General features: G+C 71.6%; 52 protein-coding genes and 2 pseudogenes (2 of these 54 only partly in view). 27 read left to right on the top strand and 27 right to left on the bottom strand.

The genetic code is table 11. From position 1 onward, the window contains the following. Positions 1-786, top strand: partial view of an NAD-dependent epimerase/dehydratase family protein gene (locus tag AAC944_RS17890; RefSeq protein WP_030620371.1) — the 3' portion only. 264 nt of this gene lie to the left of the window's left edge; the window shows 786 of its 1050 coding nt (coding positions 265-1050); its start codon lies off the left edge, out of view; it ends in the stop codon at positions 784-786. A gap of 14 nt (positions 787-800) precedes the next feature. Further along, on the top strand, positions 801-1805 hold the full coding sequence (locus AAC944_RS17885; protein WP_030620368.1) for a lysophospholipid acyltransferase family protein: 1005 nt from the start codon (positions 801-803) through the stop codon (positions 1803-1805). Positions 1806-1925: 120 nt separating this feature from the next. On the opposite strand, the gene AAC944_RS17880 is transcribed toward AAC944_RS17885, so the two are convergent. From AAC944_RS17880 to AAC944_RS17865, 4 genes are all read right to left on the bottom strand, one after another. Continuing rightward, positions 1926-3131, bottom strand: coding sequence for a DUF5667 domain-containing protein (locus AAC944_RS17880; protein ID WP_030620364.1), 1206 nt, complete (start codon positions 3129-3131; stop codon positions 1926-1928). A gap of 342 nt (positions 3132-3473) precedes the next feature. Next, positions 3474-4268, bottom strand: coding sequence for an ECF subfamily RNA polymerase sigma factor, BldN family (locus AAC944_RS17875; RefSeq protein WP_030620361.1), 795 nt, complete (start codon positions 4266-4268; stop codon positions 3474-3476). Between the two features lie 517 nt (positions 4269-4785). Then, the gene (locus AAC944_RS17870; RefSeq protein ID WP_030620358.1) at positions 4786-5694 is read right to left on the bottom strand and encodes an HAD family hydrolase; all 909 of its coding nucleotides are present in this window, start codon (positions 5692-5694) and stop codon (positions 4786-4788) included. Between the two features lie 395 nt (positions 5695-6089). Then, positions 6090-6368: a glutaredoxin family protein gene (locus AAC944_RS17865; RefSeq protein ID WP_030620356.1), complete on the bottom strand. Its 279-nt coding sequence runs from the start codon at positions 6366-6368 to the stop codon at positions 6090-6092. Between the two features lie 377 nt (positions 6369-6745). On the opposite strand from AAC944_RS17865, the gene AAC944_RS17860 reads away from it, so the two are divergent. The 5 genes from AAC944_RS17860 to hemB all read left to right on the top strand — a co-directional run bounded on the left by AAC944_RS17860 (position 6746) and on the right by hemB (position 12656). Beyond that, the gene (locus AAC944_RS17860) at positions 6746-7543 is read left to right on the top strand and encodes a redox-sensing transcriptional repressor Rex (RefSeq protein WP_030620352.1); all 798 of its coding nucleotides are present in this window, start codon (positions 6746-6748) and stop codon (positions 7541-7543) included. A gap of 64 nt (positions 7544-7607) precedes the next feature. After that, on the top strand, positions 7608-9056 hold the full coding sequence (locus AAC944_RS17855; protein ID WP_030620350.1) for a glutamyl-tRNA reductase: 1449 nt from the start codon (positions 7608-7610) through the stop codon (positions 9054-9056). Continuing rightward, complete coding sequence (gene hemC / locus AAC944_RS17850) at positions 9053-10021, top strand: hydroxymethylbilane synthase (RefSeq protein ID WP_030620348.1); 969 nt, start codon at positions 9053-9055, stop codon at positions 10019-10021. Before AAC944_RS17855 ends, hemC begins: the two co-directional genes overlap by 4 nt. After that, positions 10018-11667 carry a bifunctional uroporphyrinogen-III C-methyltransferase/uroporphyrinogen-III synthase gene (locus tag AAC944_RS17845; protein WP_030620344.1) on the top strand — a complete coding sequence of 550 codons (1650 nt, stop codon included), beginning with the start codon at positions 10018-10020 and terminating at the stop codon, positions 11665-11667. The genes hemC and AAC944_RS17845 overlap by 4 nt, the downstream gene beginning before the upstream one ends. Beyond that, positions 11664-12656, top strand: a complete 993-nt coding sequence (hemB, locus tag AAC944_RS17840) for a porphobilinogen synthase (RefSeq protein ID WP_030620337.1) — start codon at positions 11664-11666, stop codon at positions 12654-12656. Before AAC944_RS17845 ends, hemB begins: the two co-directional genes overlap by 4 nt. Positions 12657-12747: 91 nt before the next feature. Here hemB and AAC944_RS17835 read toward each other — a convergent pair whose 3' ends face one another. From AAC944_RS17835 to AAC944_RS17825, 3 genes are read right to left on the bottom strand one after another with little or no spacing between them, the layout of a single operon-like run. Continuing rightward, positions 12748-13452 (bottom strand): DUF6882 domain-containing protein, encoded by a 705-nt coding sequence (locus tag AAC944_RS17835; protein ID WP_037772844.1) that lies wholly within the window; start codon positions 13450-13452, stop codon positions 12748-12750. Continuing rightward, complete coding sequence (locus AAC944_RS17830; protein WP_030620331.1) at positions 13430-13636, bottom strand: DUF397 domain-containing protein; 207 nt, start codon at positions 13634-13636, stop codon at positions 13430-13432. Before AAC944_RS17830 ends, AAC944_RS17835 begins: the two co-directional genes overlap by 23 nt. Beyond that, entirely contained in the window at positions 13633-14445 is an 813-nt protein-coding gene (locus AAC944_RS17825) for a helix-turn-helix domain-containing protein (protein WP_030620330.1), read from the bottom strand. The genes AAC944_RS17830 and AAC944_RS17825 overlap by 4 nt, the downstream gene beginning before the upstream one ends. Before the next feature lie 103 nt (positions 14446-14548). Here AAC944_RS17825 and AAC944_RS17820 point away from each other — a divergent pair, with 103 nt between their 5' ends. From AAC944_RS17820 to AAC944_RS17795, 6 genes are all read left to right on the top strand, one after another. Beyond that, complete coding sequence (locus AAC944_RS17820; RefSeq protein WP_030620326.1) at positions 14549-14971, top strand: ATP-binding protein; 423 nt, start codon at positions 14549-14551, stop codon at positions 14969-14971. A 70-nt stretch (positions 14972-15041) separates the two neighbouring features. Continuing rightward, a complete protein-coding gene (locus AAC944_RS17815) occupies positions 15042-16142 on the top strand; it encodes a hypothetical protein (RefSeq protein WP_030620323.1) in 1101 nt (366 codons plus the stop codon). 130 nt (positions 16143-16272) lie between these two features. Further along, positions 16273-17376 carry a hypothetical protein gene (locus tag AAC944_RS17810; protein WP_196943165.1) on the top strand — a complete coding sequence of 368 codons (1104 nt, stop codon included), beginning with the start codon at positions 16273-16275 and terminating at the stop codon, positions 17374-17376. Between the two features lie 269 nt (positions 17377-17645). After that, positions 17646-20180, top strand: coding sequence for an ATP-binding protein (locus AAC944_RS17805; protein ID WP_030620318.1), 2535 nt, complete (start codon positions 17646-17648; stop codon positions 20178-20180). Next, positions 20177-22168: a C2 family cysteine protease gene (locus tag AAC944_RS17800; protein WP_030620316.1), complete on the top strand. Its 1992-nt coding sequence runs from the start codon at positions 20177-20179 to the stop codon at positions 22166-22168. Before AAC944_RS17805 ends, AAC944_RS17800 begins: the two co-directional genes overlap by 4 nt. Continuing rightward, positions 22168-22434: a DUF6406 domain-containing protein gene (locus tag AAC944_RS17795; protein WP_030620314.1), complete on the top strand. Its 267-nt coding sequence runs from the start codon at positions 22168-22170 to the stop codon at positions 22432-22434. Before AAC944_RS17800 ends, AAC944_RS17795 begins: the two co-directional genes overlap by 1 nt. 84 nt (positions 22435-22518) lie before the next feature. Here the strand turns inward: AAC944_RS17795 and argS are convergent. Continuing rightward, a pseudogene (gene argS, locus AAC944_RS17790) lies at positions 22519-24306 on the bottom strand (arginine--tRNA ligase). A gap of 254 nt (positions 24307-24560) precedes the next feature. On the opposite strand from argS, the gene lysS reads away from it, so the two are divergent. Both lysS and AAC944_RS17780 read left to right on the top strand, forming a co-directional pair. Next, positions 24561-26354, top strand: coding sequence for a lysine--tRNA ligase (gene lysS, locus AAC944_RS17785; protein WP_438272813.1), 1794 nt, complete (start codon positions 24561-24563; stop codon positions 26352-26354). 132 nt (positions 26355-26486) lie between these two features. Then, the gene (locus AAC944_RS17780) at positions 26487-26738 is read left to right on the top strand and encodes a hypothetical protein (RefSeq protein ID WP_030620308.1); all 252 of its coding nucleotides are present in this window, start codon (positions 26487-26489) and stop codon (positions 26736-26738) included. A gap of 70 nt (positions 26739-26808) precedes the next feature. On the opposite strand, the gene AAC944_RS17775 is transcribed toward AAC944_RS17780, so the two are convergent. From AAC944_RS17775 to AAC944_RS17765, 3 genes are all read right to left on the bottom strand, one after another. Then, positions 26809-28071: a DUF2637 domain-containing protein gene (locus tag AAC944_RS17775; protein WP_063759999.1), complete on the bottom strand. Its 1263-nt coding sequence runs from the start codon at positions 28069-28071 to the stop codon at positions 26809-26811. Positions 28072-28285: 214 nt separating this feature from the next. After that, positions 28286-28996, bottom strand: a complete 711-nt coding sequence (locus AAC944_RS17770) for a DUF3558 family protein (protein ID WP_030620302.1) — start codon at positions 28994-28996, stop codon at positions 28286-28288. 149 nt (positions 28997-29145) lie between these two features. Then, positions 29146-30219, bottom strand: coding sequence for a hypothetical protein (locus AAC944_RS17765; RefSeq protein WP_030620300.1), 1074 nt, complete (start codon positions 30217-30219; stop codon positions 29146-29148). Positions 30220-30398: 179 nt separating this feature from the next. Between AAC944_RS17765 and AAC944_RS17760 the strand changes: the two genes are divergently transcribed. After that, positions 30399-31655: an RtcB family protein gene (locus AAC944_RS17760; protein WP_030620297.1), complete on the top strand. Its 1257-nt coding sequence runs from the start codon at positions 30399-30401 to the stop codon at positions 31653-31655. 83 nt (positions 31656-31738) lie between these two features. Here AAC944_RS17760 and AAC944_RS17755 read toward each other — a convergent pair whose 3' ends face one another. Further along, positions 31739-32206 carry an Lrp/AsnC family transcriptional regulator gene (locus AAC944_RS17755; protein WP_030620294.1) on the bottom strand — a complete coding sequence of 156 codons (468 nt, stop codon included), beginning with the start codon at positions 32204-32206 and terminating at the stop codon, positions 31739-31741. A 107-nt stretch (positions 32207-32313) separates the two neighbouring features. Between AAC944_RS17755 and AAC944_RS17750 the strand changes: the two genes are divergently transcribed. The 6 genes and pseudogenes from AAC944_RS17750 (at position 32314) to AAC944_RS17725 (ending at position 38874) form a co-directional block, all read left to right on the top strand. Next, on the top strand, positions 32314-33621 hold the full coding sequence (locus AAC944_RS17750; RefSeq protein WP_063759997.1) for an APC family permease: 1308 nt from the start codon (positions 32314-32316) through the stop codon (positions 33619-33621). Between the two features lie 6 nt (positions 33622-33627). Next, positions 33628-34380, top strand: a complete 753-nt coding sequence (locus AAC944_RS17745; protein ID WP_030620288.1) for a class I SAM-dependent methyltransferase — start codon at positions 33628-33630, stop codon at positions 34378-34380. A gap of 25 nt (positions 34381-34405) precedes the next feature. Continuing rightward, positions 34406-34798: pseudogene (locus tag AAC944_RS17740) on the top strand (RtcB family protein); the annotation flags it as partial. A 309-nt stretch (positions 34799-35107) separates the two neighbouring features. Continuing rightward, positions 35108-36220 (top strand): SagB/ThcOx family dehydrogenase, encoded by a 1113-nt coding sequence (locus AAC944_RS17735; protein ID WP_030620282.1) that lies wholly within the window; start codon positions 35108-35110, stop codon positions 36218-36220. 58 nt (positions 36221-36278) lie between these two features. Then, positions 36279-37667 carry a cytochrome P450 family protein gene (locus AAC944_RS17730; protein WP_368397222.1) on the top strand — a complete coding sequence of 463 codons (1389 nt, stop codon included), beginning with the start codon at positions 36279-36281 and terminating at the stop codon, positions 37665-37667. Between the two features lie 259 nt (positions 37668-37926). After that, positions 37927-38874 (top strand): ANTAR domain-containing protein, encoded by a 948-nt coding sequence (locus AAC944_RS17725; protein ID WP_051872128.1) that lies wholly within the window; start codon positions 37927-37929, stop codon positions 38872-38874. Here AAC944_RS17725 and AAC944_RS17720 read toward each other — a convergent pair. Beyond that, a complete protein-coding gene (locus AAC944_RS17720) occupies positions 38864-40960 on the bottom strand; it encodes an ATP-binding protein (RefSeq protein WP_037772842.1) in 2097 nt (698 codons plus the stop codon). The genes AAC944_RS17725 and AAC944_RS17720 overlap by 11 nt on opposite strands. Positions 40961-41383: 423 nt before the next feature. Here AAC944_RS17720 and AAC944_RS17715 point away from each other — a divergent pair, with 423 nt between their 5' ends. Together AAC944_RS17715 and AAC944_RS17710 are read left to right on the top strand one after the other, a co-directional pair. Next, complete coding sequence (locus tag AAC944_RS17715) at positions 41384-42163, top strand: ANTAR domain-containing protein (protein WP_051872123.1); 780 nt, start codon at positions 41384-41386, stop codon at positions 42161-42163. 59 nt (positions 42164-42222) lie between these two features. Further along, the gene (locus AAC944_RS17710) at positions 42223-42969 is read left to right on the top strand and encodes an ANTAR domain-containing protein (RefSeq protein ID WP_078888788.1); all 747 of its coding nucleotides are present in this window, start codon (positions 42223-42225) and stop codon (positions 42967-42969) included. Between the two features lie 68 nt (positions 42970-43037). Here AAC944_RS17710 and AAC944_RS17705 read toward each other — a convergent pair whose 3' ends face one another. The 5 genes from AAC944_RS17705 to AAC944_RS17685 form a co-directional block, all read right to left on the bottom strand. Beyond that, a complete protein-coding gene (locus tag AAC944_RS17705) occupies positions 43038-43478 on the bottom strand; it encodes a peptidoglycan-binding domain-containing protein (RefSeq protein ID WP_368397221.1) in 441 nt (146 codons plus the stop codon). Between the two features lie 82 nt (positions 43479-43560). Next, complete coding sequence (locus tag AAC944_RS17700; protein WP_030620266.1) at positions 43561-43968, bottom strand: VOC family protein; 408 nt, start codon at positions 43966-43968, stop codon at positions 43561-43563. A 209-nt stretch (positions 43969-44177) separates the two neighbouring features. After that, positions 44178-44924 carry an SDR family NAD(P)-dependent oxidoreductase gene (locus AAC944_RS17695; RefSeq protein ID WP_030620263.1) on the bottom strand — a complete coding sequence of 249 codons (747 nt, stop codon included), beginning with the start codon at positions 44922-44924 and terminating at the stop codon, positions 44178-44180. Positions 44925-45021: 97 nt separating this feature from the next. After that, positions 45022-45357, bottom strand: coding sequence for a YnfA family protein (locus AAC944_RS17690; protein WP_030620259.1), 336 nt, complete (start codon positions 45355-45357; stop codon positions 45022-45024). A gap of 76 nt (positions 45358-45433) precedes the next feature. Next, positions 45434-46969: an FAD-dependent oxidoreductase gene (locus AAC944_RS17685; protein ID WP_030620256.1), complete on the bottom strand. Its 1536-nt coding sequence runs from the start codon at positions 46967-46969 to the stop codon at positions 45434-45436. 97 nt (positions 46970-47066) lie between these two features. Between AAC944_RS17685 and AAC944_RS17680 the strand changes: the two genes are divergently transcribed. After that, the gene (locus tag AAC944_RS17680) at positions 47067-47654 is read left to right on the top strand and encodes a TetR/AcrR family transcriptional regulator (RefSeq protein ID WP_030620253.1); all 588 of its coding nucleotides are present in this window, start codon (positions 47067-47069) and stop codon (positions 47652-47654) included. 10 nt (positions 47655-47664) lie between these two features. On the opposite strand, the gene AAC944_RS17675 is transcribed toward AAC944_RS17680, so the two are convergent. After that, on the bottom strand, positions 47665-48603 hold the full coding sequence (locus AAC944_RS17675; protein WP_030620250.1) for a M56 family metallopeptidase: 939 nt from the start codon (positions 48601-48603) through the stop codon (positions 47665-47667). Between the two features lie 3 nt (positions 48604-48606). Then, a complete protein-coding gene (locus tag AAC944_RS17670) occupies positions 48607-49071 on the bottom strand; it encodes a BlaI/MecI/CopY family transcriptional regulator (RefSeq protein WP_037772840.1) in 465 nt (154 codons plus the stop codon). Between the two features lie 166 nt (positions 49072-49237). On the opposite strand from AAC944_RS17670, the gene AAC944_RS17665 reads away from it, so the two are divergent. Together AAC944_RS17665 and AAC944_RS17660 are read left to right on the top strand one after the other, a co-directional pair. Then, positions 49238-50005 (top strand): hypothetical protein, encoded by a 768-nt coding sequence (locus AAC944_RS17665; protein WP_030620244.1) that lies wholly within the window; start codon positions 49238-49240, stop codon positions 50003-50005. A 49-nt stretch (positions 50006-50054) separates the two neighbouring features. Further along, complete coding sequence (locus AAC944_RS17660) at positions 50055-50318, top strand: twin-arginine translocase TatA/TatE family subunit (protein WP_030620242.1); 264 nt, start codon at positions 50055-50057, stop codon at positions 50316-50318. Between the two features lie 27 nt (positions 50319-50345). On the opposite strand, the gene AAC944_RS17655 is transcribed toward AAC944_RS17660, so the two are convergent. The 7 genes from AAC944_RS17655 to AAC944_RS17625 all read right to left on the bottom strand — a co-directional run. Continuing rightward, complete coding sequence (locus AAC944_RS17655) at positions 50346-50801, bottom strand: tellurite resistance TerB family protein (RefSeq protein WP_030620240.1); 456 nt, start codon at positions 50799-50801, stop codon at positions 50346-50348. Between the two features lie 115 nt (positions 50802-50916). Next, the gene (locus tag AAC944_RS17650; RefSeq protein WP_030620237.1) at positions 50917-51951 is read right to left on the bottom strand and encodes a sporulation protein; all 1035 of its coding nucleotides are present in this window, start codon (positions 51949-51951) and stop codon (positions 50917-50919) included. 125 nt (positions 51952-52076) lie between these two features. Next, positions 52077-52808 carry an ANTAR domain-containing protein gene (locus AAC944_RS17645; protein WP_030620234.1) on the bottom strand — a complete coding sequence of 244 codons (732 nt, stop codon included), beginning with the start codon at positions 52806-52808 and terminating at the stop codon, positions 52077-52079. Positions 52809-52864: 56 nt separating this feature from the next. Beyond that, positions 52865-53710, bottom strand: a complete 846-nt coding sequence (locus AAC944_RS17640; protein WP_030620231.1) for an ANTAR domain-containing protein — start codon at positions 53708-53710, stop codon at positions 52865-52867. Positions 53711-53735: 25 nt separating this feature from the next. After that, entirely contained in the window at positions 53736-55601 is a 1866-nt protein-coding gene (locus AAC944_RS17635; RefSeq protein ID WP_078888787.1) for a CheR family methyltransferase, read from the bottom strand. Beyond that, entirely contained in the window at positions 55601-56221 is a 621-nt protein-coding gene (locus tag AAC944_RS17630; RefSeq protein ID WP_030620225.1) for a chemotaxis protein CheB, read from the bottom strand. The genes AAC944_RS17635 and AAC944_RS17630 overlap by 1 nt, the downstream gene beginning before the upstream one ends. A 141-nt stretch (positions 56222-56362) precedes the next feature. Then, on the bottom strand, positions 56363-56709 hold the 3' portion of the coding sequence (locus tag AAC944_RS17625) for a hypothetical protein (RefSeq protein WP_078888784.1). It continues 265 nt past the right edge of the window; the window shows 347 of its 612 coding nt (coding positions 266-612); its start codon lies off the right edge, out of view — the gene reads right to left on this strand; it ends in the stop codon at positions 56363-56365.

Genomic DNA, 56709 nt, shown 5'->3' with positions numbered 1-56709 from the left:
GTCAAGGAGACCAACGTCATCGGCACGATGCAGCTGCTCGGCGCCTGCCAGAAGGCACCGCACGTCAAGCGGCTGGTCGTGAAGTCCTCCACGAGTGTGTACGGCTCGGCGCCCCGCGACCCGGCGGTCTTCACCGAGACCACCGGCGCCAAGTCGCTGCCCAGCGGCGGCTTCGCGAAGGACGTCATGGAGGTGGAGGGGTACGTACGCGGCTTCGCCCGCAGGCGGCCCGACGTCGCGGTCTGCGTGCTGCGGTTCGCCAACATCCTCGGGCCGTGCGCGGACTCCCCGCTCGCCGAGTACTTCTCGCTGCCCGTGCTGCCCACCGTCCTCGGGTACGACCCGCGTCTGCAGTTCGTGCACGAGGAGGACGCGATCGAGGCGCTGCGCCTGGCGACGGCCGAGCCCCGCCGGGGCACGCTCAACAGCGGCACGTTCAACATCGCGGGCGACGGCGTGCTGCTGCTCTCGCAGTGCGCGCGGCGGCTGGGCCGGCCCACCCTGCCGCTGCTGCTGCCGACGGTCACCTGGGCGGGCTCGATGCTGCGCCAGCTCGGGGTCACGGACTTCTCGCCGGAGCAGGTCCGGATGCTCACGCACGGCCGGGTCGTCCGGACGACCCAGATGCGCGAGACACTGGGGTTCGAACCGGCGTACACCACGGCCGAGACCTTCGCGGAGTTCGTCCGCAGCCGCGGGCCCGGCCTGCTGCCGCCGGAGACCGTCTCCCGTACCGTCGACCGGCTCGCCGCGCTGCTGCCCGCAGCCAGTGCCCAGACCCAGTGAGGAGTTCACCCACGATGGCGGACGCCAAGGTCATCCCGTTCGGCGAGGAGCCGCGCTCGCGGAGAAGGACCAAGCGGTCGGGCGACACGGCGCGGGGCGCGGGCCTGACGCCCGTACCACCGCCGCGCCAGGAGGAGCCGGAGGCCGCGGCCCCCGGTGACGTGCCCGGGGAACAGGGCACGTCCTGGGAACAGCGGCTCGCCGGCGGGCTCAGCTTCCTGCGCAGACGGCTCACCGGTGAGTACGAGGTCGACGACTTCGGGTACGACGAGGAGCTCACCGACCAGGTCATGATGTCCGTGCTGCGACCCCTGTACGAGAAGTACTTCCGGGTCGAGGTGAAGGGCATCGAGAACATCCCCGACAAGGGCGGGGCGCTCATCGTCGCCAACCACTCCGGGACGCTGCCGCTGGACGGCCTGATGCTCCAGGTCGCGGTGCACGACCAGCACCCGGCGGGGCGTCACCTGCGGCTGCTGGCGGCCGACCTGGTGTTCATGCTGCCGGTGGTCAACGAGCTGGCGCGGAAGGCCGGACACACGCTGGCCTGCACGGAGGACGCCGAGCGGCTGCTGGAGCGCGGCGAGGTGGTCGGCGTGATGCCGGAGGGCTTCAAGGGGGTCGGCAAGCCCTTCTCGGACCGGTACCGCCTGCAGCGCTTCGGGCGCGGCGGTTTCGTGTCGACGGCGCTGAAGGCCGGGGTGCCGATCGTGCCGTGCTCGATCGTGGGCGCGGAGGAGATCTACCCGATGATCGGGAACGCCAAGACGCTGGCGCGGCTGCTGGGTTTCCCGTACTTCCCGATCACGCCGACGTTCCCGTGGCTGGGGCCGCTGGGCGCCGTGCCGCTGCCGACGAAGTGGACCATCCAGTTCGGTGAGCCGATTCCGACGGACGGGTATCCGGCGGAGGCGGCGGACGATCCGATGCTGATGTTCAACCTCACCGACCAGGTGCGCGAAACGATTCAGCACACGCTCTACAAGCTGCTGGTGCAACGGCGTTCGGTGTTCTTCTGACGCCCGCCGGGGCGGGCCCGTACGCATGCGACGGCGCCGGGTGTTCTTCTGGAGGGAAGGACCGGAAGACCACCCGGCGCCGCCGGGCCGCGGGCGGCGCGCCGCACTCGCCGCGCGCCGCTACTCGCCCCGGCCCTCGACGCCGAGGTCCGGCAGCAGATCCGGAAGCAGCGGCGGGATGGTGACGTCCGGCTCGGCGGGCTCGTCGCTCTCGCGCTCGCCCTCCGAGGGGGACGGGCTGTCGTCCTTCGGCGGGTCGAGCAGGCCGCCGGTGCTGCCGCCGAGCAGGCCGTCCTCCTTCGAAGAGGCGGACGAGGACGGGCTGGGCGTCGGCGAGTCGTCGTGCTTGCCGCTCGCCGAGGGGCTGCCGGAACGGGACGGCTCCGCCGAGGGGTCCTGCTCCGGCACGCCGGAGGAGGGGGTGCCGTGCCCGGCGCTCTTGTCGGCGTCCTTCTTCGGCAGCAGCGGGCGCAGCGGCCCGACCTCCTCGTCTATGGCGTCGAAGACCGAGCTGACGTCCCGGGAGACGTCGGCGAGCTGGACCGGGAGCCGGTCCCGCAGCCGGGCCCAGCCGTCGCGGTGCGACGAGGTGAAGGAGTCCAGCGCCTGGATGGCGCCGAGCGAACCGTCCCGCTCGTACGCGCCGTGCAGCAGCCGGTGGGCCGTGCCGGCGTCCTGGGTGACACCCGACAGCGACCTGCGCACCTCGGACAGGGTCTCGTGCTCCAGCGGCCCGGACTTCAGGCGCTCCATCAGCCGACGGGCCTCGTGCATCCGGCTGGAGGCCTGGTCGAGGTAGAGCCGGCCGCGGTCGGAGTCGTCCTCGGCCATGCCGAGCTTGAGGTCCTCCATGCCGCGCTTGAGGCCGTAGAGCGAATCGCCGGGCAGCGCGTCGGAGCTCGCGGCGGCCACTCCGCTCAGCGCGCCCGCCGCCACGCCGACCGTCAGCCCGCCGGCGGCGAGCCTCCTGGACAGCCGGGACCGTGGACGCAGCCGCCCGAGTGACTTGGCGGCGCGGTGCGCGCCTCGCACGCCGCGCTGCTGGGGCACCTTCGCGCCGTCGGAGGGTGCGCCGCCTTCGGCGAAGGCGGCCTCCATCGCGGCGATGAGCTGGGCGCGCTGGATCGTGCGCGCCTCGGGGTCCAGCGTGGGCTTGGGGAGCTCCCCCAGGCCGCCGGCGACTGCCAGCAGCCGTGCCGTTTCGGGCTCCGCCGGCTCCTGCCCCGGTGTGTCGATCTGCTCATCGGCCGCGCCCTGGAAGTCCTGGTCCTCCAGAGCCTGGGCGAAGGCGTGAGCCCGCCGGTGCGTCGATACGTTCGCGATCACGGGCGGCACCTCCTCTCATCATCCCGCTCGACTCCCCGGACTGGCTTGACGATCCAGCAGGGCCGGAAGGCTGCACGCCGCGCGCGCAACCACTCGATCGAGTGAGCGGCCGCGGGCATGGCGTGTCCGCAGGGAGCCTGCATTCCGCACAACGAGCGGCGCAGTACTCGGGTTACGCCCTCACGATGATGTGACGGACCGGTACCGAGCGATGGCTGAAAGTGATGGCCTGGTCATGGCTTGGCGGCACAATGAGAGTGTCACGCGGGACGGATGTTCGGGGTGGGGGGCGGTCGTTCGAGGGGGACGGGGACGGGTGGGGACGTGGCAGGGCGGGCGGCGTCAGCGGGCGTCGTCCGGCAGCAGGCGCGCGAGGGTCCGGACCGCGCGGTACTGGAGGGTCTTGATCGCTCCCTCGTTCTTGCCCATGACGCGGGCGGTCTCGGCGACCGACAACCCCTGGAGGAACCGGAGCGTGACGCATTCCTGTTGCTGGGGGTTGAGTTTGCGGACGGCTTCGAGGAGGGCGGCGTTGGACAGGGATTCCAGGACCGAGTCCTCGGGGCTGCGCTCGACCTCGTTGGCGTCGAGCATCTCGCCCGTGGTCACCTCCAGGCGGAAGCGTGAGGACTTGAAGTGGTCGGCGACGAGGTTGCGCGCGATGGTCACCAGCCAGGCTCCGAAGTCCCGGCCCTGCCAGGTGAAGGTGCCGATCCGGCGCAGTGCGCGCAGGAACGTCTCGCTGGTCAGGTCCTCGGCGGTCGCCCGGCCGCCGACGCGGTAGTAGATGTAGCGGTAGACCGTGTCGGCGTACTGGTCGTAGAGCCGGCCGAACGCGTCGGCCTCGCCCGCCTGGGCCCGTTCGACGAGGTCCATCATGCGGCGGCTGTCGCTGTCGGCGGGCCGGCGGGCGGTGGTCGTGCCGCCGCGGCGCGTTCGGCTGCCGGCGGACCTGGCGCCGACGGCGGTCCTGGCGTCCGCCAGGGCGTAGCAGGCGCTGGCGGGTCCTGCTGCAGGGGCTGGTGTGGCGAGGGCGGGGACGGCGTACGCGGTGGGGACGAAACTGCGCAGGTGGTCGACGAGTGTCGTACGCAGCGTAGCCAGGCCCGAGGCGTCAACCCCGACGTGTGGGTACACGGGACTCCCAGAGGCAGAGCTTCCATCACGTGCAGTGCGGGACCGTTCACCCGCGGTAGGGGCTTATGGGTTCCGGTTTGCGTCTGAGGAGAATAACGCTTCGTACAGGCAGCGCTACACCCAGTTGCTCAAATCGTCGATTCGGTCTGGTCTGTTACGTATTTCTGCACGATCAAGTATCAAATGCTGAACAGGTATTGATCGGGGAGTGACGAGATCTGCCTGGTTGGAGGGCGTGTTGTGGCGCACCGGGCGTCGCGCCGCCCTGCCCGTACGGGTGCGGCACGAAGAAGGTTTGCCCTGCACACAGCGGTACGCGTGTTCGTACGGGGCGCGCGGACGCACCCTCAGGAGTGGCACGGCGAAGGCCAGCGCGAAAAAACTGACACGCGCCGTCCATCTGATCATCGGCGGGCGAGGCGTACCCGGCCGTTTCGGTGACGGCGAGTAACGTAGAGCCCCAGGCTGGAAGTTGGGCGGGCTTCCGGTTGTACGGCTCGCCCCGGGAGTGGCGCCGTCAGCGTCGCCGGCGCTGCAGGGCCACGGCGGCCGCCGCGCCGCCCGCCACCGCGCCCACCCCGGCCGCCGCCGGGATGCCGATCTTGGCGGCCTTGCGGCCGGTGCGGTAGTCGCGCAGCCGCCAGCCGTGCTCGCGCGCGTGCTTGCGCAGCCGGGTGTCGGGGTTGATCGCGTACGGGTGGCCGACGAGCGAGAGCATCGGGATGTCGTTGGCGGAGTCGCTGTACGCGGCGCAGCGCGAGAGGTCCAGGCCCTCGGCCATGGCCAGCGCGCGTACCGCCTCGGCCTTGGCGGGCCCGTGCAGCGGTTCGCCGACCAGCTTGCCCGTGTAGACCCCGCCGACGGACTCGGCGACCGTGCCGAGCGCACCGGTCAGGCCGAGCCGGCGGGCGATGATCGTGGCGGTCTCGACGGGCGCCGCGGTCACCAGCCACACCTTCTGGCCCGCGTCCAGGTGCGCCTGGGCGAGCGCGCGGGTGCCGGGCCAGACCCGCTCGGCCATGTACTCGTCGTAGATCTCCTCGCCTATGGTCATCAGCTCGGAGACGCGGTGGCCCTGGACGATGGAGAGCGCGCTGTTGCGTACGTCCTCCATGTGCTCGGGGTTCTCCGAGCCGGCCAGCCGGAAGTACGCCTGCTGCCACACGAAGCGGGCGAGGTCGCGCTTGTGGAAGAAGTGCCGTTTGTAGAGGCCGCGCCCGAAGTGGTAGATCGCGGCGCCCTGCATGACGGTGTTGTCGAGGTCGAAGAAGGCGGCTGCCTTGTCGTCGCCGACGACCGGGAAGTCCGGCTCGGCGTCCTCCGCTTCGCTGTCGGCGGCCGCCGCGGCGGCTTCAGCTGCGGCCTGTGCCTCGGCCTCCTGGGAGCTCTTGCGGGCGGCCTCGGCCGCCGCCTCGCCGGCCAGCACGCTGCGCGCGGTGGCGGGGCGCCTGCGACGGGTGAGCCATCCCGTGACGAGGGACGCGCTGAAGGGGCTCCTGCCGGGGCGGTGCTCGGGCGACGGGTGGGCCATACCGCGAGCATAGCCAGTTTGTTCGGTGCCCCCGGTTACGCACGCATGTCAGGCAGGTACGGGGCGGCCGACGGTCGCGTTACGGCCACGCCGTGTGTGCATCGAGGGGGCGCGCATGGCTACGCCTCCGCGCCGCTCACGCCTCCGCACGCCGCGCACGTACGCCAGTGCACCACCGTTCGCGCTTCCGTACGCCGCGCACGCGCGCCCCTTCAGGCGCCCGGCGTGCGCCCTCGGCGGCTGCCCGGTGCCATCCGGTGCGACCCGGTGCGCAGCGCCTCTCCGTGCTCTCAGGCGCCCAGCGCCTTGCGCAGCCGCTGCGGGTCCACGCGCCAGAAGTCGTGCTGGGCTCCGTCGACGAGGATGACCGGAATCTGCTCCCAGTATTTGCGGTACAGCTCCTCGTCCTCCGTGATGTCCTTCTTCTCCCAGCCGGCGCCGGTCTCCGCGCAGACCGCCTCGATCACTTGCTGGGCGTCGTCGCAGAGGTGGCAGCCGGGCTTGCCGATGAGCGTGACCGTCCGGTCGGCGGGATTCTTGCGCTGGGTGCGGCGGAGAAGCGGGGCCATGCGCTCATTGTGCCTGGGCAGTGCCTCTTCGCGCCCTTCTCCGGGCGGGCTATGACGGCCGTCACGACCCTTCGGGCAGCGGGATGGTTTCCCGTACCATCGATGGGCGATTTGTTGGTGTACGGGGGTAAAACAGCAAGGAGAGTGGCGGTGTGCTCCCGTTCACGGTCCTGCGTTATGCGCGCGAAGCGTGTGAACGGAGTGGCGCGGGATGTGGTTCCGCGAATTGCCGCAATAAGTGCGTGACACCGGTCACGTTGACGGGACAAAGCGGACACCATCTTTGTGCACGCGTTCACAAAGACATAGCCTGCTATCGACAGGGCGGTCTTGAGACATTTGGCCGTCCAAAGCCCCGCTCTACCCGCAGGAGCACCGTGGCAACTGGCCGAACTCACCGACCGGCGACCCGAAGCCGAGGGATCCCCGAGGCCACCGTCGCCCGGCTTCCGCTGTATCTGCGTGCACTGACCGCGCTCTCGGAGCGTTCGGTCCCCACGGTCTCCTCCGAGGAGCTGGCCGCCGCGGCGGGGGTCAATTCCGCCAAGCTGCGCAAGGACTTCTCGTACCTCGGCTCGTACGGCACCCGCGGCGTGGGCTACGACGTGGAGTACCTCGTCTACCAGATCTCCCGGGAGCTCGGCCTCACGCAGGACTGGCCGGTTGTGATCGTCGGTATCGGTAACCTCGGCGCCGCGCTCGCCAACTACGGCGGCTTCGCCTCCCGCGGCTTCCGCGTCGCGGCCCTGATCGACGCCGACCCGGCCATGGCCGGCAAGCCCGTCGCGGGCATCGCCGTCCAGCACACCGACGAGCTCGAAAAGATCATCAACGACAACGGCGTCTCGATCGGTGTGATCGCGACCCCCGCGGGCGCGGCCCAGCAGGTCTGCGACCGCCTCGTCGCCGCCGGCGTCACCTCCATCCTGAACTTCGCGCCGACCGTGCTGTCCGTCCCCGAAGGGGTCGACGTGCGCAAGGTCGACCTCTCCATAGAGCTGCAGATCCTCGCCTTCCACGAGCAGCGCAAGGCCGGCGAGGAGGCCAGCAGCCAGGACGCCGCGCAGCCGGTGGCACCGGTGCGCCCCGCGCCCGCCGCCGGAACCGAGAACGGCCACGACGACTCCGACCGCAAGGGACCCGACGGGGACGTGCCCGCCGTGATGCCGGCATGAGCGAGCGAATCATGGAAAGGCGCGTCACAGGCGAAGGCTGTGCCTCGCGAAGCGAGGTGCAAGCATGAGCCTTCTCGTCGTCGGCCTGAGCCACCGCAGCGCGCCGGTCAGCATCCTGGAGCGGGCCGCGCTCGCGCCCGACTCCCGCGGCAAGCTGCTGCAGGACGTCGTGTCGGCCGAGCCGGCCGCCGAGTCGGCCGTGCTCTCCACCTGCAACCGCATCGAGCTCTACGCCGACGTGGACAAGTTCCACGCCGGTGTCGCCGAGCTGTCCACGCTGCTCGCCCAGCACAGCGGCGTCAGCCTCGACGAGCTCACGCCGTACCTCTACGTCCACTACGAGGACCGCGCCGTCCACCACCTGCTGTCCGTGGCCTGCGGCCTGGACTCCATGGTCGTCGGCGAGGGGCAGATCCTCGGCCAGATCAAGGACGCGCTCGCCCTCGCGCAGGACCAGCACACCGCGGGGCGCCTGCTGAACGACCTGTTCCAGCAGGCGCTGCGGGTCGGCAAGCGCGCGCACAGCGAGACCGGCATCGACAAGGCCGGCCAGTCCCTGGTCACCTTCGGCCTGGAGCAGCTGTCGGGCGCGGCCGGCGGTCACGACGCGCACTGCATCCTGGTCGACGACGCCGTGCCCGACGCCACGGCCCCGCTCGGTACGCCGAGCGTGGACGCCTGGGCCCGCGGAAAGCGGGCCCTGGTCATCGGCGCGGGTTCGATGTCCTCGCTCGCGGCCGCCACCCTGGCCCGCGCCGGCGTCTCGGAACTGGCCGTCGCCAATCGCACCCTGGAGCGGGCCGTACGGCTCACCGAGATCCTCACCGAGCCGGGCAGCCCCGGGCGCGCGAACGGCCTGACCGCCCGCGCCGTCCCGATGTCCGACGTACCGGCCGAGCTGGCCGGGGCGGACATCGTGATCTCGTGTACCGGGGCGACCGGCCTCGTCCTCACCGGCGAGGCGGTCGCGGCGGCCGTCGAGGGCCGTACGGACCGCGAACTGTCCCTGCTCGACCTGGCGATGCCGCGCGACATCGACGGCGCTGCGCACCGCATCGAGGGGGTGCGGCTGGTCGACATCGAGTCCCTGGCCGACGCGTCCGCCGACGCTCCCATGGCGTCCGACGTGGACCAGGTGCGCTCCATCGTCTCCGAGGAGGTCGCGGCCTTCGGCGCGGCCCAGCGCGCCGCGACGATCACCCCGACCGTGGTCGCCCTGCGCACCATGGCCGCCGACGTGGTCGCCGCCGAGCTCGCCCGCCTGGACGGCCGCCTCCCCGACCTGGACGACAAGCAGCGCGCGGAGATCAACCAGACCGTGCGCCGGGTCGTCGACAAGCTTCTGCACGCGCCCACGGTGAGGGTCAAGCAGCTCGCCAGCGAGCCCGGCGGCGCCGGGTACGCCGACGCGCTGACCAAACTCTTCGACCTCGACCCCCAGACGGTCGCCGCCGTCAGCCGGGCCGACACGCGCGCGGACAGGCACGACACAGCACGGGAGCAGCGCTCATGACGCACAACGCATTGCGACTCGGCACACGGCGCAGCAAGCTCGCCATGGCCCAGTCCGGACACGTCGCCGAGGCGGTCCGCCAGGTCACCGGCCGGCCCGTCGAGCTGGTGGAGATCACCACGTACGGCGACGTGTCCCGGGAGCAGCTGGCGCAGATCGGCGGTACCGGCGTCTTCGTCTCCGCGCTGCGCGACGCGCTGCTGAGCGGCGAGATCGACTTCGCCGTCCACTCGCTCAAGGACCTGCCGACCGCGCAGCCCGAGGACCTGACGCTCGCCGCGATCCCGGTCCGCGAGGACCCGCGGGACGCGCTGATCGCCCGCGACGGCCTGACGTTCGAGCAGCTGCCCGACGGCGCACGGGTCGGTACCGGCTCGCCGCGCCGCATGGCGCAGCTGAACGCCTGGGCGCGGTCGCTGGGCCGTCGTATCGAGACCGTGCCGATCCGCGGGAACATCGACACCCGCATCGGTTACGTCGAGAAGGGGGAGCTGGACGCGGTCGTACTGGCCGCTGCCGGGCTCAACCGGATCGGCCGCATCGGCGAGGCGACGGAGCTCCTGTCGCCCGACGTGGTTTTGCCTGCCCCCGGCCAGGGGGCGCTTGCGGTGGAGTGTGCCGCGACCAATGAGCACCTCGCCGCCCGGCTCGCCGAGCTCGACGACCCGTTCACCCGGGCCGCCGTGACCGCCGAGCGTTCCCTGCTCGCCGCTCTGGAGGCCGGCTGCTCCGCACCTGTGGGTGCGCTGGCCGATCTCCAGGAGGGCGAACGGGCTGTCACCGAAATGCGCCTGCGTGGCGTCGTCGGCACGACCGACGGCAGCACGCTGGTGCAGCTGTCCACCACCGGACACGTACCCACCTCCCGCGACGACGTTTCCGTACCGGCGACCATGGGCCGTGAGCTCGCCGCCGAGATGCTCGCCAAGGGTGCTGCCGGTCTTATGGGGGAGCGAGCACTTTGAACCCCACCGCCCCGAACCACCCCGCCGCCGGCCAGGTCACCTTCCTCGGTGCCGGGCCGGGAGACCCGGGTCTGCTCACGCTGCGCGCCGTTGAGGCGCTGTCCCACGCGGACGTGCTGATCGCGGACCCGCAGGTGCTCGACGTCGTCCGCACGCATGCCCGGGCGAACGTGGACACACCGTTGCAGGCTTCAGCTGACGAGGCGTCAATCCCCGCCGATGTCCCCACGCTTCGGGACACGACCAATCTTGTCATGGGTGCCGCGCGCACCGGCAAGCGGGTCGTGCGTGCCGTGTCCGGAGACCCCGGCCTGGACGCCAATGTGGCCGAGGAGATGCTGGCCTGCGCCTCCGAAGGCATCGGCTTCGAGGTCGTGCCGGGCGTCGCCGCAGCGGTCGGCGTGCCCGCGTACGCCGGCGTGCCGCTGCGTGACGCGCAGGGCACCGACGTCCGCTTCGTGGACGCCCGTACGGCCGACGACCGCTGCTGGTCCGAGGTCGGCACCAGCGACGCGACCGCCGTCGTCTCCACCACCCTGGACTCGGTGGCCGCGGCCGCCGGCGAACTGGTCTCGGCGGGCCGGAAGCCCGACACGCCGCTGACCGTCACGATCGCCGGTACGACCACCCGCCAGCGCACCTGGACCGCCACCCTCGGCACCATCGCGCAGACGCTCAAGGCCGCCAAGGTGCTGCCGTCGCCGGACGGCGGCCAGCCGGTCATAGCCGTGGTCGGCGAGCGCAGCTCCGCCGCCCAGCGGGACCAGCTCTCCTGGTTCGAGTCCAAGCCGCTGTTCGGCTGGAAGGTGCTCGTACCGCGGACCAAGGAGCAGGCCGCCTCGCTCTCCGACCAGCTCGTCTCGTACGGTGCCGTCCCCCACGAGGTGCCGACGATCGCCGTCGAGCCGCCGCGCACGCCCCAGCAGATGGAGCGCGCGGTCAAGGGCCTGGTCACCGGGCGGTACGAGTGGATCGCCTTCACCTCCGTCAACGCGGTGAAGGCCGTCCGCGAGAAGTTCGAGGAGTACGGCCTGGACGCCCGCGCCTTCGCGGGCATCAAGGTCGCGGCCGTCGGCGAGCAGACCGCCAAGGCGCTCATCGCCTTCGGCGTGAAGCCGGACCTGGTCCCCTCGGGGGAGCAGTCGGCCGCCGGCCTGCTGGAGGACTGGCCGCCGTACGACCCGGTCTTCGACCCGATCGACCGCGTCTTCCTCCCCCGTGCGGACATCGCCACGGAGACCCTGGTCGCGGGCCTGATCGAGCTGGGCTGGGAGGTCGACGACGTCACCGCGTACCGGACCGTGCGCGCGTCCCCGCCGCCGGCCACGACCCGCGAGGCCATCAAGGGCGGCGGCTTCGACGCGGTACTTTTCACCTCGTCTTCGACGGTGCGGAACCTCGTCGGCATCGCCGGCAAGCCGCACAACGTGACCGTGATCGCCTGCATCGGCCCGGCCACCGCCAAGACCGCCGAGGAGCACGGGCTGCGCGTGGACGTCATGTCGCCCGAGCCCTCGGTGCACAAGTTGGCCGAAGCGCTCGCGGACTTCGGCGCGGCCCGGCGTGCCGCCGCGGTCGAGGCCGGTGACCCCGTCACCCGTCCGAGCGAGCGCCGGCCCGGATCGCGTAGGAGGGCTCGGAGTTGAGCAGCACGTACGGACGATTCCCGGGAGCGCGGCCGCGTCGGCTGCGCACCACCCCCGCCATGCGCCGCATGGTGGCCGAACACCGGCTGCACCCGGCCGACCTGATCCTCCCCGCCTTCGTGCGGGAGGGGATCTCCGAGCCGGTGCCGATCGGTTCGATGCCGGGGGTCGTCCAGCACACCCGTGACACGCTGCGGAAGGCGGCCGTGGAGGCCGTGGAGGCCGGCGTCTCCGGGATCATGCTCTTCGGCGTGCCCGAGGAGTCCAAGAAGGACGCGAACGGTACGGCGGGCACGGACCCGGACGGCATCCTCCAGGTCGCCCTCCGCGACGTGCGGGAAGAGGTCGGCGACGACCTCGTGATCATGTCCGACCTGTGCCTGGACGAGTTCACCGACCACGGCCACTGCGGCGTCCTGACCCCGGACGGCCGGGTCGACAACGACGCGACGCTGGAGCGGTACGCGGAGATGGCCCGGGTCCAGGCCGAGGCGGGCGCCCACACCGTCGCGCCCAGCGGCATGATGGACGGCCAGGTCCGGGTGATCCGGGAGGCGCTGGACGGCATCGGCCACCAGGACGTCTCGATCCTGGCGTACACGGCGAAGTACGCCTCCGCCTTCTACGGCCCGTTCCGTGAGGCGGTCGGCTCCTCCCTCAAGGGCGACCGCAAGACCTACCAGCAGGACGGCGCGAACGCCCGCGAGGCGCTGCGCGAGCTCGCCCTCGACCTCGAAGAGGGCGCCGACATGGTCATGGTCAAGCCCGCCATGCCGTACCTGGACATCCTCCGGGACGTCGCCGAGTCCGTCGACGTCCCGGTCGCCGCGTACCAGATCTCCGGCGAGTACGCGATGATCGAGGCCGCCGCCGAGAAGGGCTGGATCGACCGCGACGCGGCGATCCTGGAGGCCCTGACCGGCATCAAGCGCGCCGGTGCGCAGAACATCCTGACGTACTGGGCGACGGAGGTCGCCCGCCGTCTCTGACTGCTGCTGCGCCGCCGATTTTCCGGGTTTGCGGGCCCCTGCTGCCGTAGCGGTGGCGGGGGCCCGGCTGCCGTTCGCGTACGGGTACGTGTCACCGGCCCGCCGCACTGGCGAAGTGGGCGTCGATCGAGGTGACGCGCCCCTGCCCGTCGAAGCGGACGCTGACCGGCGTGCCGTCGGGCAGCACGACGGAGAACCCGTCCTCCGTCCGCTGCAGGGCCACACCGTGGCGCTCGAAGTACCCGGTGACCACCTGGCTCTCCGCGCCCCCGAAGATGCCCGCGCCGGTCATCAGGATGCGGGGCAGCTTGACCGGGTCGGGCGCGGCCCGAGGAACGCGGGGGTCGTCCGGCACGAAATAGACGCGGGCCTCGGGGCTGGCCTGCGCGCCGATGTACCCCGGCGCGCCGAGCACGCTCATCGCGCCGAAGGCGAGCGTCTCCGCCGCCATACGCGGGTCCGGGGCGCCGCTCAGCGGAACGAGCTCATTCGTGAACTCGGGAATCTGCTGCTCGTGCCCGAACCGCCGTACGGCGTGCGCGGCCCCGGCGACGGGCGCATTCCCGAACCCGGGATTGGCCCACCCCCACAGCCACGAGCCGTCTCTCACATCCCACGTCCCGAGCACGGATATCCGCAGCTCCTGGCCGCCCTGGCGGTAATAGCGCTGATCGAGGTCAGCGCTCCAGTCCCCTTCGGGCAGAAATGTGTTGAACGTTTCGAGCTGCTCCACGCCCCAAGCGGCATAAGGCTGGACCGCCCGGACAAAAGCCTCACTGAATGCTGCGCTGTTCATCCCCCGACCCTACGAAGGCCGCGAATGCGGCCCAGGAGGCGGGGTCAACGGCGAGCGTGGGCCCTTCGGGGGCCTTGGAGTCCCGGATGTGGACGGTGGTGGGCGCGACGGCGATCTCGACGCAGGTGCTGCCGGCTTCTTCACCGCTGTAGCTGGACTTGAACCACTTCAGTGCGGCACTCATCGCTCTCCTAGCAGCCGGTCCAACATGCCTCTGGTGTCGGCGGGGTTGAGGGCTTGCGTTCGCAGCATCGCATACTTCATCGCCAGCCTGCTCACGTCGTCCGGGGCATAGATGAACTGGCTGCCGCGATGGGTGTCGGTATAGGCGAGGAGTTCGTGCTCCTGGGTCTCCAGTAGCACGAAGGGGCCGCTGAGTCCGGCATGTGCAATCTGGCCGAATGGCAGGATTTGAAGCGATACGCCGGGGAGGTCGGAGCAGACACGTAGTCGCCGTAGCTGTTCCTCGTACACCTCATCGCCGCCGAGCCGGTCCATCAAAGCCGCCTGGGAGATGATGAAGTGGGCGGTCAGCGGGGCGTCGCGACGAAGAATCGCCTGACGCTCGATTCTTGCCGTGACCAACTCTGCGATTTCCTCCTCGCAGTACATCGGAAGCCTCGTGCGAAAGACCGCACGAGCGTAGTTCTCGGTCTGGAGCAGGCCAGGGATGACCAGGGCTTCATACGAGTAGTGCGTGAGGCAGTCCCGCTCGTTGTCGACGAACTCGGCGCCCCACGTGGGGTACTTCTCGGCTTCCGGCAAGTGTTCGACGGACACCGCCAGTACGCCTCGCGTCCCCAGCTCCAGGTCCAGACGCTCGGCCAAGTCCCCTTTCAGGGGACGTCTTCCTTGCTCGATCGAGGCGATCGTCTCCTCGCCGACGCTGAGGCGTTCGCCCAGTTGCCGCTGGGTGTACCCGGCCAGGCGGCGGAACAGGGCCAGTTGGGCGCCGACGAGGCGTTGTGCGGACGCGTTCTTCCGGGGCTGCATGGGGACCCACTCCCACCATTTTCCGCGCGTCACGCGCGCCGCACCCGTACAGCGGATCTGTACGGGTGGACCGACTGCCTCAGCCCTGGTCACGCAGAGCAACATGCGTGAGGTGAGCGAGTACGAGTGGTTGCGGGAGCGGAGCTACGCGCGGGCGCGCAGGTCCGTGCCGGAGGCGCGGGCGTTCGCGGCGCGCGCCTTCGCGGACTGGGGGCTCGGGCCCCGTACGGGCGACGCGTTGCTGTGCGTCAGCGAGTTGGCCACCAACGCGCTGCGGCACGGCGTACCCCCGGGCCGGGCGTTCCGGCTCCGGCTGTACCAGTACGGCGACGACAGCGGCACCGTACGGATCGAGGTGCACGACTCCGGGCCGGGGTGGCCGCGTACCCAGTGCCCCGCCAGGGATGCGGAGTACGGCCGGGGGCTGTTGCTCGTCGCGGCCGTCGCAGACAAGTGGGGGGTCGGGGAGCGGGACCCGGGCAAGATCGTGTGGTGCGAGTTCGCGGGCGACCGTTTCTCCCGGTGAGGCAACCACCAAGATCGGGTGAACGTCTTCACAAACCCCACAGGAACGATGAAGGACCGAGCACACCGTCATGCGGAACCAGCACCACCAGCCCAAACCCCGCCTGCGCCGCGCCGCCGCCGCGCTCGCCCTCGTGTCGGCCCTCACCGCGGCGACAGCCGCATGCGGTGGGCCGGGCGGGGTGGAACTCGGTACCGACTGGAAGGGCGCGCGGAACTTCGCGCTCGCCGACGTGAACGGCGAGCTGACGGTCGTCGGCGTGAACCCGGAGCGGGACACGGCCGAACCGCTGGTCGTCGTCCCCTCCCAGAAGGACGACGACCGCACGCTCGCGCCGCAGATCGTGCGGCTGGCCGACGACCGCTGGGTGCTGGCCGTGCCGCGCAAGGGCGGCAAGCCGGACCGGCTCTACGAGGTGGACCGCGAGGAGCGGGCCGTCGCGGTGCAGCGGCCCGGGCTGGAGGCGACGTACGGGCTGTACCCGGCGAAGTCGGCCGTGGCCGCCGTGCCGGGGTTCGCGGACCGGAAGGGCGGCGACAGCACCGTACGGGTGCGGAAGGGCGGTGACGGTGACTGGTCCACCGTGCGGACGGTGAAGGTGCCGGGCACGGTCTCGCTCGCCGCCTCCGACACCACATCGGACCGGCTGTGCGTCTCCCAGGACGCGAAGGACGCGAAGGACGCTGAGGACACGGCGGACGGGGGGACGGCCGCGGTCGTGGACCTGGAGAGCGGTACCGTCACGGACGCCGGAGCGCCGCGCAAGCTCCGTGTCCAGCAACTGGCGTGCGCGGACGGGCGGCCGGTGCTCGCCGGGACGGTGGGCGCGCCGGGCAGCACCTCGGCCGGGAGCGGCGCCGTCGAGGCCCGGCGCAAGGGCGGGGTGACGGTGCTGACCTCGGACGGTGCGCGGTTCGACCAGGTCGCGGCGGACGGCGGCAGCCTGGTGGCCGCGGTGTTCCACAAGGACCGCGAGAGCCTCGTACGGCTGGACGCCAGGACGGGCGAGGAGACCGCGCGGGTACGTGTGCCGGGGCTGGCGGACGCGGAGGGGATGCAGCGTACGAAGGGCGGCTGGCTGCTGTTCTCCGACAACGCGGCCGTACGGGTGGACCTGGACAAGGGCACCACGAAGCGCATCCCCCTGCCGGGCCGGCTGCTCGCGTCCTGACGGGCAACGTCCCTGCTGCACGGGCCTGCCGGGAACGTCCCTCGCGCCGCCGGGGAGCGGAAGAATCCGCTTGACCGGGATCTGTGCGCTCCCGGATGATGTTGTGTCAGATGACGCTTGACGGGGGGCGATGAGCGTGATGGACATGGGCGGCGGGGGAGCCGCGGGAGGCGGCGGACCGGCCAGCTGGGCGGCGTCGGGCGCGGTGGGGCCGAACGCGGCGTACCGCAACCAGACCATGAAGTACGGCGACGTCGAGCTGAGCTTCGACGAGTCGGTGACGTTCAAAACCGTCTTCCAGCTGTGGCTGCAGGCGTTCCTCGTGTCGTTCTTCGTGTGGTTCGTCTTCGGCCTGATGCCGGCGCTGTTCTCCGACTCGGGGTTCGAGGCGCCGGACAGCCTGGTGACCGGCTGGATCCTGGGCACCATCGCCTTCTGGGTGGTCCTGCTGGCCGCCCGGATCACCGAGCCGGTCTCGGAGTGGAAGACGCTGCTGGAGGACAAGCACGCGGCGTCCCCTTCGGCGTACGCGGCGATCTACGGCGCGCTGGCCCGGCGGCAGATACCCGTCTCGGCGGTTCCGGCCCGCATCCGCAGCGACATCCTCCCCGAGGTCGTCAACAACCGGCTGGTGGTCACCAGCGGCCGGTACGTCGCGTACGTGACGGTCTTCGCGTACGGCACGAGCCTGTACGTGGGCTGGACGATGTGGCGCAGCCGCTCCGGGGCCGTGATCATCGGGCACTTCCTCAAGGACCTGATAGGCGGCATGTTCGGCCGCACGGGCAACGTCAACCAGATGCTGCGCACGGAGCGGCCGCGTGCGATGCGCGAGGCGGTGCACTCCGCGGCCCGTGAGGGCGTGGAGGCGGCGATCCAGGGCATCGAGGTGCCGATCGCCTCGACGTTCGGGCAGGAGCTGCCGATCCAGGCGGCGTCGGCACCGCCGGCCGGCCCCCCGTCCGGTCCTCCCGCCGGGCCGCCCGCACCGCCCGCGCCGTCGGGTGCGCCTGGCGGCCCGGGTGCGCCGGGCGCTCCGGTCGGGCCGTCGGGTGTCGCGTACGGGTACCCGCCACCGGGTGCTCCTGGAGGCCCTGGCGCTCCTGGCGGCCCTGGCGCTCCTGGCGGCCCGGGCGGTCACGGAGGGCCGGGCGGGCCCCCGCCCATGGCGCCCGGACACACTCCGCCAGCCCCGCCCGCCCCGCCGCAGCCCGGTTCCGGGGGCGGGCGCTGAACGCTCGCGGGCCGGCGGCCGGCGTCCTGACGGTCTCCGACGCCACCGCGGCCTGGGCCTGGACCGCGGTACGCATCGACGCCGCCGCCGACCTCACCGAGACCACGGAGTACGCCGAGCTGCCCGAGACGGAGCGGCGCGTCAAGGCGGTCGCCGCCGAGACCGCGTGGCTGGCGGGCCAGTGGGACACCGCGTACGGCACCCGCATCGAGCTGCGCTACCTCACCGACCCGGCGGCGCGCAGGACCTCCTGCGCGCTGCTGGGCCGGGTGTCGGCGGCGACCGCGGACGCGGCCACGGCCGCCGCGCTCGCCCTGCGCGCCCGGCTCGCCGCGCTGCCCCGGCACGTGCACGGCACGCCCGTCGAGGACACGGACGAGGTCGCGCGCCTGCTCACGCCGTTCAGCCCGGACCCGCACGCCGGACTCGCCGAGATCCGCAAGCGGTACCGCACCGGCGTCCCCAACCGCCCCGACGCCGGCGTCCGGTACTACCTCGCGCCGCAGCCCTTCACCGCCTCCGCGCCGCCCTGGGACGCGCTGTGGCAGGCGCTGGCGGAACACCCGTACCCGGTACTGCTCAGCGTCGGCCTGGAGCCGTACGTCATCCCGGAGGACCTCGGCCCGCTGCTGCACCGCGTCGCCACCCAGTACGGCCGGCTGGGCACCCCGGGACAGCTGCCCGACGGGCTCTGGTCGCCCGGCGGCCAGCTCGCGCCCGACGCCTTCGCGGTGGACGCCTCCCGGGTGTACGCCGACGCCGCCCGCCGCTACACGGACCGCGCCTTCCGCCTCCGCATCGTGCTGGCCTCCCCGGCCCCGGTACCGGAGTCGCTCGCCGAACTGGTCGGCGCGACGGTCTCACCGCAGGAGCGGGCACGCGAGAACGGCGCGCTCACCGAGACGTTCACCGGTCCCGCGCACAGCGTGGCGCGCCCCGCCCCCGGCGAGCTGCCGGCCGCGTGGCACGGCGTGACGACCCTGGAGCACAGCCGGTGGGGCGGCGACCACTGCTGGCGGCTCCCCGAGCCGCTGGCCCCGCCGCTCCGGCTGCTCGCCGACCTCACGGACGCGCGCGAGGCCGGGGCGGCGTTCCGGCTGCCGCTGGCCGTGCACGGCCACATGCCGGGCTTTCCCGTACGGCGTCCGGGCATGGCGGGGGAGACCGACTACCGGGGCGAGGGGCCGGGCATCGCCCTCGGCCGCCAGCTGGTCAACGACATGCCCGCCGGGCCGCTCGGCATCGGCCTGGACGACCTGACCCGCCACGCGCTGTTCGTCGGCACGACCGGATCCGGCAAGACCAACACCACCCTCGCCTTCTGCGAGCAGCTCTGGCGCGACCACGGGGTCCCCTTCCTCGTCCTCGAACCGGTCAACTCCGACCTGGACGACTACCGCTGGCTGGCCACGCGCCCCGGCTTCGAGGACCTCGTCGTCCTCACCGTGGGCGACGAGAGCGTGGCGCCACTGCGCCTGAACCCCTTCGAGGTGCCGGCCGGCGTCCGCATCAGTACGCACATCGCCGGGCTGATGGCCTGCTTCGACGCGGCCTTCGGCCTCTGGGACCCGCTCCCGAGCATCTACAACCGCGCGCTGCGCGCCACGTACACCCGGAGGGGCATCGTCCCCACCGACGTGGCGGGCCCGGCCCACGCGGACGACTGGCCGACGCTGCGCGACTTCATCGCCGAGATGCGCAAGCAGTGCGAACAGCTCGACTACTCGGGCGAGGTACGCGACAACATCATCGCCGCGTCCCGGCTGCGCGCCGAGGCGCTCGCCGAGGGCGCCTGCGGCTCGACGCTGGACTGCGCCCGCTCGTACCCCGTCGAAGAACTCCTCCGCCGCCCGGTCGTCGTCGAACTCGCCGGCGTCGGCGACAACGAGAAGGAACAGTCCCTCGTCACCGCGCTGATCCTGCAGTCCATGACCGAGCACTACAAGGCGAACCGTGCCGGCGGCTCCCTCGCCCACGTCACGGTCATCGAGGAGGCCCACCGGCTGCTCGGACAGCCGGCCGCCCAGGGCGGCGAGGCCCGCGAAGGCAACGCCCAGGCCCGCGCGGCCCAGGCCTTCGCCAACACCCTCGCCGAGAACCGCAAGTACGGCGAGGGCATCGTCATCGTCGAACAGGTCCCCGGCAAGCTCGTCGAGGACGCGTACAAGAACACCAACCTCAAGGTCATGCACCGCCTGCCCGCCGAGGAGGACCGGGCGCTCATCGGCGGCACGATGCGCTTCTCGCCGGACCAGGAGCGGTACGCGGCGTCCCTGGCGCCCTTCCAGGCGTTCGCGTACCACGACGGCATCGACCGTCCGGCGCTGATCAGCGTCCCGAACGTACGCACCGAGGCGGCACGGGCCGCGGGCATCGACCGGGCCCCGCTGGCCACAGGTCCCGAACTGGCCGACCGCTTCCACTCCTTCGCCGCCGAAGCACCCTCCGTGGACGCCGCTCTCGCACCCTTCCCGGACTGCGAGGGCTGCCGTCACCGCTGCGCCTTCCGCTCCCGCGCGGCCACGGCCGTCTGGCCCGAACACGCCGCTGAACTGCGCAAGCGTGTCGCCACGTACCCGAAGACCAAACCCGAACAGGCCACGTGGTGGCAGTCCACCGCCACCTGGGTCGCCTCGGTCGCCGACACGGTCCCCCTCCCGGACCCCGCCCCCGCCCCCGAAGCGACGGCCGACTACCGCGCCTGCGTCTTCCTTCACCTCGCCCGCACCACCTGGCAGCGCAAGACCCTCCCCTGGGTGCGCCTGTACCGCAGCCACACCACCCACCCCGGAACCGACACATGAGCGACCGTCCACCCGAGGAACGCCCCCCGGCCCCGGAGGCCCCGACACCGACGGACGCCCCACCCCCAGAGGCCCCGGACCCGACGGAGGCGTCCGACGACGCCGAGGCCCCTGATCCGGCGGAAACCTCGGACGACTCCGAGGCCCCCGATCCGGCGGAAATCTCCGACGACGCCGAGGCCCCCGATCCCGGAGCCGAGGCACCGGAGCCGGTGGGGGCCTCTGTCACCGAAACCCCCGATCCCGGAGCTGAGGCACCGGACCCGGTGGAAGCTCCTGACGCCGAAACCCCGGACCCGACCGAGAGTGAGGCGCCGGAGCCGGTCGAGGCCGTGAATTCGTCCGAGGGCACGGACCCGGGCGAAATCCGGGCTCCGGACGAGGCTCCGGGACCGGTCGAGTCCGCTGCCCACGAGGAGACGGTGTCGTCGGAAGGCCCGGGACCCGCTGGGGCTGAGGTTACCGATCCTGTGGAGGCACCGGACTCGGCGGAAGTGGCCGGCTCGGCCGAGGCATCCGATACGTATGAGGCCCCGGAGCCGGTGCCGGAGCCGGTGCCGGAGCTGGAGCCGGTGCCGGAGCTGGAGCCGGTGCCGGACGCCGGCCCTTGGTCCGGTACGGAGGCCTCCCATGGCTCTGCCGAGGCGCCCGGCACAGAAGTGCCGTACCCCGTGGAGGACTCGGAGGCGGTGGCCCCCGAGCCGTGGGCCGGGTCCGGCCCCGGCCAAGAGGGGGAACAGCACGAAGCCGCTCCCTGGCCGGAAGCGGCGACGGATCCGACGGACGCTGCCCCCGTCGCGGAAGAGAGGGCGGACGGACCCGCGGACAGGGCCGGAGAGCACCCGGTCACGGGCAAATCGTCGGAGCCCCATGAATCTGCCGAGGCCCCCGACCCGTCGGAAGCACCGGAGCCGGGCGTCGCGCCGGGCGCGGAGCTGACGGACGCTCCGGACGTGGCGGAGGCCCAGGACGTAACCGGCTCCGCACCGGTGCCGGAGTTGCCGGAAGGCGAGCCTGAGCGGGGGCTTTTCGGCCGGGCCTTCGCCGACCGGATCGCCAGATGGAAGGGAAGCGACCAGGCTTCCGAATTCACGAGCGTGGTCGACCGGCCGGATTTTCAGGTCGACAGAAGAAAGCCCGATGAGGTGCCGGACCGCTACGGCAGCCCCCTCGACCGGCCAGACGGTTCACGAATTCCGCTTTTCGACGGCCCGCCACGCCGGGAACAGACACAACAAGGAGAACTCGGCGACTGCGGCGTCATCGCTGCGCTCGGTGCGGTCGCAGCACACCGCCCCGAAGCGATACGCGACTGCGTACGAGAGAATGGTGACGGCAGCTATGCGGTGAGACTTCATGAAACGGAGTTCTCGGGTGCGCATAATCGCTATGAGCCTACGGGCCGGACCATCAACCTCACCGTCACGCCCGAGCTGCCCGTCCATGACCATGCCCCGCAGGAGACCGCATTCGCCGACGCGACGGAAACCGGTGCGGCATGGGGGCCGGTGATGGAGAAGGCAGTCGCGGGCCTGGATCAGAGCTGGAACGACGAGCGGCGACAGAAGTGGGGGCGACAGCATCGTCGATCCGATCCGGAGACTTCTGGCTACGTACGCCTCGATCAGGGCACATACTCCACGGAGCGGGCCGAGTTGCTCACCCAGCTGACGGGGCGTCCCGCATCGAGCGAGCCGTTTCCCACCGGATACGATGCGCAAGGGCGCCCGGCGGACCGTCAGTTGAGGGAAGATCTGCGGCAGAAGCTTGATGACCGCTGCCCGGTCCTGGTCGGCACGAAGAAACCAGGTATCAAGGAAGCTCCGCTGGGCCATGGTCTTATCGGTGGCCACGTCTATGAGGTCACCGGCGTGGACGATCGCGGGATGATCCACCTGCGTAATCCCTGGAACGCAAGTCATCCGCAGCCGCTGACCGTCAAAGAATTCAGGAATTCCTTCAAACCGTACTACGCCACACTGGATTGATGATGCCGATGAATGAAATCAGACTGCGACACGGAGTTCCCAGGAGAGGGGACAACGCGAGATTCGGTGTCATTCACGTCGATGCTCGCGAGGAGCCCGTCGCGGTACGTCTCGTCGTCATCACGGACGAGGAGCGTCAGTACACGCTCACGCCCGGAGAGCATTTTCCGGTACGCGACGAAACCTGGAAGATCGATCGGGTGGAGGACCCGCTCAGCGAGGACTGGCGGGTGGTGCTCACCAAGGTGGAGTCGCCGAGCGGCTGACGGTACGACGATGCGGCGGACCCGGGATACTTCCGGGGCCGCCGCATCGGTGTGTGCGGGTGCGCGCCGAGGCGCGCCGCAGTGTCAGAGCCGCTCAGGCGTCCTGATGCCCAGGAGGGCCATGCCCTTGTGGAGGGTGCGGGCGGTGATGTCGCAGAGGAAGAGGCGGTTCTCGATCTGGTCGGTGGTGTCGGCCTTCAGGACCGGGCACTGGTCGTAGAAGGTCGTGTAGAGGGACGCGAGCTGGTAGAGGTACGCGGTGAGCTTGTGCGGCGCGTACTCCTTGGCCGCGTCCGCGACCGTGTCGCCGAACGCGTCCAGGTGCAGGCCCAGCGCCCGCTCCGCCGGGGCGAGCGCGAGCTCCGGGTGCGGCACGGGGCCGGTCTCGCCCGCCTTGCGGAGGATGGACTTGATCCGGGCGTGCGCGTACTGGATGTAGACCGACGTGTCGCCGTTGAGGGAGACCATCTGGTCCAGGTCGAACTTGTAGTCGCGGTTCGGCGACGTGGACAGGTCCGCGTACTTCACCGCGCCGATGCCGACCTGGGCGCCCCGCTCCTGGATCTCCTCCTCGGTGAGGTCCCGCGCCTTCTCGCGCACCACCTCGGCGGCGCGCTGCGCCGCCTCGTCGAGCAGGTCCTCCAGGCGGACGGTCTCGCCCTCGCGGGTCTTGAACGGCTTGCCGTCCGCGCCGAGCACCGTGCCGTAGCCCATGTTGTGCGCGGTGACCTCGTCGCCGAGCCAGCCCGCCCGGCGGGCCGTCTCGAAGACCATCTTGAAGTGCAGGGACTGGCGCACGTCCACGACGTACAGGAGGGTCGTCGCCTCCAGGTCGAAGACACGGTTGCGGATCGCGGACAGGTCGGACGCCGCGTACCCGAAGCCGCCGTCCGCCTTCTGCACGATCAGCGGGACCGGCTGGTCGTCCTTGCCCTTGATGTCGTCGAAGAAGACGACGAGGGCGCCCTCGGAGCGGACCGCGACGCCGGACTCCTCCAGCAGCCGGGCCGTCTCGGCCATCATGTCGTTGTACGCCGACTCGCCGACGATCTCGTCGTCCCGGATCTCCATGTCCAGCTTCTCGAAGACCGAGTAGAAGTAGACCTTCGACTCGTCCACGAACCGCTGCCAGAGGTCCAGGGTCTCCTTGTCGCCGGACTGGAGGGCCACGACCCGCTTCCGGGCCCGCTCCTTGAACTCCTCGTCCGCGTCGAAGACGGCGCGCGACGCCTTGTAGACGCGGTTCAGGTTCGACATGGCCTGCTCGCCGTCGACCTCGTCGGCCGGGGCGAGCTCGCCGGGGTGCTCGATGAGGTACTGGATGAGCATGCCGAACTGGGTGCCCCAGTCGCCGATGTGGTGGCGGCCGATCGTCTTCTCGCCCGTGAAGTCCAGCAGGTGGCGCAGGGCGTCGCCGATCACGGCGGACCGCAGGTGGCCGACGTGCATCTCCTTGGCGACGTTCGGCTGGGCGTAGTCGATCACCGTCGTGCCGGGCCGCTCGGCGTACGGCACGCCGAGGCGGTCGTCGGCGGCGCGCGCGGCCAGCGTCTTCACGATCGTCTCGTCGGTGACCGTGATGTTGAGGAAGCCGGGGCCCGAGACCTCGATCTCCTTGATGACGTCGGGGGCCTCGATGCCCTCCACGACCTTGGCCGCCAGCTCACGGGGGTTGCCCTTGAACTTCTTCGCGAGCGCGAGCATGCCGTTGGCCTGGAAGTCGGCCCGGTCACTATGTCACAGCAGCGGGTCGGCGGCGCCGGCCTCCGGCAGGGCTGCCGAGAGGGCGTCGGAGACGCGCTGGTTGACCGTAGCGGCGAGAGAAGGGGACCGAAGCCATGGAGTGCTGCCGTTCCGTCGGAGGGGAGGGATGGACAGGGTCTGCGACCAGTATTTCACGGCGGTACCGGCGGCCTCCCCGGATTTACCGGCGGTGCCCGGCGCCCTCCTGGCGGGCCCTCCTCCGGCCTCCGGCCCTGGGAGTCGATCACTGGCGCGTCTGGGACAATGGAACGGCCAGGCTTGCGGCCTGGGCGGGCCTGCTCCCGGATCACGCACCGGGCGCGGCACGACCGCCGGGACGCCGGAGCGGGCTCACGACCGTAAGCGACCATGTGATCGATCACGTGGTCGAGCGAACGCGCGAAGCAGAAGAGGAAGGGCCGACCGTGGCTCAGAGCACCGAGACAACCGACTGGGTCTCCCGTTACGCGGATGAGGTCATCGCCGAGTCGGAGCGTCGCGCGCCTGGCAAACCGGTCGTGGTCGCCTCCGGCCTGTCCCCCTCCGGCCCGATCCACCTGGGCAACCTCCGCGAGGTCATGACCCCGCACCTGGTCGCGGACGAGATCCGCCGCCGGGGCCTGGAGTGCGTGCACGTCCTGTCCTGGGACGACTACGACCGGTACCGCAAGGTGCCCTTCGGCATCCCCGGCGTCGACCAGGAGACCTGGTCGGAGCACATCGGCAAGCCGCTGACCGCCGTGCCGGCGCCGCCCGGCAGCGCGTACGGCAGCTGGGCCGAGCACTTCCGCGCCGCCATGGAGGAGTCGCTGGCCGAGCTGGGCGTGGAGTACCGCGGCATCAGCCAGACCGAGCAGTACACCTCCGGCGCGTACCGCGAGCAGATCCTGCACGCCATGAAGCACCGCGGTGACATCGACGGCATCCTGGGGCAGTACCGCACCAAGCCGAAGGACGACGCGAAGAAGCAGGGCAAGAAGTCGCAGAAGCCGGTCGACGAGGCCGAGCTGGAGGCCGCCGAGGGCTCCGGCGCCGCCAGCGAGGACGACGGCAGCGCGGGCGGCTCCGGGTACTTCCCGTACAAGCCGTACTGCACGGCCTGCAACAAGGACTTCACCAAGGTCACGTCCTACGACGACGAGACCACCGAGCTGGCGTACGAGTGCACCGCCTGCGGGCACCGCGAGACCGTGGTCCTGAAGGAGTTCGACCACGGCAAGCTGGTGTGGAAGGTCGACTGGCCGATGCGCTGGGCGTACGAGGGCGTGATCTTCGAGCCCAGCGGCGTGGACCACTCCTCGCCGGGCTCGTCCTTCGTCGTCGGCGGCCAGATCGTCCGGCAGGTCTTCGACGGCGCGCAGCCGATCGGCCCGATGTACGCCTTCGTCGGCATCAGCGGCATGGCCAAGATGTCCTCCTCCAAGGGCGGCGTGCCGACCCCGGCCGACGCCCTGGAGATCATGGAGGCGCCGCTGCTGCGCTGGCTGTACGCGCGCCGCAAGCCCAACCAGTCGTTCAAGATCGCCTTCGACCAGGAGATCCAGCGGCTGTACGACGAGTGGGACAAGCTGGAGGCCAAGGTCGCCGACGGCTCGGTGCTGCCGGCCGACGCCGCCGCGCACACCCGCGCGGTGCGCACCGCAGCGGGTGAGCTGCCGCGTACGCCGCGCCCGCTGCCGTACCGCACGCTCGCCTCCGTCGTGGACGTCACGGCCGGCCACGACGAGCAGACCCTGCGCATCCTCACCGAGCTGGACCCGGAGAAGCCGGTCGCCTCACTCGACGAGGTCCGGCCTCGGCTGGACCGTGCCGAGCACTGGATCACCCACCAGGTGCCCGCCGAGCAGCGCACGATCGTCCGCGACGAGCCGGACACCGAGCTGCTGGCGTCCCTGGACGACCAGGCGCGCGAATCGCTCCGGCTGCTGCTGGACGGCCTGGACGAGCACTGGTCGCTCGATGGCCTGACGCACCTGGTCTACGGCGTGCCGAAGGTCCAGGCGGGCTTCTCCGCCGACGCCACCGCGAAGGAGCTGCCGCCGGAGATCAAGACCGCCCAGCGGGCGTTCTTCGCGCTGCTGTACCGCCTGCTGGTCAGCCGTGAGACCGGCCCGCGGCTGCCCACGCTGCTGCTCGCCGTCGGCGCCGACCGGGTGCGCAAGCTGCTCGCCGGCTAGCCGGCAGGCGTCCGCCGCGGACGCACCCGCCGCCGGGAGGGCGTGCGGCTGCGACTTTCGGCGGAGGCCACGCAGGACGGGCTCGGCCCCGGGAACGATGATTCCCGGGGCCGTTTCCGTGACCGTGGACACATGAACGGATACCTGAAGGCCGGCGTCGGTCTCCTCGGCTGGCTCGCCCTCATCCAGGGCGCGATGGGCCTCGGCGGGCGCTTCTTCACCGACTCCGAATGGGGCCTGCTGCACCGCTGGGTCGACACGCCGCCACTGTGGGCCTACGTGACGATGCTGGCCGCGGGCGCCGCGGTCGTCTGGTGGAGCGAGACCGACCGCAAGAAAACGAGGGAGACGAGGGCGGCGGACGGCGGAAAGACCGCCGTCTGACCCGCCTGACGGGGAAAGACCGCCGTCCGACCCGCCTGACGGGGGAAAGGCTGCCGTCCGACCCGCCCGGTCAGGCGATGTGCTCGCTCTCCATCTCCTGGCGGAAGCGCTGACGGAACTCGCGCAGGTGCGGGCGGAGGTAGTTGCCGCTCAGCGGGCCGTCCCCGTCCCTGCCGGTGACGTTGTAGGTGTTGAGCAGGTAGCGGGCGAACTGGTGCGGGTCGGGGAAATCGTTCTTCTCGGCCACGTATGCGCGGTACGCCACGTAGAACTGCTCGTCGCGGGTCAGCCCGTCGGGCAGTGTCTCCACAGGCGGCTCGGGGACGTACTCCAGCTCCGGCTCGGGTACGGCCGCCGTCCGCTGCTCGGGGGCCGGGGCCGGGGTCGGGACCGGCGCGCCGGCGTTGCCGAGGGGGCGACTGCGACCAGGGGCGACGGGGACGGTGAGCTGCGAGACGGCCTCCTCCCGGGCGGTCACTTCATGGGCGGAGGCTGTCACTTCGTGGGCGAAGTTCGTCACTTCGTGGGCGGGAGCGGGCGCCTCGATCGGCTCGACGGCCTCGCCCGGGCCGACCGGCGCCGGGTGCTCCCGGGGCGCCACGTCGCGCTCCGCGGGGTCGAGCTCGGCCCGGAGTTCCGCTCCCCGCGGCTCGCGCGAGGGTTCGATCCCCGCCGCCGCGAGTCCCGCCGGGGCCGTCTCCGCGAGCGGCACGCCGTACCGCGCCAGCCGCAGCGGCATCATCGACTCCACCGGCGCCTTGCGCCGCCACGCACGCCCGTACCGGGACCGCAGCCGCGCCTGGTACACCAGCCGGTCCTGCTCCAGCTTGATCACCTGCTCGTACGAGCGCAGTTCCCACAGCTTCATCCGGCGCCACAGCCGGAACGTCGAACCGGGGGCGAGCAGCCAGCGGGAGAGCCGGACGCCTTCCATGTGCTTGTCGGCGGTGAGGTCGGCGATCCGGCCGACCGCGTGCCGGGCGGCCTCGACCGCGACGACGAAGAGCACGGGGATCACCGCGTGCATGCCGACGCCGAGCGGATCGGGCCAGGCCGCGGCGCCGTTGAAGGCGATCGTCGCGGCCGTCAGCAGCCAGGCGGTCTGGCGCAGCAGCGGGAAGGGGATGCGGATCCAGGTCAGCAGCAGGTCGAGGGCGAGGAGGACGACGATCCCCGCGTCGATGCCGATCGGGAAGACGTAGGAGAAGGCGCCGAAGCCCTTCTTCTCGGCGAGGGCGCGGACCGCCGAGTACGACCCCGCGAAGCCGATCGCGGCGATCACCAGCGCGCCCGCGACGACCACGCCGATGAGTATTCGGTGCGTACGACTCATCCGCATCGCGGCCACCCGCGATCCCTCCCCGTACTCGGCTGACTGGCGCGCCTAGCCTGGCACACCTGTGGGGCCGGGAGCGGGGAGGGCCGCAGGCGTTACCCGAGTGGTACGCCGGGGCGTGGGCCCGTGGTACGGGTACGGCGGGTATGACCTGCTTGTTCGCCTCGAGGGCTGCTTGTTCGCCTCGGCGGTTGCTTGTCCGCCTCGGCGATTACTTGTTCGCCTGGGCGATCGCGTTGACGGCCTGCTTCGCGGCCTCCTCCGCGTCCTTCACCATCTCGTCGCCCTTCGGCGTCTTCGCGCCGGCCAGGCCCGCGCCGTTGAAGTTGATCGTGACCACGGCGTTGGCGGTACGGGCGACGAGCGTCTGGTTCTTGAAGTCGTTGCCGTCCTTCTTCAGGTCGTAGGTGACCATCGTCGCCTGGTCGCCGATGTCCTTGGCGGCCTCGCTCTTGACGTTCTTGGCGTCCTTGGTGGTCTTGGCGGCGTCGACCTGCTTGTTGAAGAAGCCGGTGGCGCGCTTGTCGCCGGAGCCCAGCGCGGGGTCGGAGTCGTAGCGCTGCAGGTTGACCGCGAGCCAGCGGAACTGCGTGCCGTCGATGCCGCCCTTGCCCTGCCGCTCCTCGCTGCTCCAGGTGCAGGTGCCGTGCGCGGCGGTGTCGCTGCTCTTGCCCTCCTCGCCGCTCTCGTCCTTCACGGCGGGCAGCATCTTCTTGACGCGGTCCTTGGTGATGGCCTTGCAGGGGTCGGGGAGCTTCTTGTACTTGCCCGGTGCCACCTTCGGCGAGGAGCTCGGGGAGGCGGACTTCGAGGCCTCGTCGCCCGACTCCTTGCCGGAGTCGTCGGAGCAGCCGGCGACGAGCATCACCGGTACGGCTGCGCAGGCGAGGTAGCTGGCGAGTCGCTTGGCTGAACGGTGCATGGTTCCTTCGCTTCATCGTCGTGCGAGCGGCCGTTCCGCGCGCAGGGCCCAGGTGGCCCCTGGGTCGCACGGTACGCGGCGGCCGGGCGCCGGTGGCCGATTCACGTCGTTACTCGCCGACGGTAACCGGTCACGGCGGCCGTCACCGCTCATCCGGTCCAGTGCGCGGCCAGCTCCGCTGCCAGCTTCTGGGCCTTTTCCTGCAGCTCACGACGGTCGGGAAGGACGGTCTTGTCGGTGGACCACTGGTCGTACTCAATGGTGACGATCACATTCGAGGACCGGAAGACGACCGTGATGTCGCGGTGCAGGCCGGAATCCGCCGTGACCAGCGCGTCGTCCAGGAAGGCGGCGTCGCCGAGGTCGCTGAGCGGGCGCGGCGCGAGGCTCGCCGCCGTGTCGGGGGACTCCTCGGAACCGGAGGAGCCGGGGGAGCCGGGGGAAGGGGAGTCGTCGGGGGAACCGGACGCGTCGCTTTCGGCCGTACGGGTGCCCGACGGCTGCGAGCCGTCACCGGCCCCCTTCCCGGTGGCTTCGCCGGCGCCCCCCTTCTCCGGACGGGCGGACGGACCGCCCGAGGGATCGGCGGCGGCACCCTTGCCGCCGGAGGGGCGGTTGCCGCGCTCGTCGGCCGCGGCGCCGGAGCCGCCCGGCTCGTCGCTCGCCTTCCGGCCCTGCTCGTCCTTCTCGTCCTGCTGCCCGCCCGACCCCTTGCTCGCGTCCGCTGTCGGGGTGCGGACCGGCGGGGTCTTCGACGAGTCGGTCGGGATGTGGGCCGCGAGCTCCTTCTTGGCGTACAGCTCCTGGGCCTTGTCGTCATCGCTGGCTGACCCGTCGTACGACACGACGCGCTGCAGGTCGATGGTGAGGTGACGGGAGCCCTCGGAGGTCTCGCGCTTCCAGCGGCAGCCGACCCGGCGGTCGGTGTCGAAGGTGATGTCGGCCTGGCCGCGGTAGACCTTCTCGGCCTCGGCGCGGGTCTCCGGGGTGCCGTCGGTGGGCAGCAGGCTGCGCAGCGTGCTCCGGGCGGGCAGCCCGCACGGCTCGGGCAGCGAGTCGAACTTGCCCGGCTCGGCCACCGGCGCCGACGACGTGCTGCCGCCGCCCTTGGAGTCCGCGGCCCCCGAGTCGGCGTCGGAGCCGCCGGAGCAGCTGGTGAGGAGGGTGGCCAGCGCCACGGCGGCCGCCACGGCAGCCCCTCGTACGGACGACCTTCGCTCCACCGTCACCGGCTCCTTCCGTACGAAATCCGGTTGCCGCCGTGCGGCGGCTGATGGACACAATGTCTACCGCACGCATCGCCACGCACGCCGGTTCGTTGTCGCCGATCGGGTGCTATGTCTGCGTTTTGCGTTTCCTTCTCTTTTTACTTTTTCTGTCATTTCGGGGGAATGAGGAAGTCATGTCGTACGTAGAAGTGCCCGGTGCTCAGGTCCCCATCCGCATGTGGACGGACCCGGCCACGGTCGAAGGGGCCGCACTCCAGCAGCTGCGCAACGTCGCGACACTGCCGTGGATCAAGGGTCTCGCCGTGATGCCGGACGTGCACTACGGCAAGGGCGCCACGGTCGGCTCGGTCATCGCGATGCACGGCGCGGTCTGCCCGGCGGCGGTCGGCGTCGACATCGGCTGCGGGATGTCCGCGGTCAAGACCTCCCTCACGGCGGACGACCTGCCCGCCGACCTCTCCCGCCTCCGCTCGAGGATCGAGCAGGCGATCCCGGTGGGGCGCGGCATGCACGACGACCCGGTGGACCCGGCCCGCCTGCACGGTTACGGCACGGCCGGCTGGGACGACTTCTGGACCCGCTTCGACGGCATCGCCGACGCGGTCAAGTTCCGGCAGGACCGGGCGGTGAAGCAGATGGGCACGCTCGGCTCGGGCAACCACTTCATCGAGTTCTGCCTGGACGAGAACGACTCCGTCTGGCTGATGCTGCACTCCGGCTCCCGCAACATCGGCAAGGAGCTCGCCGACTTCCACATCGGCGAGGCCCAGAAGCTGCCGCACAACCAGGGCCTGGTCGACCGCGACCTCGCCGTCTTCATCGCGGACACCCCGCAGATGGCGGCGTACCGCAACGACCTGTTCTGGGCGCAGGAGTACGCCAAGCACAACCGCGCGATCATGATGGCCCTCTTCCAGGACGTCGTCCGCAAGGAGTTCGCGAAGGCCCGCCCGACCTTCGAGCCGGTGATCTCCTGCCAGCAGGAGGATGCCGAAGGTCAGATGAGGACCGTCGAGTACCGCCCTGGCGTGATCAGCTGCCATCACAACTATGTCAGCGAAGAGCGCTACGACGGTATGGATCTCCTGGTCACCCGTAAGGGAGCGATCAGCGCCCGGGGCGGTGAGTGGGGCATCATCCCCGGCTCGATGGGGACGGAGTCCTACATCGTCCGTGGCCTGGGCAACGAGAAGTCCTTCAACTCCGCCTCCCACGGCGCCGGCCGCAAGATGAGCCGCAACGCCGCGAAGAAGCGGTTCTCCACGAAGGATCTGGAGGAGCAGACAGCGGGCGTGGAGTGCCGCAAGGACTCCGGCGTCGTGGACGAGATCCCCGGCGCCTACAAGCCCATCGGCAAGGTGATCGAGCAGCAGCGCGACCTGGTACAGGTCGTCGCCAAGCTCAAGCAGGTCATCTGCGTGAAGGGCTGAGTGCAGCGCTGCTGCCCGGGCTGCAGTGGTCGGGCACCGTGAAGGCGTCGCGCTCGGTCGGCAGCCCTGTCGGCGGTGGCTGCCTACGGAGAGCCGTCTTCCAAACGGCTGACCACGGGCGTGCTGACGTGTTGGTAGATCACTGAACTGCGGAAGTTGACGATCTCGCGGCGCTGGCTGAAGCGGTCCATGAGGAAAGTGTGCAGCTGGTCGACGTCCTGAACGGCCACGTGCACCAGGAAGTCGTCGCTACCGGCGATGACGAAGACGGACAGTACTTCCGGCAGGTCGGTGACGTAGCTCTTGAAGCCTTCGATGACGTCTCTGCTCAGTGGCCGCACCTGAATGGACAGCAGTGCCTGCACCCGACGGTTGAGGCTTCGTAGGTCGACTGCCGCATGGTAGCCGGTGATCACGCCGCGTTCGCGCAGAGCTCGGACTCGTTCCAGGCACGTGGACGGGGCTATGCCGAGCGTGCGGGCGAGCTCCCGGTTGGTGATCCGCGCATCGCGCTGCAGGTGATCCAGGATCAGCGAATCAAGTTCGTCCATGACCGGTATTCTGCATCGCTCGCCGAACTAGATTCAGTTATTTACCCACCTTCTGGTTCATCGCTCTACCTTCTCTCTGGCACGCCGAATATCGACGGGAGAGTGCTATGGAGAGGACGCAGCTGCCGGACACTGTTCCGGGGCGCTCACGCGGAGGGCTGGCAATCGGGACGGGTACGGCGTTGTGCGTAGGGGCGGTGCTGGGGCCGGGGGCACTGGCTCTGGCGTCCTCAGCGGCGGCGGTCGCGGGACCTGCTTCGGTGCTGGCCTGGCTCGGCCTGATCGCCGTGAGCCTGCCGATCGCCCTGGCCTTCGCGGCGCTGGGGGCCCGTCATCCGGGCGGTGGTGGCGTTGCTTCTTTCGTCCAGCGGGCCTTCGGCAAGCGGTGGGCGGCCCCGGCAGGCTGGTGGTTCTTCTGGGCCGTGCCCCTAGGCGTACCCGCTGCGGCACTGATCGGTGGTCAGTACGCGGCTGCTGTCGGGGGGCGGGGGCGCGGTGCCGCCCTGGTGTTCGCGCTCTTGGTCCTCGCCGCGGCTTACGGGGCCAATCTCGTGGGTCTGCGCTTGTCCGGCCGGCTGCAGCTGCTCATGGTCGGCTTCCTCGCCCTGTTGCTGGCGGTCACCATCGCCGTGACGAGTCCACAGGTCGAGCGTGACCACTTCACTCCCTTCCTGCCTCAGGGGTGGGCATCGGTGGGTGACGCGGCCGTGGTCCTCTTCTTCGCCTTCGCGGGCTGGGAGGCTCTCAGCCATCTCTCGGCGGAGTTCTCCGCACCCCAGCGGGATCTGCCCCGTGCCACCCTGCTGGCCTGGGGAATCGTCGCTGTGCTCTATCTGGGCCTGGCGGTGGTCACCATCGGAGTGCTCGGAGGACGGGCCGGAACGACCACGACTCCGCTCACGCTCCTGCTGGAACGGGGAATCGGCCCAGCTGCCCGCCCACTGGCCGCCGCGGCAGCACTCCTGCTCACCTTCGGAGCCGTCAACACCTACTTGGCGGGAGGCGCTCGCCTGGGACAGGCTCTCGGCCGTGAGGGCGCCATGCCCCGTCTGCTGGCGACGGATTCCGCCGGACCTGGAGCTGAGCCCCGACGCCCCCTCACGGTTCTCGCCCTGTCTTCCGTGGCCGTCATGCTGGCCTCCGCTTTCGGGCTGCTCGGCCTGGACTCGCTGTTCCGGGCCACTTCCGCCTGTCTCGTCGCCGTCACCCTGGCCGGTCTGCTGGCCGCGGTCGTTCTACTGCCCCGACGAAGCTCCCTGCGCACCGGCGCTCTGGTCGGCAGCGCCGCGATGGGAGTCGTGCTCCTCTTCTGCGGGCCGTTCCTACTGCTGCCCGCGGCACTGGCTGTCGCCGCCGTCGCCTTCCGCGTCCGCAACCTTCCTTCGCGAGCCACCCGTACTCCCCGAAAGGCCTGACCCCGGATGACTGCTGCAACTGATCATTACGACCGGTTCCTGGCTGCGCACTACACCTGGATGCTGGGCGGGGACATCGCCGCACTCGCCGCCGACCAGCTTCGTGTCCTCTCCGACTTGGGCGTGCGACCCGCCACCGACGACGCGCTCGCGGTCGATCTGGGCTGCGGCCCGGGTACACAGAGCCTGGCCCTGGCAGAGCTGGGTTTCTCCCGCGTCCTCGCCGTCGACACCAGCGAAGCGCTGCTGAGTGAGCTGGCAGACCGTGCGACGGACCTGCCGGCTGTCCGCCCCCTGCACGCCGACATTCGAGACGTACTCTCGGCGCACGCCCGACCGGCCGGCGTAGCCGCTGTCGTATGCATGGGCGACACGCTGACGCACCTGCCGAGCAAGAAGGACGTCACCTCACTACTGGCCGACGTGAGCCGACACCTGGTCGGCGGTGGACGACTCGTCCTTACTTACCGCGACCTGACCACACCACTCACCGGCACTGACCGCTTCCTTCAGGTACGTGCCACTGAGAACCGGGTCATGACGTGCTTCCTGGAGTACGTGGACGAAGACACTGTCATGGTCCACGACCTGATCCACGCACGTTGCGGCGCCACATGGGCCCTACAGACCAGCAGCTATCCCAAACTCCGTATCAGCTCTGCCTGGCTCTCTGAGCAATGCCGCGCGGAGGGGCTGGACATCCAGCACAGCGCTGTTGACTCGCGCGGGCTGCACACCATCACCGCAATCAAGCCCTGAGGGATGGCCTGACACCATGGCCTTCTGCCACCACAACTACGTGGCCGAGGAGCGGTACGACGGTATGGATCTGCTGGTCACGCGGAAGGGGGCGATCCGGGCCGGGAGCGGGGACTTCGGGATCATTCCGGGGTCGATGGGGACCGGTTCGTACATCGTGAAGGGCCTCGGCAACGAGAAGTCGTTCAACTCCGCCTCCCACGGTGCGGGCCGGAAGATGAGCCGGAACGCCGCGAAGAAGCGGTTCTCCACGAAGGACCTGGAGGAGCAGACGCGGGGTGTGGAGTGCCGTAAGGACTCCGGCGTGGTGGATGAGATCCCCGGTGCGTACAAGCCGATCGAGAAGGTCATCGACCAGCAGCGGGACCTGGTGCAGGTCGTGGCGAAGCTCAAGCAGGTGGTGTGTGTGAAGGGGTGAGGCGCAGCGCGGCGCGTACCGCCGTTCGGGTGGTTCGGGCGGTGGTGCTGAGTGCCAGGATAGCGAGCGGGCATGCGTATGACCGAATTCGGGTCATACGTTCGAATTCTGTCGAATCCCCTGAGGAGGTGACAGTCATGCGCAAGATCGCAATGAACGCCAAGGCAGTTGCCCGTACCGACCGTCGGACCGGGTACTACATCTTCCGGTTCCGCAGCTACGGCTACAAGTGAACCCACCGGACGGCGGGGGCCGCGCGCCCCCGCCGTCCCTCGTCCCGGCCCCGCTCGTCCCGCTGCTGGAGTTCTCGTGCGCCTTCGCCGTTCCCGCTGCCTGACCTGCTACTGGCACCAGGGCACGTTCGTCGTGCACCCCTATCCCCACGGCACGCCCACCGCGCTGCACCCGGCGGCTGCCGAGATCCTTTCGGTCTTCGAGGACTGGGTGACGCCTGACGAGGCGGCCAAGAGCCTGGACCACCTCGCGCCGGAGACCGTCGAGGAGGCCGTCGCCGCCCTTGCGGGGGCCGGCGCGCTGCTGGCGGAGGACAGCCCTGCGGCTGCCCAGGACGAGGACATCGCCCGCCAGTGGGCCGCGTGGTCACCGGAGGCGTCCTTCTTCCACTACGCCACGCAGAACGACTGCGCCGACAACGGGACCGACACCGGGGACACCCGCATCACGCCTGACACGGCAGGCATGCCGGTGCTCTTCACCGGCTACCCGGACGCCGAGCGGCTGCTGCTGCCCCGCCGCCGGGCCGGCCTGGGGGCCCCGTACGAGACGGTGCTCCACGACCGCCGTACGCACCGGGACTTCACCACCGCCCCGGTACCGCTGGAGACCCTCGCCACGCTGCTGTCCACGGTCTTCGGGCCGGTGGACTTCATCGACAGCGGCCACGGCGCGGTCTTCCGCCGCACCAGCCCCTCCGGCGGCTCGCGCCAGGAACTCGACGCCTACCTCGGCGCGCTCAACGTGGCCGGCGTCGCCCCTGGCTGGTACCACTACAACAGCCTGCAGCACTCCCTCGAACTGCTCTCCGAGGGCCTCACCGCCGAGGAGACGACGCGTCTGTGCGCCGGCCAGGAGTGGACGGGAAACGCCGCCTTCCTGGTGGTCCTCGCCGCCAGGCTGGAGCGCATGAGCGTGAAGTACCACACCCCGCGGTGCTACCGCGTGTGCCTGCTGAACGCCGGGCATCTGGGCCAGACCTTCGCGCTGACCGCCACCGCGCTCGGTCTGGGCCCGGCCCAGACCGGAGCCTTCGCCGACGCGCTGCTCGCGGAGCGCTGCACCCTGGACAACACCGGGCACACCCCGCTCTACGTCCTGGCGGCCGGCCACCCCCACCCGGAACCGCGTGAAGCGCCGCAGCCGGCCACCCTCGACACCTTCAGGGAGACACCCCTCCACGCCTGAGGCGCGCGACGGTGCCCCACCGGTGCCCGGAGAACCCTCACCAGAAGGAGAGCGCACGATGCCGAGCAGGCCCGCCGACCCGGGTTCCCCGACGACCACCCCGGCCAGGACCGCGCCTTCCGGCCTCCCGCCCGCCATGCAGGACTTCATCGGCAAGCATCCCGGTGAGCCGAACGTGATGGACCCGGAGCTGCTCGCCGACCCCTTCGGCGGTTACGGCCGGCTGCGCGAGCAGGGCCCCGTCCTCCGCGCACGCTTCATGGACGACACGCCCATCTGGCTCGTGACGCGCTTCGAGGAGGTGCGCGCCGTCCTGCGGGACCCGCGCTTCGTGAACAACCCGTACTCGGTTCCGGGCCGCACCGGCCCGGACGCACGCGACCGCCTCATGGACGTACTCGGCATCCCCGCGGAGTACAGCGTGTACATCCTGGAGTCGATCCTCACCAGCGACCCGCCGGACCACGCCCGACTGCGCCGTCTGGTCTCCCGCGCCTTCACCGCCCGCCGGGTCCCCGACCTGCGGCCCCGCGTCGAGGAGATCACCGACACCCTGCTCGACGCACTCCCCGGGCAGGCCGACGACGGCGGGGTGGTCGACCTCATCGAGCACTTCGCCTACCCACTGCCGATCACCGTCATCTGCGAGCTGGTGGGGGTACCCGAGGCGGACCGGCCCCGCTGGCGGAGCTTCGGCTCCGACCTGGCCTCGCTGGTGCCCGAGCGGATCGGCGCGTCCTTCCCGGCCGTCATCGACCACCTCCACGAACTGATCGCGGAACGCCGCGCCGACCTGCGGGACGATCTGATCAGCGCCCTCATCCGTGCCCAGGACGACGACGGCGGCCGGCTCAGCGACACGGAGATGGTCACCCTCGTGATGGCGTTGGTGCTCGCCGGACACGAGACCACCGCCCACCTCATCGGCAACGGCATCACTGCCCTGCTCACCCACCCCGATCAGCTGCGGATGCTCAAGGAGGACTGGGGACTGCTGCCCCATGCCGTTCATGAGCTGGTGCGCCGGTGCGGCTCGGTACAGATGACCCAACTGCGCTACGCCACCGAGGACCTGGAGCTGGCCGGCACCCGGATCCGCAAAGGCGAGGCCGTACAGCCCGTCCTGGTCTCCGCGAACCACGACCCGCGCCACTACGACGACCCCGAGCGCCTGGACCTGGCCCGGCAGGCGACGGACCGCGGCGAGGACCACGTCGGCTTCGGACACGGCGCGCACTACTGCCTGGGCGCCGCGCTCGCCCGGCAGGAGGGGGAGGTCGCCATCGGCCGCCTCCTGCGACGCTTCCCCGACCTCTCCCTGGCCGTCGCCCCCGACATGCTCAAGACCCAGGTACGCCGCCGCCAGCCGGGCGCCTGGCGCCTCCAGCACCTCCCGCTGCGTCTGACCCGGGCGGAGGGACACCATCGGGCAGTGGACGGCGTATGAGCGGTGAGGCCACTCCGCGGCGTGACCTCGCGCGGGGACCAGCTGTACCGGCGGTCCAGCTGGTCCGGTGAACCGGGCTCTTCGTCCGCCGCCCGGGAGCGGTGACTGCGTGGCGATCACCTTGCATATCTGCCAAGCTGTTCCGCGGCGGCAGTTGTACAACTGACCGGACACCTCCTTCCAGCGGCCCGGCCGGGACTGTCCTGCCGGGTCCCACGAGTTATCGGCCCCCCGGTGGTTCTCAGAAACAGGAAGACCGATGGCTGCTCAAGGCAGTGCCGGCGTCCGCGAGCCGGGACCAGCGGAGGACGAACGGTACGCCAGGGCGATGACCAGGGCGTACGTCCTCCTGGAGCGGTCCCTGAACACGTGCGAGCGGACGCGCCAGGTCCGGGCGGAGGCCCGTCGGACGCGTCAGCAGACCCGTCAGGCACGTCTGCGGGCCCAGCAGATGCGACAACGTGCCCTGGAGATGCGGCTGGCGTGGCCGACGGCCGAATTCTCCGCCGTACTGCGGGACTTCGACCTTTCCTCCCCTCCGCTCAGGGAGTGCGCGGCCAGGATGGGGCTGGATGGACTGGCGGTGCTGCTCGCTCCCGGAGACCGCCCTCCTGAGGCCGTGCACTGCTGCGGCGCGCTCACCGTACTGCTGGAGGACCTGCAGTACGTGTACGGGCAGGGCCCCAGCTACGACGTGGCGCAGAGCGGGCGGATGGTCATGGTGTCCGACCTGTCCGCCCTGTCCGCCGACACCTCGGCCGACTGGGCCGGCCTGCTGTCCGCCATGCAGAAGCTGGGGGTGGCGGCGGTGTTCGCCTTCCCCCTGAGACTGGGCCAGGACACGTTCGGCGTGCTCATCGGGCACCGCAAGGTTCCGGGGCCGGTGAGTCCCGGCCAGTTGCGCAACGGGTTGCTGCTTGCCGATGCCCTGGCCCGGGCCGTCGCGCGGGCCGCCGAGGACGACACCGACTGGCTCGCCGGTGTGGATCACCTGCCGTTCGCCGCCGTGCACCGAGCGGTCGGCATGCTCGCCCAGCGGCTGGGCATCTCTCCGGAACATGCGCTGCTCCGCCTGCGGGCGCACGCCTTCCGGCACGGCCGCACGCTCCTGGGCACCGCCCATGCCGCGCTCCGGAATGGCACCCGCTTCGATGACGACGGCGAGTGTCCGCCAGGCACGTGTCCAGGGGGGCCGGTCAGGGAGTGAGGGCGTAGGCGATGCCGGTGTCCAGGCCGGTCTCGCGGCCGATGCGGTACGCGGTCTCGTAGGCGTGGTCGCCGAGGGCGTCGCGGCACCGTTCCTCGCAGGAGCGGCGGGCGGCGATCCATGCGGCGATCCCGGCCTGCGGCCGGCCGCCCAGGGCCTCCCACACCTGCCGGGCCAGGCCGAGCAGGCGGGCGGCGCGCTCGTCCTGGCCGGTGGCGGACGCTGCCTGGGCCAGGACGTCGAGCGCCATGGCGACGCCCAGGCTGTCGTGCATCCGGTGCTTGCCCTCCAGGGCGGCCTGGGCGTACGACTGCGCGGCGGCGGGCCGGCCGAGCGCCAGCTCCGCCTGGGCGCGGTAGGAGTCGCTGAAGGTACGCATCCACCGCTCGCCGTGCCGGTCGCACGCGACGCGCCACTGTTCCAGTACGGCGATGGCCTCCTCGAACCGGCCGGTGATGATGTGCGCGTGGCCGGAGACCAGCCGGGCCAGGTGCTGGGGCAGGGTCAGCGCGCTGCCCGGCCGCTCGGTGGCGAGCAGGCGCCGCGCCAGGGACGTCATCCGCTCCACGTCGCCGCGCAGCATCGCCGTGCCCATGGTGATGGCCGCAGCGGCGGCGGCCGTGTCGGCATCGCCCGACCGCTCGGCGGCGGCCGTGCATTCGGCGGCGTACGCCGCGCCGCCGTCGGCGTCCCCCAGCGTCAGGAGGGCGAGACCACAGGCCCACAGGACCTTGCCGCGGGCCGGGACCGGCGCGGGGTCCAGGGCCAGCGCCCGCTCCATGAAGTGCTGCCCTTCCTTCTGCATGCCGCAGCCGTTCCAGAAGAACCACAGGGCCCCGGCGAGCTCCAGCGCGGTGTGGTCCTCGGGGTGGGCCAGGCAGAACTCCAGCGCGGCGCGCAGGTTGTCGTGCTCGGCGGTCGTCCGGTCGTACCAGGCGAACTGGTCGGCCCCCAGCCAGGCGGCGTCTCCCCGGCGGGCCAGGGCGAGGTAGTGGTCGCGGTGCCTGCGCCGCAGCGCGTCCTCCTCGCCGAGGCGCCGCAGCCAGCCCTCGCCGAACTCGCGGAGGGTGTCCAGCATCCGGTAGCGCTCCCCGGCCCCGGTGGGGACCCAGGTCAGGACGGAGTTGTCGACGAGCGCGCCCAGCAGTGCGGGAACCTTCCGGCCGGGGAGGTGCGCGTCGGCGCACACCTGGCGGACCGCCTCCGCGTCGAAGGTGCCGGCGAAGACCGACAGCCGGGCCCACAACAGCCGTTCGGGCGGGGTGCACAGCTGGTGGCTCCAGCCGATCGCGGTCCGCAGCGCCCGGTGCCAGGGAGGACCGGCGTGCGTCAGCTCGTCGTCGGTGCCGTCGAGGACCGCGTACCGGTCCGTCAGCCGTGCGGTCAGCTCGGTCACCGAGTGGTCCCGGAGCCGGGCCGCGGCCAGCTCCAGGGCCAGCGGCAGCCCCTCGAGACGCCGGCACAGCCACGCCACCTCGGTCCGGTTGACGTCGGTGAGGGCGAAGCCGGGCACCACCGCGGCGGCACGCTCGGCGAGCAGCACCATGGCCGCCGCCTCGTGCGTCCGTGCGTCGTCCGCCAGGTCCGGTACCGACAGCGGCTCCACCGTGAACACCTCCTCGCCGGGGACGTCCAGGGTGCGGCGGCTGGTGGCCAGGACCCGCAGGCCCGGCGCGGCCCGCACCAGCACCTGGACGGCCATGGCGCAGGCGTCGGTCAGGTGCTCGCAGGTGTCCAGGACCAGCAGCAGTTCCCGGTCGGCGAGGTATTCGGCCAGTACGTCGATGGCCGGGCGGGTGGTCAGGTCGGCCAGCGGCAGCGCCTCGGCGATGGTGAGCGGGAGCAGCGTGCCCTTGCTCAGCGGCGACAGCTCCACCAGCCACGCCCCGTCCTGGAAGCGGGGCCGGAGGGCGGCCGCGGTCTCCAGGGCGAGGCGGGTCTTGCCGATCCCGCCGGCGCCGGTCAGCGTCACCAGCCGCGCGCCCGACGAGAGCAACCGCTGTATTTCGGCCAGTTCGGCGCGGCGGTCCACCAGCCGCGTCCTCGCGGCCGGCACGTTGCCCGTCCGTCGCTGGTCACCGGTCACGTTCGCCCTCCCCCGCCGCTGCCGCACGTGTTCGCGCCAGGGCGAGGACACAGTGTGCCGACTGCCGTCGCGTCACGGGGCCGATGCAAGAATCCGACCGGAGATTCCAGCTTTCCGCGTTCGGGGACCGTTCCGTGCCCGATTCTGGTGACTCGCAGGGGCAACCCGGCCGTACGGCCGGTCTGGGGGAGGGGCGAGCGGGTAGTACGGAAAAAGGGGGCCTCCTGCTCCTCGCGACGATGGAGGGCGGGCCCCGCCGGCTGTCGCATTTCCGGTGCGGGCGGCCCGGCCGCAAACGGAGCGGTGTCATCCTGAGGGCGTGTTCCTGCCCCTGCGCTGCTGCCTCGCCGCACGTGGCAAGGGCCCGGCCGAGACCCCGCACCACCGATATTTCTCGCTCCTGTAAAGGTCAGGGAGCCGGCCATGCCCACCGAACCAGCCGAACACGCCGAGGGACGCACCACGCGCGAGGAAGAGGTCGCCGCCGCATTCGTCGAACTGGCCGACACGCTGGTCGCCGACTTCGACATCATGGATTTTCTGCACACCCTCACCGAGCGGTCGGTCAGCCTGCTGCCCGTGGACGCCGCCGGGGTCATCCTCGTCGACGCCCGTGGCCGGATGGTCGACGCCTCCGCCTCCGACGAGACGACACGACAGCTGGAGCTGGCCCAGATCGACTGGGAGGAGGGCCCCTGCCAGGACTGCACCCGTACCGGCTCGCAGATCCCGTACACCTACCTGGACTCCGCCGAGGCGCAGGACCGCTGGCCGCGGTTCACCGGCTGGGCGGCGGCGCGCGGGTTCGTCGGGGTGGCCGGTCTGCCGCTGCGGCTGCGGGAGCGGACCGTCGGTGCCCTGAACGTCTTCCGCAACCGGCCCGAATCCCTCGGCGGGGGCGAACTGCGCCTGGCGCAGGCGCTGGCCGACGTGGCCGCCGTCGGCATCCTCCAGTACCGCGCCATCCGCCATCAGGGACACGTGAACGAACACCTGGAGGAAGCCCTGAGCGGCCGCGTCGTCATCGAGCAGGCCAAGGGGATGCTTTCGGAACGGCTCGGGCTGAGCCTGGACGAGTCCTTCCGACGCCTCCGTGCGCGGGCGCGCGGCCGGCGGCTGCTGCTGACCGACCTCTCCCAGGCGGTGGTCGACGGCCGCGCGGGAGTGGGCACGTTCGAGGAGCCGCCGCACGTCGGCTCCTGAGGGCGCTTCTTCTCCGGCGCCCCTTCTCCTGCTTCCTGCACGCCTGACGCGGTGATTCGATGCCGACGACTCCCGAGGCCCCGGTCAGTCCGGAGATGACCGCTGTTCTCGCCATGGCCGCAACCGTCCCCCCTGGACTCGCGAAGGTGCCGGCGGACCGGTGCGCCGAGGTACTGGGCCTCACCGGCGTCACCGTCTCGGCGCTGACCCGTTCCCGGAGCCTCGAACTGATCTGGCACTCGCAGGCCGACATGCTCGGGGCCGCCCTGGAGGACCTGCAGTACACCCTGGGCGAAGGGCCCACCGTGGAGTGCGCCCGCCGCAACCGGGCCGTTCTCGTACCGGACCTCACCCGCACGCCCGACACCCGCTGGCCGGTGTTCGTCCCCGACGCCCTGCACGCGGGGGCCCAGGCCTGCTTCGCCTTCTCCTTACGGATCGGCGCCATCCAGCAGGGCGTCTTCGCCGGTTACCGGACCCGTCCGGGTTCGCTCACACCCCAGCAGTACCGGGACGCCCTCGCCTTCACCGAAACCGTCACGTTCCTGCTCCTGGGGACCGTGCCCGGGACCGACGGCCGGCGTGACCCGCTGACGGACCTCGCCACCCTGCACCGCGCGGAGGTCCACCAGGCCACCGGAATGCTCGCCGTCCGGCTGGCCATCTCCCTGGACGAGGCGCTGCTGGAGATCCGTACCGAGGCGTTCAGCAGCGGCCGTCCCATCCTGGAAGTGGCCCGCGAGATCATCGACCGCCGGGAGGACCCCGACCCCGAGGCCCCGGCCCCGTCCTCGGAGCCGGAGTGACGGCCGGAGTGACGAGAGGGCCGGACCCGGCGGGGTCCGGCCCTCTCGGTGTGCGGTGGAGCTGACGGTCAGACGGTCGGTGCCGGCTGCGCCGGGGACTGGACCGGGCCGGCCGGCAGGCCCGCCTGGTACAGGGCGAGCCAGGTGGTGGGGTTGACCACGCCGTTCGGGACGAGGTCGTGGTCGGACTGGAAGTGGGCCACGGCCGCCATGGTGTCGGCGTCGAAGGTGCCGCTGAGCTTGTTCCAGCCCAGGTACTGGCGGTTGGCCAGCAGGCACTGGACCTGGGAGACCTGGTCGCCCGCCGCGCCGAGGGCGACGGTGCCGCGGTCCTCGGAGAAGGCGCAGGCGGCGGGGGACTGCACGACGTTGTCACCCATGGCGGCGGAGGCGGGCGTGGCGAGCAGGCCGGTGGTCAACAGGCCGGCGCCGGCGGCCAGTACGGCCGCGCGCTTGACGGCCCTGGCGGACGTGCGGAAACGGGGGGTGGGGATGCGGAAAGTGCTCACGCGGGTCCCGTGCCCGGCGGGCGGAAAATCATGTGGCGTGATCGTTGTGGATCTTGTGAAGGTCCGTCGCGCGTGGTGTGCCCTACGCGTCCGCCGGGTACCAGCGCAGCTCCACGGTGTTGCCGTCGGGGTCCTGGACGTAGAGGGACTCCGCGGTGCCGCGGGCGCCGAAGCGCTTGCCGGGGCCGTCGACGACGGTGAAGACGCCGGAGTCGACGACCTGCTGCCAGTCCAGCGGCGCGACGACGAGGCAGAGGTGGTCGACGTTGGGGCGGGCCGCCGCGGGATCCTCGCCGGGGGCCGCGTCCGGGGCCCGTACCAGGTCGATGATGGTCGTCGGGCTCACCCGGACCGAAGGGAACGGCACCTCGCCGGCCCGCCATTCGTCCACCCTGACCGGTTCGAGGCCGAGCGGGCCGCAGTAGAAGTCCAGGGCGCGTTCGACGTCGGCGACGCTGAGGACCAGGTGGTCGAAGGCGGTGACGGTCACGGGCGCGTGAGTGCCGGGACGCATGGTGGTGCTCCTCTCCTGGGAGCGGCCCGCCCTTCCCTCGGAGGCGGGCCGCCGGTCCATGGCATGTGCTGACACCAGGAACGTAGCCGCGGTGCGGCGGCCCGCGCATCGGCCGTTCGGCCTCCGCCGAACGGGTGTGGCGCCCTGGCCGGGGCCCTAGGACCCTGGCCGGGGCGGAGCCCGGGTCAGCGTGCGCGGTGGACCTTGGTGTGGGAGGCCTGGGCGCGGGGGCGGACGACGAGGAGGTCGATGTTGACGTGGGCGGGGCGGGTGACCGCCCAGGCGATCGTGTCGGCCACGTCGTCGGCGGTGAGCGGCTCGGCGACGCCCTCGTACACCTTGGCGGCCTTCGCCTCGTCGCCGCGGAAGCGGGTGAGCGCGAACTCGTCCGTGCGGACCATGCCGGGCGCGATCTCGATGACGCGTACGGGCTGCCCGCACAGCTCCAGGCGGAGCGTCTCGGCGAGGACGTGCGCGCCGTGCTTGGCGGCCACGTAACCGCCGCCGCCCTCGTACGTGCCGTGGCCCGCGGTGGAGGAGACGACCACGACCGTGCCGTCGCCGGAGGCGGTCAGGGCGGGCAGCAGCGCCTGCGTCACGTTGAGTACGCCGAGGACGTTGACCTCGTACATCGCGCGCCAGTCGGCCGGGTCGGCGGTGGCCACCGGGTCGGTGCCCAGCGCGCCGCCCGCGTTGTCCACCAGGACGTCGCAGCGGTCCAGGGAGGCGGCGAAGGCGTCGACGGCGGCGCGGTCGGTGACGTCCAGGGCGTACGCCTCGGCGTGCGGCAGCTCTGCGGCCAGCGCTTCGAGGCGGTCCTTGCGGCGCGCGACGAGGATCATGCGGTAGCCGGCCTCGGCGAGCTTCCGGGCGGTCGCGGCACCGATGCCGCTGCTCGCTCCGGTGACGACGGCGGTACGGGCGGCGGTCATGAGTGCTCCTCGGCGTACGGGCGTACGGATGGACGAGTGGGCGGTGCGCGATCAGGATATGCGCGGCGGGCCGGGAGCCGGGCGGTCCGCCGGGCCGTCACCGCCCCCGCGGCGCGTACATGATCAGGGCCATGCCGGCCAGGCAGACCAGCGCCCCGGTGAGGTCCCAGCGGTCGGGGCGGTAGCCGTCCGCGACCATGCCCCAGACCAGCGACCCGGCGACGAAGACGCCACCGTACGCGGCCAGGATGCGGCCGAAGTCGGCGTCCGGCTGGAGCGTGGCGACGAACCCGTACGCGCCCAGGGCCAGGACGCCCGCGCCCGCCCACACCCAGCCGCGGTTCTCCCGTACGCCCTGCCAGACCAGCCAGGCACCGCCGATCTCCAGGAGGGCTGCGAGGACGAAGAGCACCACGGACCGGAAGATCGACATACCGGCAGCGTATGCCGACCTCCCGGACCGGAGCTGACGCGGACGCCCGCCCCCGGACCGGTACGGCTCCGGACGCTCACCCCCGGGCGGGCGCCGCGGCCGGTTCCTTCTCCGCCGGTCCCGTCCAGCGCAGCAGGGCCGCCGCCAGGCCGTCCGCACGCGCCGCGCGGTCCATGGTGTCCGTGGCCCAGGCGATGTAGCCGTCGGGGCGGACCAGCAGCGCGGTGCGCCGGTGGCCGCGCCAGGTGCCGTGCACGAGGCGGCTCGCGTCCCGGCCGCCCAGGTCGGGCGACTCGTACGCCGGGGTGATGAGCACGAAGCGGTTGCCGCGCAGCGCTTCGTGGAGGCGGCTGCCGTCGGCGAGGCGGATGTCGGGCGCGCGCCGGCCGGTCAGCGGGTGGTCGCCGAACCTGCGCCGGTAGGCGATGCCGATGCCGGAGATCTGCGCGAGCGCGCGGTGCGTCACGGGGGGTACCCGCTTCACGAGCTGTCCGGCCAGCGCGTTGGCGACGCGCCGCGCGCGGGTCTGGAGCAGGGCGAACCGGATGAGCGCGCCGCTGGAGCGCAGCACCGTGCGGCCCACCGGGTGGCGTTCGGCGTGGTACGTGTCCAGCAGGTCGTCGCCGGCCCGGCCGCGCAGTACGGCGATCAGCTTCCAGCTGAGGTTGGCGGCGTCCTGCAGGCCGGTGTTCATGCCCTGGCCGCCGGCCGGGGAGTGAACGTGCGCGGCGTCGCCCGCGAGGAACGCCCGGCCCACGCGGTACTCGGGCACCTGCCGCTCGTCGCTGTGGAAGCGGGAGGTCCAGCGGGCCTCGTGCATGCCGTAGTCGGTGCCGTGCGCGGCCCGGGTGAGCTCGCGGACCTCGGCCAGGTCCGGCGGCCCGCCGTCGGGGTCCTGCCGGGTCCGGTCCCAGGCGACCACCCGGAACAGGCCGTCGCCGATGCCCGCGATCAGGGCGAAGGCGTCGCCGTCGGCCTTGGCGACGAGCGGTGCTTCCGGCGCCTCGGTGAGCGTCACGTCGGCCAGTACGACCGACCGGATGACGGCCTTGCCGGGGAACGGCAGGCCGAGCGCCCGGCGGACGCCGCTGTGCACGCCGTCGGTGCCGGCCAGGTAGGACGCGCGGTACTCGCCCGTGGCGCCGTCGTCGGTGCGCACCGTGGCCGTGATGCCGTCGGCGTCCTGGCGGATCCCGGTCACCTCGGTGCCGTACGCGAACGTCGCACCGGCCTTGCGGGCCCGCTCCGCCAGCACCCGCTCGACCTCGAACTGCGGGGTGACCAGGACGTACGGGAAGCGCGTGCGCAGCACGGACGGGTCCAGCGAGACATCGCCGAACAGCTGGAGCGAGTCCACCGGCCGGCCGGTGGCGAGCACGTCCTCGGCCAGGCCGCGGGCGTCGAACTGTTCGAGGGTGCGGGCGTGCACGACCAGGGAGCGGGTGAGGTTGCTGATCCCGGGGGGCCGGCGCTCCAGCAGGGTGACGTCGAGGCCGGCCTCGGCGAGGTCGCCGGCGAGCAGCAGGCCGGTGGGCCCGGCGCCGACGACCAGGACGTCGGAGGTGGGGTGCGGGGCTGTCGTACGGGTGGTGGTGCCGTTGTCGCGGTTCATGGCCGCCTCCTGAGCCAACGCGTGTTGGTCAACGCTTGTTGGCAACGTACGGCGGCGGCTCTGGCGTGTCAACAGCTGTTGGCCTACGCTTGTTGGCATGGCTGACAGAGCCCCCTCCGAATCCCCGGCCCGCCCGCGCCGCTCCGACGCGACCCGGGCCGCGATCCTCACCGCGGCGCGCGACCGCTTCGCCGCCGAGGGGTACGAGCGCGCGACCATCCGGGCCATCGCCAGGGACGCGGCCATCGACCCGTCCATGGTCATGCGCTACTACGGCAACAAGGAGGGCCTGTTCGTCGCCGCCACCGAGATCGACCTGCGGATGCCGGACCTGACCGCGGTGGACCCCGCCGGGCTGGGCGAGCGGCTGGTCCGCCACTTCCTGGACGTCTGGGAGCACGACGAGCGGCTGACCGGGATGGTGCGGGTCGCCGTCACGGTCGAGGCGGGTGCCGAGCGGCTGCGGGCGGTCTTCCGCGACCAGCTGGCGCCGGTGATCGCGGCGGTCTGCCCGGTGCCGGACGAGGCGCCGGTGCGGGCCGCGCTGATCGGCTCGCAGATCATCGGCATGGCGATGGCCCGTTACGTCGTGCGCATCCCGCCCGCCGCGGCACTCGGTCATGACGAGGTCGTCGCCTGGCTGGCGCCGACGGTGCAGCGGTACCTGACGGCCGAGCGGCCCTGAGGCAGCCCGTTCACAGCGGGGTCGCGGCCTGGAGGACGAGGAAGAGCGCGACCGTGGCGTTGACGGAGGAGAGTGCCGAGGCGAGTGTGCCGGCCGCCGCGACGAGGGTGGCGACCCCGGCCGGGGTGAGCGCCGGAGGCAGGCTGCGGGCCGGCGGGCCGGGCCCGAGCAGCGCGGCCACCCGCCGCGGCACGGGGCCCGGAGCGGCGAAGGACGCCAGGCCCGCCAGCGGGGCGCGGCCGGCGACCAGGGCCGCCTTGCCCACCGCGCGGGCCGTCGCACGGCGGTCGCCGACCGCCCGCGCCGCCTCCTCGTCCGCCCAGCGTTCGGCGCAGAACTCCGTCGCCGTGCGCAGCGGCAGCAGGAACGGGTTGGCGCGGGCCGCGAGCTGCACGGCCAGCAGGTACCGGTGATGGCGGCCTGTCAGGTGCGCGCGCTCGTGCGCGAAGAGGGCCCGCCGCTCGCGTGAGTCCAGCCGCGCCAGCATCGCGGTGGAGACCACGACCCGGCCCGGCCGGGGGCGCCGGGACGGCAGCGCGTACGCGTACGCCGCGGTGTCCGGCAGGACCGCCACCCGCGAGCCGGGCAGCCCCGTCAGCGCGCGGCTCGCGCGGCGCCGTACGCGCAGATGGCGCAGGACCGTACGCCCGCCCGCCACGGCCACCGCGAACAGCGCGGGGATCGCGGCCTTGCCCGCGACCTCGTCGTACGGGACCGCGGCACGGACCTCCGGGTCGGACCAGCCGTCCGGCAGCGGGTTGCCGGGCAGCTGGGCGGTGCCGACGACCATGATCAGGCCCAGGCAGACCGTGCTGCACACGGCGAGCACGGCCGCGACGCCGGCCAGCAGCCGGGTGGCGCTGCGCGGGTGCAGATGCTGCTCGGCCAGGCGCGCGACCGGCCAGGCGGTGAGCGGGAGGACCAGGGGCAGGAAGACGAACACGCCCACCGGTCAGCCCTCCGGCGTCTGTTCCGGCGCGCCGGTCCCGTCGGCGGCGCCGGGGACGTCCGCCGCCTCGTGGAGCAGGCCGCGCAGCAGCCGCTCGTCGTCGGGGGAGAGGGCCGTGACGAAGCTGGCCAGCACCGCTTCCCGGTCGGCCTCCGCGTCCAGCACCCGGCGCATCCGCAGCGCGGCGAGCCCGGCCTCGTCGGACGCGGCCTGCCATACGAAGGCGCGGCCCAGGCGCTCGCGGGTGACGGCTCCCTTGGCCAGCAGCCGGGACAGGATGGTCATGACGGTGGTGTAGGCGAGGTCGCCGTCGAGACGTTCCTGCACCCAGGCAGCGGTCGCCGGGCCCGAGGACAGCCGCAGCACGGACAGGACCTGTGCCTCCAGCTCGCCCTGGCCGCGCCGGCGCCCGCGGGGGTCGCGCTCATGCCGTCCGTCACCCGCTCGCCGGCCCGCTCCGCGGTCCACTCCGCCGTCTCCCTCCGCCGCACCCCGCCCGCACGTGTGCTCGTACGTTCGGTGGAGCGGCCATCGTACTGACGGGAGCCCAGGGTGCACGCCTGCACGTCCCGCCGTGTTTCTACAGTGCTGTAGATTCAAGAGGCCATGGAACGGGGGCGGAAGCGGGGAAGCGATGGCAGGGTTACGGCGGGACGGCCTGCGGGCGCGGGACCAGGCGGACTTCGAGCGGCTGGTGGAGCGGGGGCTGAGTACCGGCGAGGTCGCGCGGGCGGTACGCGCCGATCCCACCGGCGAGCTCACCCGGAGCCTGCGCGACGGCGCCCTCGCCGAGGCCGCGCTGCTCGCGGCGGAGGCCGCACCGGAGTACCGCACCTACCTCGCGCTGCGGGAGGAAGCGGAGGGCGGCGCGGGCGGCGCCGGGACCGGTGACGCGGCGGAGCGGCGGGGGCGCGGGCTGCTGCCCCTGCTCGGCGTGCTCGTGCCGAGCCTGGCGGCCGTGGCGGCCGTCGTCTTCTTCCTGCTCGGCTACCTGCTGCGGCTGGCCGCCTCCCAGCGCCCGCTCGCGGACGCCCTGATCACGGCCGGGCAGGTGGCCGTGGTCCTCACGGCGGTGTCCCTGGCCTGCGGGGTGGCCGGGCTGCTGGGCACCGCCGCCCGGCACCGGGCGGCCGGCGCCGACGCGCCCGAAGAGCGGCTGCGGCGGGCGCGCGAGGCCTGGCAGCTGGCGCTGCTGGAGCGCGGGATCGTGCCGTACCTGGAGCGGCAGCTCCGGTCGGCGCCACGGCCCGGCCGGGACGGCACCCGGCCCCGGCTCGGCTACAGCAGCCCGGACTTCGCGGCACCCGACTACGCGAGCGGGGACTACGCCAGTGGGGACTACGCGAGCCCCGATTACGCGGGACCCGACTTCAGCGGCCCCGATTCCGGGCCGCGGCGCTGACCAGTACGCTCAGGGTGCCCTCCGCGCGGAGGGGGAAGAGAGGGCCGGGATGTTCGGGATCAGTGAGATCGCACTGCTCCTCATCGTTGTCATCGTGCTGCTCGCGGCCAAGCGGCTGCCCGATCTCGTACGGTCCGCCGGCAAGGCGACCCGCATCCTCAAGAGTGAGACCAGGGCGATGAAGGACGGCGTCCACCCGGACGACGACGGCACGCGCCCGCGGGTGATCCGCGCCCGTCCCGGTGACGTGATCAGTTCCCGCATCCAGGACGAGCCGTCCCGCGCGCAGGACGAGCCGGGGGCCCGCAGCTGACCGCCGCGGGCCGCACCCGGCCCCGCGTCACAGGTCGAACTCGGCCGGCGGGATCTCCAGCGCGAAGCACACGTCCCGCACGACGGCCTGCTCGGTCTTGTCGAAGTCGCCGTCCGCGCCGCCGATGACGATGCCGATCTGGATGACGGCCCGCGCCTCGGTCGGCTTCTTCTTCACCTTGCCGATCTCCTGCATCACGCTCACCTTGCCGAAGTCGAAGTCGGCGATGAGCTTGTCGAGGTAACCGTCGAAACGGCGCTGCAGGTCGTCCGCCGGGAAGTTCTGCAGTACCTCGTTCGACATGATCAGCTGGGCCACCCGGCGGCGCTCGGACGGGTCGATGCTGCCGTCCGCCGCGGCCACCAGCGCGCACATCGCCATGCTCGCGTCCCGGAAGGCGCCGCTCTTGAGGTCGTTCTTCTTCGCCACCAGCTGGGTCTGCATCGTCTGCGCCGAGTCCTTGATCCGGTCCCACAGAGCCATGTCGTTCTCCTCGTCATCCGTCGCTTGCGCGGGCTCACGCGAGCTGAAATCTACACGGGTGTAGAAGTTGACGGCGCGGGCCGGCCCAGGGGACCGGCCGCACCCCGCCCGGTTCTCAGCCCTCGTCGCCGCCGTCGTCCTCGTCCTCGAAGGCGTCACCGATCTCGTCGATCACCTCGGCCGCGACGAAGCCGCCGACGACACCGGCCGCCACACCCGCGGCGGCACCGGCCACGACGGCCCCGGTGCCGGGGCCGGAGCGGTGGTGTCCGTCGTGATGCCCAACGTGCCCGTGCGACGAATCGTGCCCGTGGTGCCCGTACGGGTCTCCGTGGCCGTACGCGTCGCCGTGGCCGTGGACGTACGGAGCGGCGGCGGCCTGCTGCCCGGCCACCTGGCGCACCCACGCGTCGACCTCGGCGTCCCAGTCCAGATGCGCGACGGCGTCATGGCTCACGGCGAAGCGGTGGACGGCGTCGCGGCCGCCGGAGAACAGCCCGCCGCGCTTGTCGGCCTCCAGGACCACCTCCAGGCCGCCGGGCGCCGCCAGGAAGGTCACCTCCAGCTCGTTCAGCGCGTGCGCGTACTGCGGCGCGGGGGTCAGCTCGATCTCCTGGTAGAAGGGCAGCCGCTGGCCCGTGCCGCGGATGTGGCCCAGCTCCAGGTCGGCCGAGCGGAAGCCGAAGCCGAGCCGGCCCAGCGCCTCCAGCACGGCCTCCTGCGCGGGCAGCGGGGCGACGGCCAGCGGGTCCAAATCGCCCTTGTCCTTCGCGCCCGCCACGGCCAGCTCGGTCCGTACGCCGAGCACAATGCCCAGCGACTGGCCGTACAGCTCGGTGACCGGCGTCTCCCAGGGCACGGTGACGGCGAACGGGACGCTCCGCCGCTCCCCTTCGGCGAGGCGGAAGCCGCCGCCGACGGTGAAGCGGTCGAAGGTCACGAACCCTTCGTGCTCGCCGTCCTCGTGCTCGGCCTCGACCCGCGCGACCAGTTCGAGCGTGAGGTGCTCGATGTCGAAGTCCGCGCTGCCGCCCTGCAGATGCACCTGTCCGGACAGCGTGCCGCCGGGCGGCACGGCACCGCCCTCCAGCACCGTGTCCACCGAGGGACCCCCTACGCCCAGGGCGCCGAGCAGCCGTTTGAACACCATCGCGGCGTCCACTCCTTCATTTGTCCTGTGGTTGACGTTGTCATCGATATGACAACGCGTCAGTGTGACAACTGCAGGAGTGGGTGCGGCGGTTCCCGGACAGTGCCGGGGAGTGTCCGGCCCGCTCAGTCGTCGAGGCCGAGCTTCAGCCGGCCCTCGACCACGTCGTGGGCGACATCGGTCAGCCGCCGGCGGTGGGTGCGGGCGTGGCCGCGCAGGAGAGCGAAGGCACCGTCCATGGAGAGATCGAGGCTGTTGGCGAGCACACCCTTGGCCTGCTCGATGATCACACGGCTGACCAGCGCGTGTTCCAGCTGCCCGGACAGGGTCCGGCTCTTCTGCAGTTCGTGTTCGCGTATCAGGGCGAGCGCGGTGAAGTCCGCCAGCGACTGGGCGAGCGTACCGGCCTCCTCGGACATCGGGGTGTCCTCCGCCGAGCTCAGCAGGACCAGCGCGCCCACGGGCCGCTCACGGGTCCGCAGCGGGTAGGCCGCGACGCGCGTGTACCCGAGCTCCAGCGCCCGGGGCGCGTACCGCGGCCAGCGCCGCATGGCGGCCTCGCTGTCGAACGCGGTGCAGGGCAGCGGCCGGCCGCTGCGGCGGGTGTCGGTACCGGGGCCCTCGCACCAGCGCAGCCCTTCCCGCTTCAGCTCCTGCGCGCTGTCCTCGGAGCCGGCGATCTGCGGTTCCGTACGGTCGTCCAGGGCCACCACCGTGCCGACCGCGTGCACGCCGAGCAGCTGGGGACCGCACCGCACGAGGGTGGTCAGCAGCTCGGGGGCCTGCAAGGGCGTGCCCGCGCTTCCTCCGGACAGTTGCACGAACACATCGGCGATCTTCTGTGCCGGTGTCGTCATGACGCCCCCTTCAGGCCAGTCGCAGCGCTCTGCGAACCTTGCGCCATCTTTGCCTCTCAGGCAAGGCGATACTCCCGATGCACGATCCGTCGCGCCATTTCATCGACGGGTACCCCTTCGGCATAGGCCCTTGCCTTGAGCATCGAGAGGGCGTCTCCGACGGCGCAGTGTTCCTGCACGGACAGCATGCCCGCCGCCTGGTGCACGGTGTCCCGGTGGTCCGTGTCCCCGTACAGCTCCGGGTCGGCGTCCGGGCCGAGCAGCACCGTACGTACCAGCGCCTCGGTGACGTCGGCGAAGACCGCGGCCGTGGCCGTACCGGGCCGGGGGTCGAAGACCGCCAGCGAGCCCAGGCATCCGTCGGCCGTCTCCAGGGGGACGGCGATCACCTCGCCGACGCCGAGCGCCGCGACGGCCGGGCCGTAGCAGGGCCAGCGCCGCTCGATGGCCGTACCCACCGCGGAGACGCGGCTGCGGCGGGCGGCGGCGTCCGTGCTCGGCCCCTCGCCGAGCACGAACTCCAGGTCCTGGGCGGCGCGGGCCCCCTCGTCGGACGCGGCCACCGCGAGCTGGCTGTGGTCGGAGCCGATCAGGGTGAGCGCGGCGCTGTTCGTGCCGCAGGCGTCCGCGACCACGCCCATGAAGAGGGGCAGCGGCTCGTGCGGCTGACGCAGGGCCGTCAGGCGGCGGGCGTACGCCTCCTGGAGCTCGGCCGAGGAGCGGTGGCAGTTGGCGGACCTGCGGTGGTTGGCTGCGATCTTCGCGTGGACCGACGACGGGTCCTGCTGGGCAAGGGCTTCCTGCTGCGCGGCCAAGACCTCCGCGCGGGCCGCGCGCTCCCGCGCCGTCGCGGCCCTCTGCCACGCGACCGCTGCGTCTCCGGACGGTCCTCCGGTCTCCATATACGCAGCCTACCGCCGCCCTCCCTCAAGAAGGGGAGGCGTTACGTACTTCTTCCATCAGCAGGACGACACCGCCGTTGTAGCCGTCGAACGGGGAACACGACACGGTGCAGTGGATGCTGCGGCCGATGCGGTTCACGGCCGGGAGGGCGAGGGGCCCCGTACGCCGGCCGTCGGACAGGCACTCCTGGACCAGGGTGCGCACCTTCTCCGCGGGCAGCCCGAAGTCCAGCGAGAAGAAGAGCTCGTCGGCCACCTCGTCCGGGCGCAGGCCCCACAGCTCGGCGGCGCCGCGGTTCCAGCTCTTCACCCGGGTGTCGCTGTCCAGGACCACCACGCCGGCCGCGATGCTGGTCAGCACCCCTTCGAGGAAGGCACGGGTCTGGTCCAGCTCTTCGGTGCGGACCCGCATCTCCTCGTTCATCGTCTCCAGTTCCTCGTTGCCCGCCTGGAGTTCCTCGTTCGTCGTCTCCAGCTCTTCGTTGGTGGACTGGAGCTCCTCGTTGGTGGTCTCCAGTTCCTCGATGCTGGACTGGAGCTCTTCGTTCGTCGTCTCCAGCTCTTCGTTGGTGGACTGGAGCTCCTCGTAGGCGGTCTCCAGGTCTTCCCGTACGCGCTTGACCTCCGACTTCAGCTGCGTGGCGACGGTGACGTCGGTGAACGTGATGTGGGTGGCGGCCGGCATCCCGTTGGAGGCCAGCAGCGGCTGGAGGAGGATGTCGAAGTACTGCACCTCCTCCCCGACCCGGCGCTCGGCACCGTTGACGCGCAGCGTCCGGCGTTCGTGCGTGGCCTGCTCGATCAGGGACCGCAGCTCGACCGGGCGGTAGGAGATCTCCAGGTCCTGGAACGGGCGCCCGATGTCGTTGGAGGTCAGCGCGAACTGCGTACGGGCGTGGTTGTTGATCATTACGACGGTGCCGTCGATGTCGACGGCGAGCGAGGGAGCGGGCGCCGCGTCCAGGATCAGGTCGCGCAGCTGGCGGTTGCGGGCGATGGAGTGCGTCTCGTTGCCGCCGCTCGGCCGGACCTTGACCGGGGCCGGGCTGTACGGCGGGCCCGAGTCGCCGGGACGGCGCCGGAACACGCGCTGCCGCATGCTCATGACCTCGAACCGGTCGGCGTCGTTCAGCAGCATCTCCGCCTTGCCCAGGAAGAGGTAGCCGCTCTCGCGCAGGGCGAAGTGGAAGCGGTCGATGATCTGGGTCTGCGCCTCGACGTTGAAGTACATCAGCGTGTTGCGGCAGACCAGGAGGTCCAGCCGGGAGATCGGGGCGTCACGCGTGATGTCGTGCCGGCCGAAGATCACCCGGCGGCGCAGGTCGGGGCGGAAGCTGTACTGCGCGCCGTTCTGCTCGAAGTACCGCTCCCGCAGCTCGGGTGGCAGCGACTCCAGCGACTTGGCCGAATACAGACCGGTCCGCGAGTCGCGCAGCGCCTCCTCGTCCACGTCGGTGGCGTAGATCTTGACGCGGTTGAGGGTCTCCTCCAGGCCCAGCGCCTCGGCGAACATCATCGCGAGCGAGTACGCCTCTTCGCCGCTGGAGCAGCCGGCGCTCCACACCCGGATCTCGTGGTCCGGCGCCACGTGGGCGAGCAGCTCCGGCAGCACCTCGTGCTGGAGGAACGTCCAGGAGTCCGGATCGCGGAAGAAGGAGGTGACGTTGATCAGGATCGTGTTGAACAGCGCGCCGAACTCGTCCGAGCTGGTCTCCAGCAGATCGCGGTAGTCGGCGTAGCTGTCGACGGAGACGTCGGCCATCCGCTTGCGGATGCGACGGCCGAGCGAGGACCGCTTGTATCCGGTGAAGTCGAAACCCCGGGCGTCTCTCAGAAAGCCGAGCAGCGACTCCAGACCCTCATCGGTCTCGCCTTGCCGCGTGTCAGCCATCATTGCCTCTTGGTTTCGACCAGGCCACGGACCACCGTGGCGATTTCCTCCAGAGGTAGCACGAAGTCCGCCTGTCCCGTGTCCACGGCTGCCTCTGGCATACCACTGAATTCTGCCGTGTGGGGATCCTGGGCGATGACGGTGCCACCGTGTGACTTCACCGCGACGGCTCCCTGCGAACCGTCGCGGCCGGTACCGGTGAGGACACAGACGATGGCGCGCGGGCCGTATGCCGTGGCCACCGACTCGAAGAGCCGGTCCGCAGCGGGCCGCACGAAGTGCACCGGCGCGCTGCGGGAGAGCGTCAGCACGCCCTCGGTGCTGACGAGCAGGTGATGATCGGGCGGGGCGATGTGGACGGTGCCGGCCTGTACCTGATCGTTGTCCTTCGCCAGCTCGACGGTGAGCCCCGAGCGGCGGGCGAGCAGTTCTGCGAGGACCGTCTCGTGCCGGGGGTCGAGGTGCTGGACGATCAGTACGGGTACGGGCAGGTCGGAGCCCAGCCGCTGCAGGAACATGCTCAATGCGCGGATGCCGCCGGCTGAGCAGGCGACCGCCACGATGGCGAAGTGGTCCGGCGCGGACTGGGCATGGTCCGGAGCGGGCGCGTCTGCCGTCACACAGATGAGCCTAGTCGACCTGGCGCGCCGTGGGACGGAGCGGAACCGCGGCAGTACCGGGCAGCCTGCCGGCGACGGGGAACCGTAGCGCCCGCCGCGCCTGGCCGGCACCTGCCGGGCGTCCGCTCCGCCCTCCGCCGGTCAGGGCCACACCAGGCAGTACGCCTGATGACCCGCCTCGTGCAGGCGGTGCGAGAAGTCCTGCCACTCGTGGAGGAGGCGGTAGACGGCGAAGGCATCACGCGGACCGCCGCGGTCGGGGACCGTGGACCAGATGAAGGCGGCGGCGCCCACCGATTCCTCGCCGACCCCGCGCAGCGGGTCGACGACCGTCATCGGGAGCTTGACCACGGCGTAGTCGGGGTGCAGGACGACCAGTTCGAGCGGCGGGACCTTGGACAGGGGTATGCCCTCGATGCCGGTCAGCACCATCGCCGCCATGGTCTCCGGCTTGATCTTCGTGAACATCCCGCCCATGCCGAGCTCGT

This window comes from Streptomyces sclerotialus (assembly GCF_040907265.1).
GTDB classification, from domain to species: Bacteria; Actinomycetota; Actinomycetes; order Streptomycetales; family Streptomycetaceae; genus Streptomyces; species Streptomyces sclerotialus.
The sequence above is the reverse complement of the archived record's forward strand: the minus strand, read 5'-3'. Positions and strand labels throughout refer to the sequence as shown.

Coding starts and splice junctions, on each gene's coding strand:
- AAC944_RS17885 (WP_030620368.1), top strand. CDS start 801: ATGGCGGACGCCAAGGTCATCCCGTTCGGCGAGGAGCCGCGCTCGCGG.
- AAC944_RS17865 (WP_030620356.1), bottom strand. CDS start 6,368: ATGGCCCCGCTTCTCCGCCGCACCCAGCGCAAGAATCCCGCCGACCGG.
- AAC944_RS17855 (WP_030620350.1), top strand. CDS start 7,608: ATGAGCCTTCTCGTCGTCGGCCTGAGCCACCGCAGCGCGCCGGTCAGC.
- hemC (WP_030620348.1), top strand. CDS start 9,053: ATGACGCACAACGCATTGCGACTCGGCACACGGCGCAGCAAGCTCGCC.
- AAC944_RS17835 (WP_037772844.1), bottom strand. CDS start 13,452: ATGAACAGCGCAGCATTCAGTGAGGCTTTTGTCCGGGCGGTCCAGCCT.
- AAC944_RS17830 (WP_030620331.1), bottom strand. CDS start 13,636: ATGAGTGCCGCACTGAAGTGGTTCAAGTCCAGCTACAGCGGTGAAGAA.
- AAC944_RS17825 (WP_030620330.1), bottom strand. CDS start 14,445: ATGCAGCCCCGGAAGAACGCGTCCGCACAACGCCTCGTCGGCGCCCAA.
- AAC944_RS17820 (WP_030620326.1), top strand. CDS start 14,549: ATGCGTGAGGTGAGCGAGTACGAGTGGTTGCGGGAGCGGAGCTACGCG.
- AAC944_RS17815 (WP_030620323.1), top strand. CDS start 15,042: ATGCGGAACCAGCACCACCAGCCCAAACCCCGCCTGCGCCGCGCCGCC.
- AAC944_RS17810 (WP_196943165.1), top strand. CDS start 16,273: ATGAGCGTGATGGACATGGGCGGCGGGGGAGCCGCGGGAGGCGGCGGA.
- AAC944_RS17800 (WP_030620316.1), top strand. CDS start 20,177: ATGAGCGACCGTCCACCCGAGGAACGCCCCCCGGCCCCGGAGGCCCCG.
- AAC944_RS17795 (WP_030620314.1), top strand. CDS start 22,168: ATGATGCCGATGAATGAAATCAGACTGCGACACGGAGTTCCCAGGAGA.
- AAC944_RS17780 (WP_030620308.1), top strand. CDS start 26,487: ATGAACGGATACCTGAAGGCCGGCGTCGGTCTCCTCGGCTGGCTCGCC.
- AAC944_RS17775 (WP_063759999.1), bottom strand. CDS start 28,071: ATGAGTCGTACGCACCGAATACTCATCGGCGTGGTCGTCGCGGGCGCG.
- AAC944_RS17770 (WP_030620302.1), bottom strand. CDS start 28,996: ATGCACCGTTCAGCCAAGCGACTCGCCAGCTACCTCGCCTGCGCAGCC.
- AAC944_RS17760 (WP_030620297.1), top strand. CDS start 30,399: ATGTCGTACGTAGAAGTGCCCGGTGCTCAGGTCCCCATCCGCATGTGG.
- AAC944_RS17755 (WP_030620294.1), bottom strand. CDS start 32,206: ATGGACGAACTTGATTCGCTGATCCTGGATCACCTGCAGCGCGATGCG.
- AAC944_RS17750 (WP_063759997.1), top strand. CDS start 32,314: ATGGAGAGGACGCAGCTGCCGGACACTGTTCCGGGGCGCTCACGCGGA.
- AAC944_RS17745 (WP_030620288.1), top strand. CDS start 33,628: ATGACTGCTGCAACTGATCATTACGACCGGTTCCTGGCTGCGCACTAC.
- AAC944_RS17730 (WP_368397222.1), top strand. CDS start 36,279: ATGCCGAGCAGGCCCGCCGACCCGGGTTCCCCGACGACCACCCCGGCC.
- AAC944_RS17725 (WP_051872128.1), top strand. CDS start 37,927: ATGGCTGCTCAAGGCAGTGCCGGCGTCCGCGAGCCGGGACCAGCGGAG.
- AAC944_RS17715 (WP_051872123.1), top strand. CDS start 41,384: ATGCCCACCGAACCAGCCGAACACGCCGAGGGACGCACCACGCGCGAG.
- AAC944_RS17710 (WP_078888788.1), top strand. CDS start 42,223: ATGCCGACGACTCCCGAGGCCCCGGTCAGTCCGGAGATGACCGCTGTT.
- AAC944_RS17695 (WP_030620263.1), bottom strand. CDS start 44,924: ATGACCGCCGCCCGTACCGCCGTCGTCACCGGAGCGAGCAGCGGCATC.
- AAC944_RS17690 (WP_030620259.1), bottom strand. CDS start 45,357: ATGTCGATCTTCCGGTCCGTGGTGCTCTTCGTCCTCGCAGCCCTCCTG.
- AAC944_RS17685 (WP_030620256.1), bottom strand. CDS start 46,969: ATGAACCGCGACAACGGCACCACCACCCGTACGACAGCCCCGCACCCC.
- AAC944_RS17680 (WP_030620253.1), top strand. CDS start 47,067: ATGGCTGACAGAGCCCCCTCCGAATCCCCGGCCCGCCCGCGCCGCTCC.
- AAC944_RS17665 (WP_030620244.1), top strand. CDS start 49,238: ATGGCAGGGTTACGGCGGGACGGCCTGCGGGCGCGGGACCAGGCGGAC.
- AAC944_RS17660 (WP_030620242.1), top strand. CDS start 50,055: ATGTTCGGGATCAGTGAGATCGCACTGCTCCTCATCGTTGTCATCGTG.
- AAC944_RS17655 (WP_030620240.1), bottom strand. CDS start 50,801: ATGGCTCTGTGGGACCGGATCAAGGACTCGGCGCAGACGATGCAGACC.
- AAC944_RS17650 (WP_030620237.1), bottom strand. CDS start 51,951: ATGGTGTTCAAACGGCTGCTCGGCGCCCTGGGCGTAGGGGGTCCCTCG.
- AAC944_RS17645 (WP_030620234.1), bottom strand. CDS start 52,808: ATGACGACACCGGCACAGAAGATCGCCGATGTGTTCGTGCAACTGTCC.
- AAC944_RS17640 (WP_030620231.1), bottom strand. CDS start 53,710: ATGGAGACCGGAGGACCGTCCGGAGACGCAGCGGTCGCGTGGCAGAGG.
- AAC944_RS17635 (WP_078888787.1), bottom strand. CDS start 55,601: ATGGCTGACACGCGGCAAGGCGAGACCGATGAGGGTCTGGAGTCGCTG.